Genomic DNA, 57,671 nt, shown 5'->3' with positions numbered 1-57,671 from the left:
GTATTCCCGCAGCCCAGCAAACTCAAAGGGGTCGTCATACAGCTTTTGGCGGCTCAGGATCGTACCCATCACATGAGAAAAAGGTACGTTGATCTTCTCCCCCGGCACGGGCTTGGGAAGGACATAAAATTCCGTATGCTGGGGCTGGGACGTCAGATATTTTTGGGTGAGGAACAGGTCTCGGGCGGTAAGCCCCGCTTCGTTGATCTGGAAATACCCGCGCCCAAGACAGGAAAATTCCAGCGTCCGGGTGATCTTCTGCCGCACGGAAAGCGCGAAAATGTCCCGGCGGTAGGTCTGGTCGCTGACGGCGGAATTCTGCCCGTCGGTAAAATCCAGCCGCCGGTCCATGTGGAAGTCCACCTCCACCGCGGGCAAGGGAAGGAATTTGTCGTTGACCACCACTTCCTTCAGGGCGGAAACCTCGCCCTCGGTGGCGTAATCGTCCCGAAATGCCAGAGTGCAGGAAAATCCCTTATCCCAAAAATGGTCATAAATCAGCCGCAAAGCGACGAACAGCAATGCCAAAAGCAGCACAAGTAGTAAAATTACCATTATTTCCCCCACTCCTCTGTGGGAACGGGAACGGACTCCATCAGCTCCTGCACTGCCTGCTGCTGGGCTTTCACGGAATTGATCCCGCCGCTGACGGACAAGCGGTGCGCCAGCACAGGCACGGCGACCGCCTTCACATCTTCCGGCGTGACAAATTCACGCCCCTGGACGAAAGCGTATGCCTGGGACGCCCGGAGCAGCGCCAGCGTGCCACGGGGGCTGACCCCCAGCTCCACACCCCGGAAGCTGCGGGAGGACTGCGCCAGCGCTGCCATATAATCCAGCAGGGCTGGGTTTACATAATTTTTTCTCACCTGCTGCCGCAGGGCAACGATCTCCTCCTTGGTACAGACGGGCTGCAGGGCCTCCAGCGGTTCTTCCTCCCGGAAGCGCTCCAGAATGGCGACCTCCTGGGCGCGGGTGGGGGCTTCCATGGAAATCCGCATGAGGAAGCGGTCCAGCTGGGCTTCCGGCAACGGATAGGTACCCAGCGTTTCCACCGGGTTCTGGGTCGCGATCACGAAGAAGGGCGAACCCAGCTTTCTGGTAACGCCGTCAATGGTGACCTGCCCCTCCGCCATACATTCCAACAGGCTGGACTGGGTGCGGGGCGTGGCGCGGTTGATTTCGTCCGCCAGCAGGATATTGCAGAACACGGGACCGGGATTGAAGACAAATTCCGCTTTTTGAGGGTCGAAAAAATTTAAGCCCGTCACATCGGAGGGCAGCAGGTCCGGGGTGAACTGCACCCGCCCGAAGTCTGCGCTGACAGACTTTGCCAGCGACCGCGCCAGCACGGTCTTGCCCGTGCCGGGAACGTCCTCCACCAGCACGTGCCCGCCTGCCAGCAGCGAGGTCAGCAGCAGGTCCACCGTGCGGCTCTGCCCAATTAAAACCCGATCAATATTTTCTTTGATAGACGAAAGTATCGTGCCCATAGATTTGCCAGCCTTTCTATTTCCTCTGAATTTTGCCAATCATGATTTCAGCAAGCTTTTCCAGTTCATTATAACAAATTTCCGGGAAAAGCACAATGCCCGGGAAGCGCCCCTGACGAAAAACAGGATCGAGTCGCGGGGTTACGGTTTGCAGAAAAAGAAATCTCAAATGAGAGATGTGGTCGGCGCAGGGAGATCATAATAGTAGAAAGAAGTTTCTCGAGTAAAAAAACGGGCGGATACCGTGAGGTATCCGCCCGCCTGTTAGCTTATGCGTTATACAATTGTATCTGAAAAATTACTTGTTCAGCTTGTAAACGTCATACTCTGCGCTGTAAGCGCTGTAGCCCTGAGCTGCAACGTTAGCGTCATGCTTGGTCTGCAGAACTTCCTTAACCTGATCAACCATGCCGTTGGTCTGGGCAAAGCTCAGCAGATCAGCAACCAGCTTGTCAAAGTCGGCATCGCTGGAAGCCATGATGATGTTGGGCAGCATAGCCTTGGACTGATCCTGCAGGCTCTGATAAGCAACGCCCAGGTCGGACTGCTGGTCGATGTCAGCATCCAGAGCGGTGTTCTCGTCGGTCATGAACTTCTGACCAACCTGAGGATTCTCTTCGTCATAGGTGCACAGATGGTTCTGAATGTCGATAACCCAGTCCTTCTTCTCGTCGGGAGTAGCGTCGTTCAGAGCATACTTGATGCCGTCAACGTAGTCGGACTGTGCAGGCTGAGACCAGAACCAGGCGCCGGTGGCGTCCTTTTCAGCGGTGCTGAAGTCAGACTCTGCCTTGCCGTCCTTCAGAACGGGAATGGGCAGACCAGCTTCGTTAGTCTCGTAATGATCGCACATGGTGCCGCCGGCAGGACCATACTGCAGAATGCCGGAGAACTCAGGAGTGATCATGTAGGTCCACAGGTCAAAGATACGCTGGGGATCGGTAGCCTTGGTGGTGATGCAGTTCACGTTCCAGCCAACACCGCCGGTCTCATCGCCGTAGCAGAACTCAACGCCGTCCATCGGGGGGAACTGGGGATAGTCGGGCAGCAAGCCAGCCTTATGACCCAGAACTTCGTAAGAAGAAGCATTGTTGGTAGCCTCGTGCATGAGCTGACGGAACTTGTTGATGGAGTCCTGAGAGAAGTCATACCACATCAGAGCGGGACGACCATTGGTGATTTTCTCCAGGAACTGGTCGCCGTTATCGGTGAAGACTTCGGCGGTGAACAGACCCTCGTTGTACCACTTGTTAGCTTCCTTCAGAGCGGAAACGAACTTCTCGCTCTCCAGGCAGTACTGGATCTTGCCATCTTCCTGAGTGAAGTAGTTCAGAACGATGTTGGGAGCGCCAGTTGCACGATAGAAAGGCTGATAGACATAGAAGCCGTTATCGGTGTTGGTGCACCAGAAGGGATACATGGGCTGACCGGTGTAGGAGCTGAGGTTCAGATCCTTGACCTTCAGGGCATACTGATGCAGGTCTTCAAAGGTCTCCAGCTTGGGAGAGCCGGCAGCCTTGTATGCGTCGGTCTGGATGATCCACTGATAGTTACCGCCGGTAGCGCCCTTACGGGACCAGTTGGGAACACCGTACAGACCGCCGTCAACCTTCAGCATCTCGCGCACGCCGTCGGAAACGTCCTGCTCAAAGGTGTTTCCTTCGTACATGTACTGCTGCAGGTCCTGCAGGCAACCAGCGCGGATTATCTTCATCCACAGGGGGCTGCGGTCCATGATGATGGACTCGGGCAGGTCGTCAGAAGAAACCATCAGGTTCAGCTTCGCATCGGGATCGGAGTCGGGACCATACCAGTTCATGCTGATGTTGAACTTATCGCACAGATACTGGGAAGTCTCGTCCTTGCCGAACTCTTTGTTCCAGCCGGTGTAGTTGTAGTACGTGGTGAACTCGTAGTGCTCGCTGGTGTCAGCGGGACCACCGCTGGCTGCTACAGGAGCTGTGCTGGAAGTGTTGCCACTCTCAGCAGGGGTGCTGGCAGGGGTATTGCTGGAAGCGCCACCCTGGCTGCTTGTGGTGCTGTTTCCACAGCCGGCAAATACACCAGCTACGAGACACAGAACCATGAGCAGAGCCAAAACTCTTTTTTTCATCTTTCTGATCCTCCTAAATTGGTTTTCTTCGCTGTCTCTCAGCAAAGAATAAGTAATATTATTCCAAGGGCTTGCGCCCTAAGAACCGAACGGAACAGGATAGCCTGTCAATCATAACAGAAGCTGCCGAAAAAAGCAAGTTTCAATTTTGACATTTTTAGATATCTTAAACAAACTGCCTGTGCTCCGCAGCTGTCTGCCACCGGGACGTGCTCACCCTTTGATAGAACCGATCATGATACCCTTGATGAAGTACCGCTGCAGGAAGGGATAGATCGCAACGATAGGCACGATAGAGGTGATCATGGTCGCCATGGTGATGGAACGGACGTTGACCGCCTTACCCATGGTAGCGTTGCCGATAGCGCTTGCGTCTGCGCCCATTGCAGCCAGTCTTTCAGCGAAGGACGCTTCGTTGACGATCTGCAGCAGAATGGAGGTCATGGGCTTCAGGGCGGGATCGGTAACATACACGTAAGTAGTATACCAGTCGTTCCAATGGAACACGCCGAAATACAAAGCGATGGTCGCGATGATGGGCGTGGATACGGGCCAGTAGATCTTGAAGAAGATCGTGAAGTAGTTGGCGCCGTCGATACGGGCGGATTCCTCCAATGCGTCGGGAACAGAAGAGGAGAAATAGCTGCGCATCAAAATCATGTTCCAGATATTGACCAGCGAGGGCAGAATGTATACCCAGAAGGTGTTGGTCAGGTGCAGGGTCTTAATCAGGAAGTAGGTGGGGATCAGACCGCCGCCGAAGTACATGGGAATCAGGCAAAGGAAGGTGTACACCTTTCTGCCAGCCAGATTCTTTCTGGAAAGGGCGAAAGACATGGCACCGGTCACCAGCAAGCCGCCCAAGGTACCAACGATGGTACGGGCAAAGGTGATGAAATATGCCATCCAGATGGTGGACTTGCCGAAAATGTTCTTGTAGTTATCCAATGTAAACTGCCTGGGGAAGATGGTGATGCCGCCGCGGGCGGTATCGGAAGCGTAGTTCAGAGAAATCGCCAGACAGTTCAGGAAAGGATACAGCGTAGCGCAGAAGACTACGACCATAATGACGACCATCAAAACAATGATGACGTAATCGCTGAATACTTTCTTAACTTTCATCTTATGATGCTTGTTTGCTTTTACGTTTTCTGCCATTGGGTAGAACCCCCTTTCTCTCTTATTCTGTTAGAACAACGCATTCTCGCCCGCTTTGTCGGCGATCCAGTTAGCGCTCAGCAGAAGGATAAAGTTTATCACAGCCTTAAAGAGGCCTGCCGCTGTTGCAAAGGATACACGACCCATGGAAATACCATAGCGGAACACGAACGTGTCGATCACGTCGGCATAATCCTTCAGCAGAGCGTTGCCCATGTTCTTGGTGAGCATCATGATCTGGTCGAAGTTGGCGTTCAGCACGCCGCCGACATTCATAATAAGGAGAAGGATAATGGTAGGTTTGATTGCCTTGATGGTGATGTGCCACATCTTCTGGGCACGGGTGGCGCCGTCGATGTCGGCAGCCTCGTACATTTCGGCATCTACGCCTGCCATGGCAGATATGTAGATGATGGAGTTCCAGCCCAACTCTTTCCAGATATCGGTAAAGAGGGCGACCCACCAGAAGTATTTACCCTCCTGGAAGAAGCCGATGGGCTGTTTGATAATGCCAAGACCCATCAGGATCTCATTGACAGCGCCGCCGTCGGCACTGAGGAAGTCGAACATCATCAATGCGCACACAGTCCAGGAAATGAAGTGAGGCAGATAGCTGATCGTCTGAACAGTTTTCTTGATCCCCTGCTGGTGCATTTCGTTCAGGAACACGGCGAACACGATGGGGCAGACAAAGCCGATGGTCAGCTTCAGCAAGCTGATTGCCAGAGTGTTGCGCAGCGTCTTAAAGAACGCGGGGTCCTTAAACAGGGACTCGAACTGCTTGAAGCCCACCCATTCGCTCATGCCGGGGAAATCGCCGACGTGGAACTCCTGGAAAGACATGATCAAGCCGTACATGGGAAGATAACTGAAAATCAGCAGCAGGATAATGCCGGGAAGAACCAGCACCTGCAGGTCCCATTGGTCTAACGCCCGTTTGAAGAAGCCGTGCTTTTTCACCGGGCTCTGCATGGTCGCAGCATTTTCTTTCTTCAATCTCGTCACTCCCAACTAGCCGCTCGCTTCTCTCGCAAAGGTCGCAGCCATTTTTCGTAGTACAAGGGAAAGCTCCCCTCCAGCTAAGAAAAACTTCTTGGCAATCCCTCCTCTGTCAATGAGCCGAGCCGCGACCCTCCCCCGCCCCTGCATCACTAAACGGTGTCGCCCATAGGGCGTTGCACTGCAGTCGAGCCGGTAAAAGTAACGGCAATTTTCACAAAGTTGTTTCTTTTCTGTAGTTCATTATATAGCAGGTAGGCAAAAAAGTCCACCCTTTTCTTGAAAAAAGTGGTTACTTTTTTGTTACTTTTCTCTAAACCCGCTTAAACTCTAGGAATTTTCGTCACAAAAATTTCAAAAAATCAGGTCAAAATCCCCAAAAAGCGGAGAAATTGACCTGAGTTTTTTACATTTGTGCAATTTGACAACACAAAATCCGCCGGTTTGCCTTCGTCGTTTTGCCGAACCCTGATCCGGCAGAACTTCTACCCCATCGGCGGGGCTCCAAGCGGCAGCCGGGAAGCAAAAATTTCTTCAAAACGGAGCGGAAAATCATTCCTTTCCTTCGGCTTTCCCGGAAGCTTTCAGCTTTACGGTCTCTTTCATGGCGACGGAGCAGGCAAGGTCGCCCAGCACGTTGCAGCAGGTGGCGCCCATGTCGCAAAGGGTATTGATGCTGATGTACACGCCCATGATACCGGCAGGGAGCCCGGCAATTGCCGCCAGCGCCGCAAAGGAAGCAATGGCGCCGCCGGGAACGCCGGGGGTGCCGATGCTGAGAAGCGTGTTGCTGAGCAGCACCACCGCCAGCATGCCAAGGCTCAGCTCCACGCCGCAGGCGTTGGCAAAAAATACGATCATGAAGGACATGACGATGGACACGGCGTCCATATTGATGGTCGCGCCCAGGGGCAGCGCCAGGGAGGATATCTCGTTGGGAACCCCCAGCTCGTCCGTACAGCGCTTGCTGATGGGCAGGGTGGCGGAGCTGGAGCAGGTGCCGAAGGCGTTCAGCGCTGCGGGCATGACGGCGCCGAAGAATTTCCGCAGGCCGCACTTGCCGATGAGCTTTACCATGCCCCCGTAAAGGATCACCACGTACAGGAACATGGTGACGTACAGGGCGATCAGCACCTTGCCCAGGGCGGCGATGGTCGCCGTGCCGTTAGCATATACCACAGAGGCGATGGAGCAGAACACGCCGATGGGGGTAAAGTACATGACGACGGATACCACTTTGATGGAAATTTCATTGATAGATCCCGCCAGCTTTACGAACGGTTCCGCCTTTTTGCCGACGGCAAGGCAGGTAATGCCGATAATGATGGCAAAGACCAGCACCTGCAGCATATCACCCTGGGCAAAGGACGCAATGGGGTTTGCGGGGATCAGGTTTTTCACCGTATCCATCAGGCTGGTAAACTGGGTGGCTTCCACATTGGCTTCCGCCATGGTGATGGAAACGCCCCTGCCCAGCCCCAGCGCCTTGGGCAGGAACAGCCCCAGCAGGCTGGCAAACAGCGTGGTGCAGACAAAATACAGCACGGACTGTCCGCCGATCTTTCCCGCGGCGGAAATGCTGCCGATCCCCTGAATGCCCACGATCAGCGAGCAGAACACCAGCGGGTAGATCATCATGCGCAGGGCGTTCATGTACACCCCGCTGATAAGCTCCACCGCGGGCAAAGCCCATTCGTACCTGCCCGGCATGAAGAACCCGAACACGATGCCCAGCACCAGACCGATAAAGATCGCCACTGTAATGTGGAAGCTCCTGTTTTTTCCCTTTTCTTTCATCATTGACCCTCCTGAAATAAAAATAACCGCCTTCCGTCCTGCGCAAACAGGACAGAAGACGGATTCTACCGTGGTACCACTTCTTTTCGTTCCGGCAGCCGCCGGAACCTCATCGCAGCGTCCTTATATGAAAGTATAGAACGCCTGCCGCTGTAACGGGCGGCTGCCCGTCGTAACCTGAATCCTGCAAAAATTGCCGGACCTTGATACGCAGCTCCGGAGCCATGTTCCCCTGCCTGCTGCCCCTCCCCTTTCCAGCTGCCGGGGTTCTCTGCGTTCGGCTGTCGCCGTGTGGAGCGTTCTTACAGGGTACTCTTTCCTTCTCTGCCTTTTTCTATGAAATTTTAATTGTCATTATAATCGCCGCGGGGGCGAATGTCAAGACGATTCTCTCCGTATCTGACAGAGCCCGCTTTATCCCACAACGGTCTTGACCGCCGCTTTCAGCACGTCCAGCCCCCTGCGGAGAGTTTCCTCGTCGATGAGCAGCTCGGGCATGACCTTGATGACGGCATTCCCCCTGCCCACGCGCTCCACGATCAGGTTGTGGCGGAAGCATTCGTCCAACACCGCCTTGGAGGTCTTGCCGTCAGGGTCGCAGTGGTACAGGTCTACGCCCCAGACAAAGCCGATCCCCCGCACCTTGATCTTTTCCGGCGCGATGGCTTTGATCTCTTCCATGTACCGGGCAATGATCTTTTCCTTGTCCCGCACCTTTTCCTCCACGTGCTCGTTTAGCATGACCTCCAGCCCAGCCCTGGCGGCGATCATGGAAAGCTGATAGCCGCGGAAGGTGCCGTTATGCTCGCCGGGCGACCAGATATCCAGCTCAGGCTTGAACAGCACCAGCGCAAAGGGCATTCCGTAGCCGCCAATGGACTTGGACTGGGTGACGATGTCCGGCACGATGTCCGCCCGTTCAAAGGAGAAGAACCAGCCTGTCCGGGCGCAGCCCACCTGAATGTCGTCCACGATCATCAAAATGTCGTGGCGGTCGCAGATATCCCGAATGCCACGGAGCCACTCCACAGAGAAGGGATTGATGCCGCCGTCCGCCTGGACGGTCTCCAAAATAATGGCGGCGGGCTTCTCCACGCCGGAATGGTCGTCGGTCAGCAGCGTTTCAATATATTTCAGCGTGTCCAACTCGGGGAACATATAGGGCGCGGGAATGTGGGTCACGTTGGTCAGGGGCACGCCCGCGCCGGCACGGGAAGCCGCGTCGGTGGTCAGCGCCACGGAGCCTAACGTCATACCGTGGAAGCCGCCCATCATGGCAAAGATACCGGGGCGCTTCTTCACTTTTCTCGCCAGCTTCAGCGCCGCCTCCACCGCATTGGTGCCGGTGGGACCGGGAAACTGTATTTTATAGTTCAGCCCTCTGGGCTTCAAAATCTTCTCTTCATAGAAGGTGAGGAACTCCCGCTTGGGGGCGGTGTACATATCCAGCGCGTGCATCACGCCGTCGCTCTGGAGGTACTCGACCACCTTTTCTTTGATATAGTCGTTGTTGTGACCGTAATTCAGCCCGCCTGCGCCGCAGAAAAAGTCGATATACTCCCGTCCGTCCTCATCGTAGAGGAAGGGTCCCTTGGCGGTGGTGAACACCGTGGGGAAGTTCCGGCAGTACGAGCGCACCTCGGATTCGTACTCTTCAAAAGGTCTTGTGTTCTGGGTCATTTTGTTTACCATCCTTTCTACCACGGAGCGACCCGTGATTCAGCGATCTACGCGCCGCAGATCTCACGGCGCGGGGCCGGGCGCAACCCGGCGGCAATCGGTCAATGGTTTTCTATATAGATTTTGACCTGATTTGTAGTTTACCATAATCTTTCAAAAAAAGAAAGCCCTGACAGAAAATTTTTTGCGCAAAAAACAGCCGCCCAACAAGGCGGCTGTTTTGCTTCTCACATTTTCCGTTTCCTTTGTGCCGGAGGGCTGGCGCAAAGCCTGTTCCGCAGCTTCGTTCTGAAACCGCTTTTCGGGACTGCTCCCCAACTCAGGTCTGGAAAAAGAACACATCGGCAGGGGTGCCGTCAGGGTAGGCGACCTCACCGCCCATGCTTTCCAAGCGGTAATTTCCCCCGGTGTACTCTGAAACCACCTTGTCCCAGAAATGGACGGAGGGGAGGTTTTTGGGGTGGCGTTTCAATTGCCAGGTGCCCTTGAATCTGTCAAAAAGCTGGAACACCGCCCATTTCCCCAAACCGCAGCGGCGGTATTTGTGCATGACAAAGAATTCGGACATACAGTAATCGGTCTTCCCCGCTTCCGGGTAATCGCAAACCATGGCGAGCCCTGCCAGCTTGCCGTCCGCCTTGAGAAAAAATGCCCAGCGGTTCTTCTCCGTCCAGTAATTGTCCAGATAACTATAGCCGTAAAGCCCCAGGGGGTTCACATCGCTCAACTCCCACTGGGAAAACTCATACAAATATTTTTCCAGCAGATTGCGGAGGATTTCCTTTTCTTCCTCTTTTACCTGCACCAATTCAAAGTCCATCATTTTCCTCCCTGCAAATTTAGACAGTGCCGCACTTTTTCAAAAGCCTATAAACCGCCTGCTGCCGGCTCTGACTTTGAGCGCAGTCGTGCGCAGAACGGCGGTTCCCCGCAGCACCCGTCATGGTCACAGGGCTGAACTGCGGCTGATTTCCGACCACAGTTTCATGCCGCTATTTCCTTTATTCGCTGCCTTTAGCCTTCGCGTTGTCTGAGAACAGGACCCTCTGGGTCTCATCGTTTGCAATGCCCGTTTCATTCAGACCGTTCACCCTTTGAAATTCCCGGACGCACCCTGCGGTGTGCTCGCCATAATGCCCGTCGTACTCCACGTCCAGGTAGCCCAGCTCCTCCAGGCGGGTCTGCATCGCCAGCACGTCCTCGTTCTGGTCGCCCTGCTGAAGCGTTTCATACCGGGGAACGTCCGCCTCCGGCGCGGAGCTTGTCATGGCAGAGCTGACGGCGGAATCAATTTTATCCGTAGGGTCTGTCGCTGCGGCGGAGCTGCTTTCCAGCAGTTCCGGGAAGCAGGCGGCGCTGATCTCATAAGCTGAGGTCACCACCGTTCTCCCCTGCCACTCCATCAGGCTGGGCTCCATCTCAAAGATATTGTTGTTCATTACCGCCTGAAAGCCCTGGAAGCGCTCGTCCTGCCGGATCTGGTCGGCAAGCCCGGGGGCGCAGAAGATCGCGTTGGGATTGGAAATGCGCAGGCTTTCAAAGTCATATGTACCGCCAGTCAGGCTCTTGAACACATTCGTTACGCCGGCGTAGCTCATGATGACGCTGCCAAACATATCCCCTGTCACAGCGCTGCCGTTCAAATCGTAAAGATAGCACGCCGTAGTTATTTTTTCCTTGGGAACGATGCGGTTGATGTCGTCCAGCGTGGTGAAGATTCCCTGGGCGGTCTGGATCCCGGCGTCGTACCCCGCTCCGCCCCCGGCAAACGCCTGGGACACCTGGGAATACAGCCGCTCAAAATCTTCCCGGTCCGTGGCGGGAGAAAGCGCCAGAGCGGAGATATTCGCACCGCTCAGCGCAGCCGCCATATCATCGCTGAAAGAATTTGCCAGCACCAGGTCCGGCGCAAGGTCGATCACCGCCTGAGAATCGTTTCCGTTCACCTTAGCCAGTGAGCTCAAACCCTCCTGGGTGCAGTCCTCACTGCCTGCCGCCAGCTGCGTTTCATAGCCCAGCGCCAGCACCACATCGGCGAGACCGGGCGAAAGGACCACGACCTTCTGGGGCTTGCCGGAAATGGTCACGCCTTCGACCTCGACAGGGAACTCCCCGCCGGTCGTCACGCCCTGCACCATGTCCTTGACCTGAGAACAACCTGCAAAAGCGCTTGCGCTCAGCAGGACGCAGAGGATCGCTGCAATCAATTTACACTTCATCGGAAATTCTCCTTTGCCGTGAAACCAGGACGCTTCGCTCAAAAAGTGAACCGCGCCCTTTGTCGAAAAGTCGCTGATACAGTCATATTGTACTCTTAACCGCCCTTGGATGTCAACCTTTTGGAGAATAATACTTGACTTTTCCAGCTCTCCGGGCTAAAATAGCATCGTTGTAAAATGCGGGGAAATCTCCTGCAAACGCTGCTGTTTCGGCTTTTGCAAAATGCTGCGTCGGGGTAATAAGAAAAATATGGAAGCGTATCGAAGTGGTCATAACGGGCCTGACTCGAAATGCTTGGGTCAGCTGTCCGTTTCGTCCGCCGGAAACCCTTGCGCCGCAAGGACTTCCAAAATCAAAAATCGAATATTTTTTGGTGTTCTCTCCTGCTTTTCTCTCCAAAAGTTTTTTGACTGAAAAATGAGCGAGGAAAAAAGCGGGTGGAAATACACATGGAGAGTTGTCCGAGTGGTCGAAGGTGCGGCACTCGAAATGCCGTAGGCCCACAAGGCCTCTAGGGTTCGAATCCCTAACTCTCCGCCAATGAAAAAGCCTGTAATCAAGCCGATTTCAGGCTTTTTTCTTTTGCTGTTTTCCAAAGACAAGTGGTCACGGCGTGACATGGTTTTGTTCTCTCCAGCATCAGGTCACATTGCTCCACTTACTCCCGAAATTGCCGCTTTCGGGCAGCGTAAGCCCCGTTTCCATGGCCTGCGCCGAAGTGATTTTAGAGCGGTAATCCAGATGAGCGTAGATATTCGCCGTGGTGGTAAAATCGCTGTGCCCCAGCCATTCCTGAATGTGCTTTAAGGGTACGCCGTTGGCAAGCAATAAGCTGGCACAGCTGTGACGAAGATCGTGAAAGCGCATCCGGCGCAGTCCGTGCTGCTCCAAGAACTTTGGAAAAGCGCTAGTCAGGTAATTCCCCTTCATGCGCTCTCCCATCTCATCCACAAACACAAAGCCGTCGTATTCGTAGTTGTAGCAGTTGCCGCAGACCCGTTTATTCAGCTCCTGTGCCTCCTTCACCTGCAGGAAATAGTCCCGGAAGCTGCCGATCAGAGGCAGGGTCCGCAGGCTGGATTTTGTCTTGGCGGACTGCTGCTCAATGTCGCGCTGTTTGCCATCGGTGGAAATAGTCGTCACCGTCCGTTTGACAGAGATAGTGTTCCGCTCAAAGTCGATGGCATCCCATTTCATCCCCAGCACCTCCCCACGGCGAAATCCGTAGAAGGCGGCGACCAGTACTGGCAGTTCCAGCCTTGTCCCACGCAGCGCTTCAAACATCTTCTGCATTTCCTCCGCCGAAAGAAACACCGGCTGAAAGCTGTTCTTCTTCGGCCTGTCCACCTTGTCCGCCACATTCTGCAATAACATATCGGTCTTGACCGCATATTTGAGGGCGGAATGAATGATGGCGTGATAGTGGATCACGGTGTTAGGCTTCACCTTTTTGAGCATTTCGGAATAAAACATCTGCAAATGTCTGGCTTCCAGTTCCCGCAGGGTCAGCTTCTTTTTGCGGAAATAGGGCGCTATGGAACTTTTGATTAACCCCGAATAAGAGGAATAGGTCGCAATCGCAATGTGTCCTCTGGCAATCTCCAGCCACTCCAGAAGATAGTCCGCGAACAGCATATCGCTGCTCAGGTCACCTACCTCCTCGGGGATTTCAAATTCCGCCCGCAGCTTCACAAGCTCGGCTTCTGCTTTGCGCTTGTTTCCCTTTTCGGGCAGTCCCAGCGCCACCCATTTTGTTTTTCGTTCACCCTCGGCGTTTTTGTAATTGAGTACGGCATAGTAGTTGCCGTGCTTTACGGATAAATGTCCTGCTACCATTTATTGAACCTCCTATGTCGTATTTGCAGAACAGAACTCCGAACCGGCGTTTTTAGGATAGCACCGGCTTCGGTTTCTCTCCACTGTGCGATTTGTTTCATCGCATTCGTATCAATACGAATCAGCGTGCATCGCGGTTTCGTTCTCTCTGGCGCTTGAGCAGCTCCAAGCCCTTGATGATGTCCTTTTTCATCTGCTCATTGGTATAGTGGGCGGGGAAATAGCGCTTGAAATCCTCCCGTTTGAACCGGATCTGCTCCTGCTGATTGGGCTTTTCCTCGGCTAAAATTTTGCCGATGGCAGCATCGGACAGTACATAATCCTGCGCCATTTTCTTCAGCCGGATTGCCTGTGCGTGGGAGGGTGTGCAGTCGTTCAAAGACATCTCGTCCAGTAGAATCTTCTGCTGGGCAGGGTCTAAGTAGGACAGCTCCACCGCGGGATTGAACGAGATTTTGCCCTCGTCCACCAGTTCCAAAAGCTCCGAAATCAGGTGTGTTAAGCGGATATAGCGAAGCACTTGATTCTTACTATCACCTCCGTCATGTCCAATCTTTTCGACCGTTAACAACTTCTCCCCAACTTGGGGAGAAGTTGTACCCTGATGATTTAGTGCATCTCGTTTCATTTTGTAAGCAAAGGCTTTCTCGCTGGGCTGAATCGTTTCTCTCTGCAAATTGGCGTCCACCATGGCGATCACCGCCCCATCATCGGACAGTTTTCGGACGATTACCGGCATGGTTTCCAGCCCCAGCACCTGACAGGCTGCCAGCCGTCTGTGTCCGGAAATCAGTTCATAGCCACCCTCGGGTATGGGGCGAGCAAGCGCCGGAGTGATGGCTCCCACCTTGCGGATGCTCTCAATCATGCGCTCCATTTCCTCATTGCTTTGAATCTTGAACGGGTGATTTCTGAAGGGATGCAGTTCCCCCAAAGGGATCATTTGAACTCGCTCCAGCTTGGCATCGTCCCGCTCCTCCTGAGAGGAAAAGAGATCATCCAAAGTAGGCAGTTCAAAATCGGATTTTCGTTTTGTCATCGTGTATATTCTCTCTTTCTGCGTTGATTAGGGGCGGTGTTTTGCTACCGCATACGCTCCTCAATTTGAATGGTTTCTCTCATGTTCGGCTGATCGCTGAGGATACCCTCAGCGGTTTTCTTATCTTTGCGAAGCGCCGCCAGCGTCTTGGTGCAGCCGTCTCGCTTGGCGGTCAGCGCGGCTTTTTCCTCCGGCTCGCGGCAAGCTCTCAGCTTTCCGCGCAGGCTCTCGCGGAAGTCAGTCAGCAGCGTTATTTCGGCGTCTGTGGTTTGAATAAATTGCTTTACAGTCGCAAAGTCATGCAAATGTGCATGGTCAATCAGGGTGATTTGCGCTGTGATTCGGTCAATTCTCCGCCATGCCTCTCTCGCCTCCGGTGACAGCGGCTTATGCCGGTTTTTCTTCGGCAGGTAGCCCAGCCGGTAGCAGTAGCGCAGATAAACGGCACGCAGCCCGGTAATCTTTTTTACCGTTCCCAAACTGCCTTTCACCCTTGCTTGCCGGGGCTGGATGGTGATTCCCATGGGCTTTTTGCCGGTGAACTCATTGTACAAACGATAGGCTTCTGCTCGGTTATTCTGCTGGGTTTCCCGTATTTGCCGGAAGATTCCCTCTCGGTCGTAATCCTCACCCAGCCGCCAAAGGCGCACCGGCTTTTTACTGTTCACCGAGCGAATGGTCGCGTATTTGTGGCAGGGATTCAGGTCAACCGCATAGCCCAGCTTCTTCATGGCAAAGCAAAACATGGCGTCGTTGGTGCTCATGGTAAGAGCTTTGTCGATAGCTTCCCGCATGAGATTGTAGCGGGTGGGCTCGCTGTTTTTCTCCGCGAAATAGAGCTTGCGGGGCGTCTTGCCGGAAGGATTTTTGATGACGGGCAACCCGTGCTCGGCGCAGATTTCATCAGAGATTTGCCGCAGCCGGTAGTAGGCGCGCTTACTGCAATCAAACTTTTTTCCTTCCCATAGCCCTACTGCATTGACCACCAGATGGTTGTGATAGGTGCCGGTGTTGAAGTGAGTCGCCACCAGTACCTGATACTTGTCGCCCCACATTTTCTGCGCCAGTTCCATGCCTAACCGGTGGCATAATTCCGGCGTGACCTCGCCCGGCTTGAAGCTCTGATAGGCATGGTACGCCACATTACCGGTGGCCTTATCAAAGCGTTCTTGTACCGCGATCATTTCCTGCACGGCGGTATCCGCAGCGCAATTTACCCCGGTAACAAACATGGTTTTCTCTGATTCCATGACGGTTTTATCCTTGTTCCCGGCATAGTGAAGCGCCGCTTTCAGGTCGGAAAAGGTGGTCTTTTCGGGATTCTTTGCGTAGCCCAGAACCCGCCCGATGCTGTCCTTGATCGCCCAGATTTTCGTCACCGCCATGGCTTATTCGCTCCCGCTCATGGCGTGGTAGGCGAGCAGAAAGCCCTGTATGATGTCATCAAAGGCACGATCAATTTCGCTTTCAGGCAGCGCTTTTCGCCGCTCCTTGAGAATCTTTAGCTGCCGGTAAACCTCGTAGAATTCCGGCGGCGAAACCGCCTGAACCTGCTTTCCAAGCCCTAATTTTCTCAGGTAAGCGGAGAGGGAAATCCCACAAAGTCGGGCGGATTTCTCCATCTTCCTTTTCTCATTTTCGGTCACGCGAATGTTGATTGCAGTGGTTCTTTCTCGCATAAAATCAGTCCTTTCTGTTGGGGTTACAGGGGCAATCGTCCCTTTCAGCTTTAGCTGCCGGATCGGTGGCAACACAGACCCTATGCTCGCTGTTCCTGTACCATGGCATTACGCATACTCCTGTCTAGCGCTTCGGCGCTGTTCAGATGGATACCACCCTTATTGTTCTTTACATACCGAAGAAGAAAGGTAGAGCCTACGGGCTGCTCATAAAAGCCCAGATACTTCTGCCACCAATAGACCACGGTGATGATTTTGTTTCCGTCCTCCAACTGGAAGAACAGGCGAAGCATTTTCCCGCGAGCCTGTGCTTTCGAAACGAGCGTTCCAACTACGGTGCAGGGTGTATCCATGAAGCGGTAATCCGCTGTGAAGATCTCCCGCTCCTTCATCTCCGCCACGCTGTAAACCTTGTTTTCAATTTTCATACTGGTATTCTCTCTTTCGGGTAGTTAATGACTTAGTTATATACTTACTTATAGGACGCTCACCCGGCACGCCGTTCGCCTTCCTCCATCACGAAGTTAATGACATTCACCTTCGAGATCTTAAAGGCTCCGGCAATCTTGACCGCAGGGATATAGCCGTCGCCAATCAGCTTGTAGGCGATTGCCCGGCTGACATCCAGCATCTCTTGTAGCTGCCGAACGGTCACAATGTCCGGATACTCGGGGAACATCATTTGATAAAGCTCTTTGAGCTCCGCTTTTTTCATAGCGCGTTTCCTCCTTTCAGCTATGTAACCGGAGCCATCACCGGAGGGAGGAAAGCCCCTCACTCCATAACAGCAAAAAAACGGCGAAAAATTAAACCGCAATTTCAAAAATTTTTTTCTAATTTCTAACAGGACATTTCCCGGCGAAAACGAAAACCTTATTTGAAAGAATTTCTCTACTCTACAACAGCACCGAAAACCCGAAAATTTCTCACCCGATTTCAAAAAAATTTTGGAAGTGTCCATCTATTCCCCAACAGCACAAAATAGGCTCTGAATCTTAATCCCCATTGCAAAAAAATTTTGCAGGTGCAACTTTGAAAATCACAGAATTGCCGCTAACACCTCTATCCGCTATGCTGGAAGCATCAAAGCGAATGGAGGCTTTGCCATGAAATCCAAATTGTGTTCTTTTCTATCAGGGGTGCTTATCACCCTTACTCTGATTGCTCTGCCAGTCTCGGCGCTGGCGTCTGACGGCAGCTTCAAGCTCACCGCCTATCCCATTCAGGTACTTGTGGACGGCAAGATCTTCCGCCCCGTGGACGCCAAGGGCAACGCAGTTCAGGTGTTTACGGTGAACGGCACCACCTACGCCCCGCTACGGGCACTGGCTGAGGCGTATGGACTAACGGTGGGTTATGACAGCGCCAAGAAGTTTGCCACCGTCACAAAACCCTCGCAACCGCAGGAGACAGCTTCCGATTTTGCCACATCGTGGGAGATCAAAGAGAAGCCGGTAACCAACTACGGCAGCAAGAAGGTGTTTACCGCCGTCTATTCCGGCGCAATGAGCATGGACGAGTTCAAAGCTTGGTGGAAGTCGTTCAGCGCCGACGAAATTGAGCGAGCTGCCGAGCAGTTAGCAGCGGAGGCGCAGTCACTCAATCCGGGCTATCAGGTGACGATGTATTTCTCCTACGGTTCCTTTAACCTCGGCACCTCTTTTGCTTACGGCGACTACGAGTTCAGCAACTTCAATCCGGCAGGTGTGTAGATCAAGTAAAATGCCATATGCGAAAAGGGATAGGGACAGCAAATGTTGTCCCTATCCCTTTTTATTGGAGTAAAATCAGAATTACTCCGCATAACTCTACAAAATCCGTTGTAGATTCTGCCGAAGCGTGTTATAATATACTTAGTAAATTGTATGCGGAGAAAGGATGGCTCTTTCTGATGGATCAAAATATTGAGCGCTGGGTCTCCATGAAGGAGATTACAGAGTATCTGGGCGTCAGCCGGGACACCATTCTCGACTGGATCGACCGGCGCAGTATGCCTGCTGCCAAAATCGGGCGGTTGTGGAAGTTTAAGATCAGCGAAATCGATGCGTGGATGAAATCTGGCGTGGCGGCAGAGCAGTGATTCCGGAGGTTTGCTTCTATGGGATTTATCGATTCATATAAGCACCTTGAAAAACTGTGCGGCGATGTATTGGGTGATGAAAGACGAGTTTCAGCGTATATCGATGAAATGCTGAATTTACCTCGCGGCACTTACCTTGTAGCAGGCTGGAATGAAGATTTGAAAACACTCAAACATTACCGATGGGTGAGAAATCGAATTGTTCATGACCCGGGTTGTACCGAAGAAAACATGTGTGAGCCGGGCGATGCACTATGGTTGGATAGTTTTTATTCGAGGATTATGAATCAAACGGATCCTTTGGCGTTATATTACAAAGTCACCAGACCGCGCCCAGCTCAAAAGCCGAAGTCTGCACCCACAATCTATACATATTCTCAGCAAAGACCAAGATCGAAGAAAAATAATAATAAACCTATCGGATTTGTGGCTTTCCTCATCGGAGCCTTGCTCTTAATTGCTGCAATAATTTTTATTTCAAAAGTTCTATAGCTTGATTTCGGAGGTGCATTATGGCACTTGAAAATAAATTGGGGCTTCAAAGCTCGGCTGACTTAGCCCGCGAGGAAGAACGCATCAGCAAGAAAAAGGCTCTTGAGTTATTCGAGACCGGTATGCTCGACCGTCTCGAAGCCGGAAAATTTTCCTCGCTCAAGACGATCCACAAGTATCTGTTTGACGAAATCTACAACTTTTCCGGTGAGCTATGCACCGTCAATATTGCAAAGGGCAACTTCCGCTTTGCACCGGTGATGTATCTTCAGGCGGCGCTTGAAAACATCGACAAAATGCCGCAATCTACATTTGATGAGATTGTCGAGAAGTATGTGGAGATGAATATTGCCCACCCCTTCCGAGAAGGAAATGGGCGCAGTACTCGTATTTGGCTGGATTTAATCTTCAAAGCCGAGCTGCACAAGGTTATCGACTGGAGTAAAGTGGGCAAAGAGGACTATCTGCTGGCAATGGAACGCAGTCCGATCAAGGATATCGAGATTAAACATCTTCTGAAAAACGCCTTGACCGATGACATCAATAGCCGTGAAGTTTATATGAAGGGCATTGACCACAGCTACTATTACGAGGGATATACGACCTTTAAAACAGAAGAATTGTGAGGTAATACTGATGGCGGATATAAAATTATTTAACATAAACGGAACCATTTCGGAACTGCAAAGCGGAAATGTGGCGCTTGAAAAAGAGTTGCAGACTGTTATAGAGAATAATATGGAAACATTTTTCGGTGTCACCTTTCTTGCATCCGAATATAAAACAACCGATGGAGGCCGAATGGACAGCATCGGAATCGATGAGAATCATTGTCCTGTCATTTTTGAATATAAGCGCTCTATGAAAGACAATGTCATCAATCAAGGGCTGTTTTATTTGAACTGGTTGCTTGACCATAAAGACAGTTTCAAGGTATTAGTCATTGAGAAAATGGGGTTGAAGGCTGCCGAAAAGATCGACTGGACAATGCCCCGTGTCATCTGTATTGCCGGTGACTTCACCAAATATGATGAATCCGCTATTAAACAAATGAATAGAAACATCAGTTTGATTCGATATAAGAAATTTGGCGATGCTCTTTTGATGTTTGAACAAATAAATGAAAATGTTGCAGCGGCTATTTCAGATGCAGAACCATCTTCTAAGGCAAAATCTACTGACAAAACATTTGAAGAGCAAATTGCAAATGCGGATGACTCCATAAAAATTCTTTATCAGGACTTGGCCAATTATATATTAAGCCTAGGCGACGATATTAGCGAAACACATTTAAAGCTGTACGCTGCATTCAAGAAAATCAAAAACATAGTAACCGTTGTAGCATTAAAAAAGAAACTGATCTTGAACCTCCCGATTGATGTAACAACCGTGATTTTCGAAGAAGGATTTTCAAGAGATGTAACAAATATCGGGCATTGGGGCTGCGGCGCTGTAGAGCTACATATTCAAAATCCCGCGGATTTTGAAAAAGCAAAACCGTTTATAGATAGAGCATACAACGAGAATTGAGGTGCTATTATGAGTATAAAAGAAGCAAGATCCCGTATAAAAATCAATAAGATGCTTGAAGAGGCTGGATGGCGCTTCTTTGACAACGATAATGGCCCCGCCAATATTCAGGTTGAAGCCAATGTCAAAATTACCAAAAAGCAATTTGACGATTTTGGCGATAACTTTGAAAAAGTTAAAAATGGATTTATTGATTTTTTGCTTTTGGACGAACAGGGGAAGCCATTTATCGTCCTGGAGGCAAAAGCAGAATATAAAGATCCCTTAGTGGGTAAGGAACAGGCTCGCGCATACGCAAAAAGTAATTTTGTAAAATATGTGATTTTATCCAACGGTAATATTCATTATTTTTGGAATATTTATAAGGGGAATCCTCAGATTATTCTATCTTTTCCTTCTTTTGAAAGTGTTCGAGATAGCAAGGCTCTTAACGCTGATCCTTCCAGACTATGTAATGAGGAAATTACTCCTGACTATATTGCTGTTGTTCGTGAACCGCGCTATACAGAAGCCCCTGAATTTCAAAATCCTGATACACGGTTGCAATATATGAAGGATCGTGGTCTGCGTTTGCTACGCAAATATCAAGTAAACGCAATCAAGGCACTTCAGCAATCGGTTGCTGCTGGTAACCAGCGCTTCCTATTTGAAATGGCAACTGGAACAGGAAAAACACTTACATCTGCGGCGGTAATTCGCCTTTTCCTGAGGAGTGGGAACGCCAACCGTGTTCTGTTTCTCGTTGACCGTATCGAACTAGAAAATCAAGCCAAGAAGAACTTCGTCAATTACTTGAAGCCGGATTATGAAACTGTAATTTTCAAGGAGCATACGGAAGACTGGCGAAAAGCGGATATTGTTGTCTCAACGGTTCAGACATTGACATATAACAACAAATATAAGACGATTTTTAAGCCGACAGATTTTTCTCTTATTATTGCTGATGAAAGCCACCGCTCTATCAGTGGAAACAGCCGTGCAGTTTTTGAATACTTTATCGGCTACAAATTGGGTCTGACTGCCACACCGAAAGACTACCTGAAAAATGTAAACATGGATGACCTTGCTTATAACGATCCCCGTGCATGGGAGCGTCGGCAGTTACTGGATACATATCGCACTTTCGGATGTGAGAGCGGAGAGCCTACATTCAGGTATTCCCTGATTGATGGCGTCAATGATCCAGACGGTCCGTTCCTCGTAAACCCTACTGTAGTTGATGCCCGCACCGATATCACAACCCAGCTTCTGGCCGATAAAGGATATTCAGTTGTCCGTAAAAGTGACGAACAGGATGAAGATGAAGAAGAAGCCTTCTGTGCACGAGACTTTGAAAAGAAATTTTTCTCCGATGAAACAAATAAAATTTTTGTCAAAACCTTTATGGACAACGCCATGCGAGATCCATTGACAGGCGAAATTGGCAAGGGGATTATCTTTTGTGTTAGCCGAAAGCATGCGGCAAAAATCACTCAACTGCTGAACATCTATGCCGACAAGATGTTTCCGAACATGTACTACTCCGATTTTGCTATGCAGATTACATCGGATGTACCAAATGCCCAAGAGTATACAACCAATTTCCAAAATAACAATTTGAGTGGAACCACAAAGTTCCTTGATGGATATTGCTCTGCCAAAACACGCATTTGTGTGACGGTAGGCATGATGACCACTGGCTATGACTGTGAGGATTTGTTAAATATTGGCCTCTTTCGCCCCATTTTTTCTCCGACTGATCTTATCCAGATTAAAGGTCGGGGAACAAGGACATATACTTTCAATTTCAAAGAACGCAGAAACGGCGCAGAATATGAGCACTCTGCAGTCAAAGAGACTTTTAAGCTGTTTGATTTCTTCGGAAACTGTGAGTTCTTTGAGGAGAAATACAACTATGATGAAATTATTAAGTTGCCTCGTATCGGTGGTGAAAGCACAGGGCTTGGCGGTGGTGGAAGTATAGCCACTACCTTCGAGAACTTTGATCCTGACCCACTCAAAACGATGACTGAAACCAAGATCGGTCTGCAAGGCATGAAGATTGATCGTATGTTCTTTGAAAAATTTGAGGACGAGGTCAAAAAAGACGCCATGGCCAAAGCACAATATGAGCAAGGAAATTTTGCTGCTGCTCAACGCTATATTGAGGAAACCTATCTCCATCGACCTACGGAGTTCTACACATGGGATAAATTGCGCCGTGCGACTGGTGCTGACCGACGTGTAACCGTACGCGAAATGCTCGATAAGATTTTTGGGGCGATCCCTTCTTTCAAGAGTAAAAAGGAATTGGTCAATGATGAGTTTGATGGCTATCTATTGACATATGGGGTCCCCGCTGGCGATTACTATGAAGTGCGCCGCTTTTTTGAGACCTATTTAACCGACAAAAATGTGCGCCGTGCAATTGAAGATAAAAAGTATCAGCTTCTCGGTACGAAAATCCCAAGTTATACATTCTCAGATTTGAAACGACTTGGCTTGGAAAATATGAATAGAATTGTTGGTTATGTCAATGACAATATCAACCTATCCAGATTTATGTGAGGATTTATTATGCTGAATTTTGATGTAAAGCGAAAAATAAATACACTGCGGGATATTTTAGTTGGTAAAGTTCCCGATCCTAAAGCGCAGGTAGAACAGATTACTATTGCACTTATCTATAAATTCATGGATGATATGGATCTACAGGCAGCTGAGTTTGGTGGTGTGCGAGAGTTTTTTAAGGCAGATTATGAGAAATATGCTTTCTCACAAATTATGTTGTCGGAACACAGCGCCCAGAACCGTTTAGATCTCTATGCAGAGGGCATCGACAAGATGACCAATAACCCCGACCTTCCGAAGCTATTTCGGGATATCCTTCGTAATGCCTATATTCCGTATCGTGATCCTGAAACGCTCAACCGTTTCCTAAAGGAAATTGCTGAATTTAGCTATGAAGACAGCGAAGATTTGGGGAATGCTTTCGAATATCTGCTCTCCATCATGGGGAGTCAGGGGGATGCAGGCCAATTTCGAACACCACGCCACATCATTGATATGATGGTAGAGATAACCGCACCTACAAAGAATGAGACGATCCTTGATCCTGCCTGTGGCACGGCCGGTTTCCTGATTAGCGCATATAATTACATCAAAAAAACCAATCTGGACGAGCACAGCAAGTCCACACTGGTAGCCGATGATATGACCCGTATGACCAAAAACTTTGCGGGTTATGACATTTCCCCTGATATGGTGCGGCTCTCCCGTGTGAATATGTATTTGCACGGTTTTACTGCACCGAACATCAGCGAATATGATACGCTGACCAGTTTGGAAAAGTGGGATGACTATTACGATGTCATTTTGGCAAACCCTCCGTTTATGACGCCAAAGGGCGGTATCACACCGCATAATCGCTATCGTGTTTCTGGAAAGCGTGCGGAAATCTTGTTCGTTGACTACATTGCAGAACATTTGAATCCCACGGGCAGAGCAGCGATCATTGTTCCGGAGGGCATTGTGTTCCAATCTCAGACTGCCTATAAAAATCTGCGCAAAATGTTGGTGGACGGCAACTATCTCTATGGCGTGATTTCGCTCCCCGCCGGGGTTTTTAATCCATATAGTGGTGTAAAAACCAGTATTCTGCTAATTGACCGGACACTGGCAAAGGAGAAAGGCAGCATTCTGTTCGTTAAGCTCAATAACGACGGATTTGACCTCGGAGCCCAGCGTCGTGAAATAAAGGATAGCGAGATTCCATATATTGTTGATTTATTTAAGTGTTATCAATCGGGAAAGATAGATGAAGAAAACGAAAACATTGTTGTTGCAGATAAAGATAAAATTAGAAAACAGGATTATGTACTACTAGCAGATAGATACAGACAAGCTGTTGATTTCAACAGTTCGTGGCCAATGGTATGCATAGGAGATGTTTGTGAAGTTGAGAGAGGTGCATCGCCAAGGCCGATTAACGATTATATTACAGATGATCCAAATGGGGTTAATTGGATTAAAATTGGAGATGGAAAGCCCAGCTCATTATTTATACAGTCTACAAAAGAAAAAATAACGTTGGAGGGAGCACACAAGTCTCGTTTTGTAAAAAAGGGAGATTTAATACTCTCTAATTCAATGAGCTTTGGCAGACCATATATATTAGATATTGACGGATGTGTTCATGATGGCTGGTTAATAATTAGAAATAGCAAGGAATTATTTGACCCAATATATCTCTGCTATATGTTGGGTTCAGATGCCATTATGCAAGAATATCAAAGGCTGGCAACTGGCGGGGTGGTAAATAATCTTAACAGTGATTTGGTAAGAAGCTGCAAAATTCCATTGCCGCCATTAGAAACGCAAAAAACTATCATCGCAGAAATTGAACAGCATCAAGTCGCGATTATTGCTCATAGAGAAGCCATTGCAAATGAGGAGCAAAAGATTAAAGATAAGATTGCCGAGGTCTGGGGTGAATAACCATGAATTACATTGATAAAGGCAAAGAAGCAGTTGAAGAAATGCTGAAAAAAGTTGGCGATGTGCCCATCTCATCACTGCATTCCGAATCGTTTATTGATGAGCTTAAAGATGTGTTTCCGGTATTTGATGACGAGATAGACACTACTTTTTTGATCGAATTACTATACTATTTTCCGATAGATAAAACTTATATTTCTACTGGTTCCTATGACCAGTATCTATACGATCTTGAAAAAACGGTGATAGACAATTACGAAAGCGGGAACTATCAAGTTTCATATTTTTATGCGCACCTGATTTTTATGAGCTATGTATACTACTGCGTTGAAAAGGCCTACCAGTTCGAGCCAGAAAGAATGAAAGATATATTTTATCCAATCAATTCTTACAGAGGAAGAGATGATAAGCCGGATATTGAAAACTTTGGAAGTGTATATGAATTCAGCAAGATACCGGAGAAAGATATTTTCAAAGTGTTTCATGTCATGGGAATGGAAGATAGGATTATCAGAGAGTTTTCAAAATACGTAAGCAGTCGTGATGACTATGCACATGCAACTGGACACGGCAATCTTTCAGAAGAGGAGTATCGGCGGAATATTGAAAATGTTATAGGAAATATGTCGACGCTTCACAAACTTTTTTTGCCGCATATAGAAAAGCTCTACATCAATTTTATGTTAGAACGCTTAGATTGTGAGTACGACATTGTCATGGATAATTTCAATGATTTCATATTTGACAATGCACTATCAATCAATGATATTGATTACCTGTGTCATCTGGGGATTGGGAAGTTGCAAGATAGTAATGCAACTTTAAAGAATGAGTATCAGGCAACAAGAAATATCCACTGTACATTTATTGAGTTTTGCAAGAAGAATGATGGAATCGAACCTCCGGAGGGCTACACTTCTTTGCGAAACGATAAATACTTATTCTATCGTTATAAGGGTCACGCAGATGATTATATTGAAAACGAACTCGGTATCAGCGCATATCGGTGTGTAAAAGACGGTGGAGAATTTCCTGTATACGAATGCCCTGAATGTGGCGAAACACAATTAGCATATGATGCAGAAAATGAAAAATTTCACTGCTTTTCTTGCGATGAGGACTTTACACCAGATGATATATCTTTTTGTGAAAGATGCGGAAGTATCATGCGGCGTAATGATGATATGGGTATTTGTCAAAACTGTATTGATTATTATGAACATGCATAACTGGAATACCTAAAAGGAGTCACGATATGTCAAGTTATCAAGAATACAGCGATATATTTGACAAAGAAATAGTTCAAAAAAGCAAAGGGATTATTTTCTCTTTTTCGCCGCTAAATGATCAATATACATATAGACCATATAGCCATGGTCTTTCTAATGATGCGGTTGAAAAGCTGGGCGAGTTAATGCGTCATAACCTTTTCTTCTATAGCTTTGGAGAAGATGAAGTGGTGGACTACTATAAACAAGGAAAGCTACTTTCCATAGAGCAAGCCGCAAAATACGCCTACAAAAGCAGACTGCCTCATCGAGCTGGTATTCAGGACGGTCTTCCAAGCGAAGTGTTGCTTGATTTATTGGTTCAACTTTATGACCCTACCGCATATAAGCTTGCAGTTAGGACAATTTTTCGCCAGGACGATAACAATGAGATTAAAGGATACGACTTGACCTATTTCTCAAAAGATGAGTCCGGAATTTCCTTATGGCTTGGACAAGCCAAGCTTGGAGAAAAAGCCTATTGTAAGAATGGAATAAATACCGATTTGCTAAAAAAATATGTTAGCAAATATTTAGCAAAGCAGTTGTATTTTGTATCCAGTAAGAGAGTACTGATTACCGAGGATGCGCAAGCTATTCTTGAAGCAATTGATACATTAAACATTCGCACAATAGATGAGGATGATGATATTCGGGCAAAAGAGTTGTTGATCCTTCTGAACAAACTTGACATAAAAATTAAAATACCGTGCCTACTTGCCTATGAAGAAGGTAGCGTCTATAAAGACAGCTCGAAGCTTTATGAGCGGATCATCACAGAAGTGGAAGGAATTAGAGACTTTTTCAATAATCATCCCTACACCTTTACAGGTTTCTCTCCTGAAATTGTATTCTATGTATTCCCAATTCAAAGCGTTAAACGGTTAAGAGACGAGGAGAATGGATTCTATGCCGGATTATGTTAGGCTTTTGCTGACCGCAATTAACCAATTTGATCCTGATAATGCGAAAACGGCTGATCACCTAAGAGACCTAGTTTGTTGGGTGTCAGATCATGACGAACTTAAAAGCGATCCGACAATCGCAAACTTGCTTTATATCGCATCGCAGAAAATGCGAGTGTTTGGTTATAACAAACTTAATGGATTTGAGAGTGATCCTAACTCTACTATTGGCTTGATGGATGACATAGGAAATCAGGCAATACAGAATCTATACCGTTCTCAAATCAATAGAGACATCACCTTAGACAAATCGCAAAAAGAAGTGATTGACCTTTTTCAAAGCCTGTCGCCCCGGCGCTTATTAGTTAGTGCGCCTACTTCATATGGGAAAACATTTTTGATGCGCGAGATTGTTTTTCTTAACCGTGATCGATATAAAAATATACTTTTAGTTTTTCCCACGGTGGCTCTCTTGCTGGAAAATGCAGGCGTAATGACGTGGTTCGTAAAGAAGTATGAGCTTAATTACCGTATCATAAAAACTGTTGATAATACCTGCGAAGAAGATGGTAACAAGATATTTGTTTTTACTCCAGAACGAGCATTGCAGCTTCTCGCATCCTTTCCGGATCTCAAAATTGATTTTTTCTTTTTTGATGAAGTATATAAAATTGATGAAGACTATTGTAATGATGAGATGGATGAAAACAGTGATGAATCCGTAAAAGAGGCAAAACATCAAAAAAATGTAGTAAAACAAGAGTCTTTTCTCGAAGAAGATAGAGGCAAGACATTTCGGATTGCCCTCTATTTGCTATCTAAACGTGTAGACGAGTATTACTTGGCAGGTCCCAATTTGAGTCAAGATCAGTTCGGACTTGGCATGAGAAGATATTTGGAACTCAATCATATTACAGTAAAGGAAATTCTGTTTGAGCCAACACTTCGTATAACAGTTAATGCATTTACTACTAGAATTGAGGAAAAACTTCCTCACGCCCTTCCTCAACCTGAGAATAAAGCTTTGGTTCATATAAGTAACGCAATCAACGATAAAGTTAAAGATGTGGTTTCATACATATCTTCTCGTGAATACGGACAAACATTGCTTTATTGCACTACTCCTGCAAAAGCCATTGAATATTCAAATAAGCTATCGAATAATATAGGTAATACGCACATTTTTGAAACTTATCCTGATGAATTCAAACAGTTTATTGAACATATCCGAAAAGAATATGATGTGAATAATTGCGTGGATGAATGGAGCCTAATTAAAGTTCTAAAAAACGGATTTGGAATGCATCATGGAAAACTACCGAAGTATATCCAACGTGAGGTTTTGGAACAGTTTAATGCCCGAACCTTTAACATCCTGTTTTGTACATCTACGATTGTGGAAGGGGTTAACACAGATGCCAAAAACATGGTTATCCTTAACCCCTCCAAAGGAGGGAAAAAACTCTCTCCATTTGATATAAAAAACATCAAGGGAAGAGCGGGGCGATATCATCATTGTTTTGTTGGCCGGGTGTTCTATATGAGCAAAGAACTCCAACAAATTGAAGAATCCGACACCCTTTCACTCAATTTTGTGACCTACTCGGACGTAGAACTTGGACCAATCGATTTAGATAATGCAACTTATGATGACTTAACGCAGGGAAATGTTACACGGAAGAAAGAACGTGATGATAAAACTCGTCATTTTTTACTTCCAGAAGAGGTTTTTCTAAAGAATCGGACGATTTCCAAGGAAAATCAAGAAAAACTACTGCAAAAACTCATCGAAGACAAAGAGTACATGCGTTACCGGAAACTTCTTCTTCACACAGTGGATGTAGAAAACTTTCTTAAATATCGATGGATTACTAAAATATTGGAGACTTATTTCGAGGCAGGATTGATTGATAAGAGATCGTGCAGCAAGTATTCCGCAGTAGCAAACAGCTACTATAACAATGGTTTTAAAGGTATTCTTGGCTATGAAATCGAGCAATACCAAAAAGGAAAAACAAGAACCATTGACACAGCATATTCAGAAGCGTTTAAATGTTTGCGAGGCATACTTGAACATAAAATTCCAAAGATACTATCATTATTCGAAGGCATAATAGCTTTTGTTGCCCTGCAGAAGGGGGATAATCCAAGCAATTTTTCGCTATCAAATGTGCGAAGATATTATGAAACCGGGGTAAAAAGTTTGCTTGGAGAGTCACTCATCGAATATGGCTTTCCAACAGATGCAATACGAAGAATAGAAGAAAAATATAGCGAACTTTGTCATTTAGACGTTGATGACGCAAAAAAGCATTGCAGAAAGCACTACCACGAAATAGTTTCTTTACTTGATTCATATGAGAATCAACTTTTTATTAAAGCAATGAACAGCTTTTAATGATAAAAACAGATTTTATAGTTTAACTTTGAGGGCATAGCCATTATGACTATGCCCTCAAAAGCACCTCTTAAATAAAAATTAGTTCTGTATAAATAATCTCATTAATCTGTATTCGAATATTGCTTAGTTTCTGTACCCATTCCGTAGGCTTCTCTGCCTTGAGCTGCTCCGTCAGACCTGCCCACTGGGCATACTGTTTTACCAATCGGGGAAACAGCTCCTGCGCGCGCTCTTCCGTATCGGCAAGATAGTCTCGGAGCTTGCCAGAGGTGAGTAGGTTATAGTACAGCACCCTGTGATGTTGCTTTAAGTACCGCAGCCGCCGCTGCCCACACACACCGATGGGACGAGAATCTTCTTCGGACAAGCGCAGATCCGGCAGGCAATAATCACCCTGTATGGTGTAGGTCCCACCCATTTGTTCGTATAATGATTTCATCAATTTCTCCTCCTGTTCTGTCATGATTTTATAGTGCCCTTTTATTCCTTGTCTAAGAATGCCTGAATATCAAACTTAAAGCCTCCGAACTCTCTCGGATGCTTTATTGGCATCATATCGGCCTTTTCCTGAATTTGCTGTGCAATTTCCGTGATGTCGATCTCGGAATACCTCTTTACAGCTTTTAGAAAATGCAAGATTGCCCCATCGTCTATTGTCTCGTCATAGCCTTTATATCTTTCCCAAAACTGCTTACTCTCCGAAATTTGCTCAATCGGCTCATGGTAAGAGATAAGCAGCAAGTCATCTTTCAAGAAGTGATTAATCCACAGATTTGGCATATACTTCAAATCTGCGACACCTTTTGCGGAAAGATAACCCCAGCACCTATAATACCTGCCATAGATAAACCATTCCGGCTGATCCTCCGCCTTTATTTTGGTCGGATAAATCATGTCGGCATACAAATATCCATCTGGGTTTTCGATATACTGAAGCCGGTTATCTTTACGGACAAGCTTCTGTTCAGAGTATAGGATCTGGCGAATTCTTTTCTGCTTCATCAGCGAAACCTCCTTTGATACTGTCATTGTACCAAAGGAGGTTTTTACTTACGAATGTGCGATTTTTATTTTTCCAGAAAGCTCTCAAATGGGGCGTCGTCGCTGCAGAAGGTATCAAAAATCATCTTAGCACCAAGACGGAAGCCGACGATGAAAGAGTCGAGTGTCGCCTCTCCCGTCAGTTCAGAGTTGCCATTGCAGAAATCAAGGAACAGAGCTTTATCCTCTCCCTGCAAGCGCTCGGTCAGCTTTTCCTCTATGTCAGTTACGTTTTTTAATACCTTTATCGCACGGTGACCTTTACGATATTCTCTTGCTTGAGGGTCGATGTTGCCGTAAAACAGCTCTTCAATGAAGTTTGCCATCACTTTGCACCTCCGATTTTCCCATACCTGCGGACTTGCTCCCGCATGGAGAACTCATTCAGCATGTAAATATGCCGCCTCGATTTCCGGACGATGGTGCGGAAGTAGGCCGAGCAGAGAAAGTCGATGAGGAAAACCTTCGGGATGTAAAAGATATTCCCTTTACGGAAGGATTTCAGCAGACCCCGGCTGCACCAGTTGTTGACTGTCGATCTGGCATAGCCTGTCAGGGCGACGACCTCCCGCACGGTCACAACATCTTTGTGGTTTACCAGCAGCCCGGCGTAATACTCCCGCATTTGCCGGAGCACATCCTCGGACAGTTCCTTTGAGAGCTTTGCCACATAGTGACCGCCGTACCACCCTCTGGGGGCGGAATAAACCTCGGGATAAACGGCATGCTTTTCTAGATATGCCCGCACATCCTCTTTCCTGATTTGATAGCAGCGGGTTTTCTTGCCCGTCCACTCGCAAGGCACCTTGCCGCTTTTGAGCAGATGCAGCGCCGTAGATTTGCTGATGTGACAAAGCCGGTAAAACTGATCCTTGTTCATCACATCGGGCATGCTGTCCCAATCGATGGGCAGATTTTTCATTTGATACACCTCAAAAAACAGATTTCGCCGGTTCGAAGTCCGTCCTGTGGTGTATGGATTTGATGTATTGCCTTCTCTCCGGATTTCTCTCCTGGCTCCCCTGATTTCTCTCCAAAATCGGCAAAAATGCCGATTTGAACCCACTTTTGAAAAATGCAGAAGTGTCAAGTCTTTCGGGGATAAAAAGTCAGTGTTCATGCGGCTTTCCGCGCGGACGAGATAGTCTAAAACGGGCACCGGATAGCACAAGCCATGGAAACAGACCAAAAGACTCGAAATCAGGTAGTCCGCAAGGGCTCGTGGGTTCGAATCCCACCGCTTCCGCCACGTCGCCGCAAACGCTTTTGAGTTTGCGGCGGTTTTTTCACAAAAATCACCGCGTCACTTTACGCGTTGCGGCCTCTCGCCTGTCGGCTCGGGTGCAAAGCGCCGGTGGCGCTTGTCTTGCACCGACCGAAGCGATAGCTGAGAACGGGTCAGAACGCTGTCCACTGGACAGTTTCCCCCTCTCCGTGAAAGGGTGCTGCGCCCCTGTGGGGCGCGTCCCGCACTGGCCGAAGCGGAGCGAAGACCACGCGCCCATCGGCTAAATCCTTGCAAGCGCGGATTTTTAACGCCGATTTGGTCGCTACCAACCTTTCACAGGCAAGGACATCTTTTTTGTATCACGCAGATTGCAAAGTCTAAAATCCGCATGGGCACCGGATAATTTTTTTCAAAAGAGAGCGAAACCATCTTTTTTGTAGCAGAACCACACACATCTGCAGGGAAGGCTCAGTGCTTTTGCACTGAGCCTTCCGCAAGTCGCGCACCGCAGGTTTTTTCTATGCTTTGCCATGCGGCACGCGCCGAAATTATTTATTTTAGTCTGAAAACGCAACAGCAGCTACCTCCCATTAGGGGCGGTAACTGCTGTTCGATTCTGCTGCGCGAGGATCGGCTTTTGCAACAATATGGTGAACGGGGTCCCGGCGTGGTTTTGATGGCTCATTATCCTTTTCCTGTTCTTTCTCCTGCGTTTTTGCTTCGGGTTGAGGGATAGCCATACTCTGTGTGCTCTGGGTAAGAGCTGAAAGACCAAGAATCCAAATTAAGCCTATACCACCCTGCTGGTTCGTCAGGTAGTAGCCTGTAATGCGGCTTCTGCCCTTCGGGAAGTACCAGAACGCAACAGGCGTACCTGCATTGCCGTAGAAGAAATGCATCTCATTGCCGTTCCAGCCCTGCCACATCAAGTTCTGCTTTCGCTTCATTTTTGTACAGCTTAAACGTAAAAATGGATTTTTTAACCTCTTTGCACAGAAAAGGAATCCATCTGCTTCACCCAATCGCCCGCGGCGAACGGATTCCTTTCAGCTTCGGCTGTCTGTAAAGGCGCGCACTACTTGCGCAGACTGCAAATTGTCCTTTGCACTAAAAAGAATGTGGGTTGGAATATCCCATTTTCGTATGGAGTATAAACGAAAAGGTTATAAGTCTCTTTACATTCGGGCAGGCTGTCGGTTATAATAAGTTCAAACCAATACAGGGGAGTGATCGTCATGACCGAAAAATTATTGGAAACTTCCAGGCGCTTCTGGAAAGCGATGGAGCAGTCCGACGTTGCCGTAATGGAGGAGATCGCCCACAAGGATTGCTGCTTTGTGCACATCGGCGTGACTTGCGGGCTGGAGGAGGAAATGAAGTGCTTCACCGACAAGATTTTCCAGCCCACTGAAATCACGCTGCACAGCCAGACCCCGAAGCTCTGGGGAAACGCCGGCATCGTGGTCACCGACTGCGACTACGGTCTGCTGCTGGGCGGCAAGCCTACCACCCATCATTTTGCCGTCACCGAGGTCTATACCGAAGACGGCGGCGACTGGAAGCTGGTGCAGTTCTCCTTCACCGCGCTGGTGTATTGATTATGTATAATCCTCAATTAGAAACCTTTCTCCAGGCGGCGGACGCCGGAAGCTTCAACAAAGCCGCCGAACAGCTTTTCATCACGCCCACGGCGGTGATCAAGCAGATAAACCTTCTGGAAAGCACGCTTGACGTGCAGCTTTTCCACCGCACCCACCGGGGGCTGACCTTGACGAAAGCCGGCGTGTCCCTCTATAAGGACGCGAAATATGTGATCCAGTATTGCAAGGATTCCGTCAGCCGGGCAAAAAATGCCATGCAGGGGGACACGGACATTATCCGCATCGGCACCTCGCCCATGACGCCTGCCCAGGCGCTGATGGAGCTTTGGCCCCCCATTCATGAAATTTGCCCCGAAATAAAATTTCAGATGGTGCCCTATGAGAACAATCTGGAAAACGCCCGGCGGATCTTGGCGAATCTGGGGCAGGACATCGACGTGGTGGTGGGCGTGTTTGACGAGGTCATGCTGAACCTGCGGCGGTGCGCGGGCTTTGAGATTTCCCGGGAGCCGTTGTGCTGCGCGGTGTCCATCTACCACCCGCTGGCGGCAAAGACCCGGCTCACCATTCAGGACCTGTACGGCGAGAACCTGCTGCTGATGCACCGGGACTGGAGCCGCTATGTGGACGAGCTGCGGGACGAGCTGTGGAAAAACCACCCCCAGGTCAATCTGGTAGACTTTGACATTTACAGCGTGGAGATTTTCAACCGCTGCGAAAATTCCAACGACGTGCTGCTGTGCATTGAGCCCTGGGCCACGGTGCACCCGCTTTTGAAGGTCATTCCCGTGGAGTGGAACCATTCCATTCCCTATGGGCTGCTCCATTCGCCGGAGCCGTCCCCGCTGGTGCGGAAATTTCTGGAAGCGATCCGAAAGACAAGAAAGATATAACCCAAAGGTAATAAGGCGATAACCAATCGAGACTTCTCAGGGGGTCTCGATTTTTGTTATGCTGAGGGGCATAAAGGAAAGCCCGGTTTTTCAGGCTTGATTTTAGAAAGGAACGAATACCATGAAAAAAGTATTTGCACTGATTTTGACCGTTTCCATGCTCTTCGCCCTTGCCGCCTGCGGCAGCCAGACCGCGCAGAGCAGCGCGCCTGCGTCCGGCAAGCCTGTCAGCTCTGCCCCGGAAATCACGCCCACCCCGGCGCCCACGCCCGTGCCTGAAATAAGCTCCGCTCCCGCTTCTGAAGCGGAGCCCACCCCTGCCCCCGCGGTGGACAAAATTCTGGTCGTCACCTTTTCCGCTTCCGGGCGCAGCGCCAGAGTGGGACAGATCATCGCGGACACTCTGGGGGCGGACACCTTTGAACTGACCCCGGTGGAGTCCTATTCCGATGAGGATCTGGATTGGAGAACCGAAGGCAGCCGTGTCAATCTGGAGCACGACGATGAAAGCCTGCGGGATATCGCCCTGACCGCCGACACGGTGGAAAACTGGGACGAATACGGCACAGTTTTTATCGGTTATCCCATCTGGTGGGGCATTGCCGCGTGGCCGGTCAACAATTTTGTTAAAAACAACGACTTTACAGGCAAGACCGTGATCCCGTTCTGCACCTCCTCCAGCTCCGGTTTGGGAGAAAGCGGCGAGCTGCTTGCGGAAATGGCAGGCACGGGAAATTGGCAGGAGGGGCAGCGTTTCCAGAGCGGCGTGGACGAAAGCGAAGTCATCGGCTGGGTCAACAGCCTTGGGCTGTAAATGGGAGGAAATAGTATGAGCAAGCCTTATGTGGTATGTCATATGCTGACTTCGCTGAACGGCAAGATCGACGGCGCATATATGGGCGACCCTGCCTGTGCCGCCGCCGGAAAAGCCTACGGCGGGCTGCGGAAGGTCTTTGACTGTCAGGCGACTTTGTACGGCACGACCACCATGGAGGGAAGCTACTCCAATGGGCGTGCCGGGGCGCCTCCCGCCTGCGGAACAGACTGGGGCAGAGAGGATTATATCGCCCCCAGCGAGGTGCACAATTTCATCGTTTCCCTTGATCCCCAGGGCGTTTTGGGCTTTTCCTCCTGCTATATCGAGAAAAAGAACCGCCCGAAAGCCCACGTGATCGAGGTGCTGACGGAGCAGGTCTCCAACGATTACCTGGGGTACCTGAGGAATCTGGGAATTTCCTATGTCTTTGCGGGAGAGACTGTCATCGACTGCAAGCTGCTGCTGCAAAAGCTTTCCGACCTTTTCCACATTCAGCGGCTGATGGTGGCAGGCGGCGGGATCACCAACTGGTCCTTCGTGCAGGAAAACCTGCTGGACGAGCTGAGCGTGCTGGTGGCTCCCGTTGCGGACGGCAGCACCGGCACGGCGACCATTTTTGAAAAGGCTGATTTTTTCCCGCCCCGCAGCCCCGCGGCATTTTCCCTCAAAAAGGTGGAGGTCCTGGAAAAGGACACCCTCTGGCTGCGGTACACCGCAATAAAATAGCGTACAAGTATCCCCAATCGTCCCTATATTCTTCTGCGTATCCCGGAAAGCCGCACCTGGATTTCCGGGATATTGCCTATAGTAAACACCTTTTGGTATATGCTGATGAACCAATGGGAACTTCTCTTTCCCTGAAAAAAGGGTAGAATGGAACCAGAACGAAAGGAGACGATAATATGAAAAAGCGAATATTAGGTCAAAATCTGGAAGTATCCGCCGTGGGTCTGGGCTGCATGGGGTTCTCCCATGCCAGCGGAGCGCCTACGGAAAGGTCCGAGGCGGTGAAAATCCTGCGGCAGGCTTACGACATGGGCTACACCTTTTTTGATACTGCCGAATGCTACACGGGGACCTACCCGGACGGCAGCATCTCTTACAATGAGGAGCTGGTGGGCGAAGCGCTGCGGGATATCCGGGACAAGGTGGTCATCGCCACCAAATGCGGCGTGCGCCATGCCCCGGATCACGGGCTGATTTTAGACAGCCGCCCCGAAACCATTCGGGCTTCCGTGGAGGGGAGCCTGAAAAAGCTGGGCGTGGAGGCCATCGACCTCTACTATCAGCACCGCATCGACCCGAAGGTGGAGCCGGAAGCGGTGGCAGACACCATGGGGCAGCTCATTCAGGAGGGAAAGATACGGCATTGGGGGATTTCCGAAACCACCGAGGAATATCTGCGCCGCGCCCATGCGGTGTGCCCTGTCACCGCCGTGCAGAACCGCTATTCCCTGATGGCGCGCTGGCACGAGAGCCTCTTCCCCACGCTGGAGGAGCTGAATGTGGGCTTTGTGGCGTTCTCACCCATGGCAAACGGATTTTTGAGCGGCGCGTATACGGCGGAATCCAAATTTGAGCCGGGAACGGATTACCGCGGCAATATGCCCCAATACACTGCCGAGGGCTTTGAAAAGAGCCGGGCGCTGATGGAGCTGCTGGACCGTCTCGCAAAGGAACACAGCGCTACGCAGGCACAGGTCTCCATGGCGTGGATGATTTGCAAAAAGCCCTATATCGTGCCGATCCCCGGCAGCAGGAAGCCGGAACGCCTGCGGGAAAACCTAAAGGCGGGAGAGATCGTTCTCAGCGAACAGGAGATCAGCGCCATTGACGGGGCTGTCGGCGCCATGGAGCTGCCCGTATTCGGCGGCTCGCCCACGAAGTGATAAGTCCGCACCTTTTGGTGTGTACTGATGAACCAACAGGAACTTCCTTTTTGCCGGAAAACAGGGTAGACTGGAAACAGAAGCCGGATATAAACAGGAGAGGAGAAAACAGCATGAATTATATTTCCTTGAACAACGGCGCAAAAATCCCGCAGATCGCTTTGGGCGTGTTCCAAATTCCCGAAAATGAGGACGCCAAAAAAGCCTGCCTTTCCGCCTTTGAGCTGGGCTACCGCCACATCGACAGCGCCCACCACTATTTTAACGAAGCAGGGGTGGGGGCGGCTGTCCGGGAATGCGGCATTCCCCGGGAGGAGCTGTGGATCACGTCGAAAATCTGGCCGGACGAGTATGCCGATGAAACCGCCATCGACAAAATGCTCAGCCGTTTCGGGCTGGATTATCTCGATCTGGTGATCCTCCACCAGCAGGTGGGAGATTATCTTGCCGGGTACAGAAATCTGGAAAAGGCGTACAGGGTGGGAAAGGTTCGCGCCATCGGCGTTTCCAACATGGAGTCCGACCGCCTGGAGAAGTTGCTGGAAGCTGCTGAGATCAAACCCCAGATCATTCAGGTGGAGTGCCACCCCTATTTCCAGCAGGCGGCGCTGAAGGAGCGCGTCAAGGCTTACGGCACCCGCATAGAGTGCTGGTTCCCGCTGGGACACGGCGACGCAAACCTGCTGAGCGAGCCTATCTTCACCGAGCTTGGCAGGAAATACGGCAAGACCAATGTGCAGATCATTCTCCGCTGGCACATTCAGGAGGGGAACATTCCCCTGCCCCGGTCCGTGAACCCGGAGCACCAGAAACAGAATCTGGATATTTTCGATTTCTCCCTGACCGATGGGGAAATGGAGCAGATCCGCAAGCTGGATCAGGGCAAGCGGTACTGGACGCTGACGCTCCCGCAGCAGGAGGAAAAGTTTTTAGGCATCAAGCTGGGCGAATAGTCCCCGACAAAATAAAAACAAAAGGAGTAACCATCATGGAATTTGTAACTTTGAACAACGGAATTAAAATGCCCATCCTGGGCTACGGCGTGTACCAGGTGACCAATGACGAGTGCGAGCGCTGCGTGCTGGACGCCATCGACGTGGGGTACCGCCATATCGACACCGCCCAGGCGTACGGCAATGAGGAAGCGGTGGGGAACGCCGTCAAAAAGTGCGGCGTGCCCAGAGAGGAGCTTTTCCTCACCACAAAGGTGTGGGTGTCCAACGGCGGGTACGAAAAGGCAAAGGAATCCCTGAAGGAGTCCCTGCGGAAGCTCCAGACCGAATATATCGACCTGGTGCTGATCCACCAGCCCTTTAACGACTATTACGGCACCTACCGCGCCATGGAGGAAGCTTATAAAGAGGGCTGGATCCGCGCCATCGGCGTTTCCAATTTCTATCCCGACCGTCTGGTGGACCTCTGCCGATTCGTAGAGGTCGTCCCCGCCATCAATCAGGTGGAGACCCACGTGTTCCAGCAGCAGAAAAAAGCCCATGAATATATGGAGAAATACGGCGTCCAGCATGAGAGCTGGGGTCCCTTTGCCGAGGGCAGGAAGGATTTCTTCACCAACCCCGTCCTGACGGAGATTGGCGCAAAGTACGGCAAGTCCTCCGCGCAGGCGGCCCTGCGGTTCCTCATTCAGAGCAACGTGGTGGTGATCCCCAAGTCCACCCACAAGGAGCGCATGGCGCAGAACATCGACGTGTTCGATTTCACGCTGAGCGACGCCGACATGGAGGCTATCCGCAAGCTGGACGAGGGAGAGAGCCTGTTCTTCTCCCACTACGACCCCGCCACGGTGGAAATGATCACCGGGCTCCATCGGTAAAAACATTTTGATTTTCCCACAAATCGTGATAGAATGAATCACAGAACAGGAAAGAGAGGTTTTTCCCATGAGCAGAAAGAATTTAGGCGCACAGCCGGCGCTTTACCCCCAGCCCGTCCTGATTTTGGGCACCTACGATAAGGACGGCAGGCCCAACGCCATGAATGCCGCCTGGGGCGGTATCTGCGGCAGCAATGAGGTGATGATCGACATGAGCAGCCACCAGACCACCGACAATATCGCCGTGACAAAGGCGTTCACCGTTGCCTTTGCCGATGTGGAGCATATGGCAGCCTGCGATTATGTGGGGCTTGTCTCCGCCAAGAACGAGCCGAACAAAATGGAAAAGGCGGGCTTCACCACAACGAAAAGCACATTTGTCAACGCGCCCATCATCAACGAGCTTCCCGTTTGCCTGGAGTGCGAGCTGAAAGAGGTCATCGACGGCAAGTATATCGGCATCATTAAGAATGTCAGCGCCGAGGAAAGCGTACTGGACGAAGCGGGCAAGGTCGATCTGAACAAATTCCACCCCATCATCTTTGACGGAATGCAGGCGGCGTACCATGAGTTCGGCAAAAAGGTGGGCAACGCCTTCAAGGACGGCGCAGCCCTGAAATAACAGGCAAAGAGGACGCGCAGGTTTCTGTACCAGCAGAAAGCCTGCGCGTCTTTTTGCTCCTCTTTGCGCGCACACATTGAAATCCACGGAGAAATATGATAGGATGACGGTACATCAAGCGTTCAATAAGCGTTTTTTCCGCGGGAAGATGCGTCCGCCCTCCCTGTGGGAAGACCCGCTTTTACCCACGGAAAATCAAGGAGGGATCTCACATGACCAACGCGGAAAAGCTTTTCAGGGACCGGGTAAACGGATTTCTGCGGGCACAGGGAACGGAAATTGTAAACGGAGCCGGAGAACCCATTCTGCTTTCCGGCTGGGGACTGGGCAACTGGCTGCTCTGCGAAGGGTATATGTGGAAAGCCGGTCCCCGGGGCGACCGCCCGCGCAGGCTGGAACAGGTGGTGCGGGAGCTGGCAGGTAGCGAGTACGCGGAAAGCTTCTGGAAGCGGTTCCGAAAGAATTACATTCGCCGGGAGGATATCCTCCGCATGGCGCAGCTGGGATACAATTCCCTGCGGCTGCCCATTGGCTGGCGGGTGCTGATGGAAGACGAGCCGGGCGTTCGCTGGCGGGAGGAGGGCTTCCGGCTCATTGACGAGCTTCTCGGCTGGTGCGAGGAAGCCCGGGTCTATGTGTTTCTGGACCTGCATGGCGCGCCCGGCGGGCAGACCGGGGCAAATATTGACGACTGTATCGACGATTTCCCCCGGCTGTTCACAGACAAAGACAGCTGGGACAAAGCCATCGCCCTGTGGGGAGAGCTTGCCAAACGGTACGGCGACCGCTGGATCGTAGGCGGCTACGACCTGCTGAACGAGCCGATCCGCCCGGACGACGGACGCAAGCCCTGCCAGCATCTGGTCCCCCGGCTGCGGGACTTTTACAGGGCTGCCATCGCGGAAGTCCGCAAGTGCGACAACCGCCATATGCTGTCCATCGAGGGGCACCACTGGGCGACCAACACGGCGGTGTTCTGTGAAGACTATGACGACAATATGGTGATCCATTTCCACCGCTATGCGGTACCGCCGGACATGGGGGCATATCGGGAATTTCTGGAGCTTTCCCGGCGGTGGAACAAGCCCTTATGGCTGGGCGAAAGCGGGGAAAATCTCCCGGAGTGGTTCGCGGCGCTGTATCCCCTGGGCGTGCAGCTCGGCATAGGCTATAACATCTGGCCCTGGAAGAAAATGGAATGTACCAACTCCCCTTATTCCGTCAACGCCCCGGCGGGCTGGGAAAAATTCACAGCCTACACCGGCGGCGGAGAGCGCCCCTCCTATGAGGAAGCCCAAGCCATGCTGGACGAATACCTGAACAATATGCTGCTGGAAAACTGCCGGGAGAACCCGGCGGTGAGCGCGTCCGTCCGGCGGGAGCCGGGGTGCTCGGTGCGGGCGACAGACTTTGACGAGGGCGCCTGTCACGGGCTATGGCAGCAGGAAGCGCTCTGCCACTACCGGCAGGGCTCCGGCATGGAGATCTTAGAGCCGGAAGCGCCGCCGGAAAAGCGGTTCGGCTTTGACTGCTGCTGGGATTCGCTGAAGCTCGTCATGCGCCCCGGCGAGTATGTGGAATACACCCTGTACGGCGCAAGGGAGGGCAGCACCGTCAGCCTGGAGCTGGCGGGAGCGTCTGCCGGGACGATAGCGCTGTACCAGGACGGCAGGCTGCTGGGAGAGACCGGCGAAACGGGCAAGCCCTTTGCCCTTTCCCCCGCTCCGCAGACCGTGCTGCGGCTCTGCTGCACAGCAGGAAAGCCTGTGTTGGAACGCATTCTCTATCAATAAACGCGGCAAACACCCCCGCCCTGCCAACCGGCAGGACGGGGGTGTTTTGTTGTGCTATGCAGTAGGTCGATCAGTCTACCCGGATCAGGCGGACTGCCATATACTCCTTGCCGGGCAGGGCAATGCGGAACTTGCCGCTGTGAATCCCGGCGTCGGCAACGGTCATTTCCCATGTGTCGATGACTTCCGCTTTCCACCTGCCCCCGGGCTTGATAAAATCCCGGAAGCTGGGGCGCCCAAAGCCATAATAATGAATCTCATAGCCGCCGGCGCTGAAGCCCGCCGCGTCGGGAACGCCCACCGTTTCGTCAAAGCTGCCCTCTCCCCGCTTCAGCCCAAGACCCGGCGTTTCCGTCAAAATCTGATGGAGGAATTTAATTCGTGCCGGGCTGTCGCCGTGCAGCTCGCCGCCATGGCTCCACCAGAGGATATCGTGGTCTGGGTCAAGGAAGGTCTCGCCGTGCCCGGCATAGCCGCCCCGCAGGCTGGCTTCCCAGAACCGGCGGGTCAGCTCCTGCCCGGAGATATTTCCCCAGCCCATGTCGATATTGCCCTCGTAGGAAATTTCGTCCCACACAATGGGCTTGCCCCAGCGGGTGCGGTACTCGTCGGTATACTCCACATGGCGGTACAGGTCCTGCCGCTGCAGGGAGCAGTGTGTGATCCAGGGGCGGCTGTGGTCATAGAACGCCATGCAGTTGTGAATGCTCCGCAGGTGGCGATAAGGGTCGTTTTCGCAGAGGAGCTTTGCGTAGCGCTCCCAGTCCGCCAGCTTCTTCTGGAACAGCAGGTCATACTCATTTGCCAGGCTCCACCAGACGTTCCGATAAGCGGCGAAGCGGTTGATGACATAGTGCCAGTACAGGTCGTCCTGCTCCGGGGTCATGGCGGAAAAGCCCCAGCGGTCGTAGGGGTGCATTACAATAATATCCGCTTCCAGCCCCCGCTCCATCAGCTCTGTGATGCACCGCTCCACCCGCCGGAAATGCTTGGGGTTGAAGCGCGTAAAATCCCAATGGTTGCCGGAAAAATCCACCTGATAGGTGAAATTCTCCTCGCAGAGATTGGAATTGTCCACAGGCGTTCCCTCATAGGGGAAGGTCTCCGGGTCCCGGAAATTGTGGATATAGTGCTTGGGAAATACGCAGAAGCGCATTTTATTGAAATACCCCTTCTCAAGCTCCCGCAAGGTCTGCCGGTGAGTTTCTTCCGGCTGGTGCGCCCACGCATAGCAGGTGGTGCCCACGGAATAGTAGGGCGTGGCGTCCTCATAAGCAAAGTGGTACTGGTTGACCACCCGCACGGGACCGTGGTTGCCCGGACCGGGCGGGGTCACGGTAAACGCGCCGCCGCCTGACGCTTCCGGGAAGCTGCCGGAAAGCCCATAGGTGTACTCTCCCTCAAAGGAGGGCATGAACCGCACCCGGTAGACCCCCTCGCCGTCGTAGAAGCCCGCAACCTCTACCCGCTCGTTTTTTCCCGTGAACACCGCCTGAATGGTCTGCTCCGTAAAAGGGTTCCCATCGGCGGGACCGTTCACTGCCACTTCAAAAATTCCCCAGCGTTCCGTAGTTTCCATCTTGCTTTTCACTCCTTGATCCATTTTTGTATAAGGCTATTCAGCTTTACAATAACACTCGATCGCCTGCCCGACAAAATCCGCCGTGCCTGCGCCGCCTGCCTTGTCAATGTTTTTGCGGAAGCGCTCGTCTCCGGCATACAGCTTGCCCAGCCCGGCAAAAATTTCCGGCGTGCAGGTGTAATAGTGTTCGGTGATAAACTGCCGCAGCTTCTCTGTCAATGCCTGCACCTCGCCGTCGTCCGGGGAAAGGGATTTCCGCTTGCCCAGCTCCGCAAAAAGGCTCATAAGCTCTTGGGCGGTTTGTTCCATACCGCCTTCCTTTTGCGCCCGCTTCTCATATTCCCGATAGGCGGCTGTGCTTCCCCATCTTTCTTTTGACTCGGCGCTGCAACGCTCCAGCTCGCTTTTGTCAAATACAGTAAAATCCATTGTATTTCCTCCTGATTGTAAAATGTCACGGGCAAAGGAAATCAGACCGTCCAGCCTGTCCCGGCGCAGCTCCAGCAGGGCGATCTGCTGGCGCAGAGCCTCTTTGGGGTCAAAGCTGGGGGCTTCCAGGATCTGTTTGATGTCCTTTAAGGGAAACTCCAGTTCCCGGAACAGCAAAATATGCTGAAGCCGTTCCAGCGCCGTATCGTCATACAGCCGGTAACCCGCTTCCGTCACCGCCGTGGGCTTTAGCAGCCCGATGGCGTCGTAATGGTGCAGCGTGCGCACGCTGACCCCTGCTATTTCACTGATCTCGTGTACTGTTCTCATGATTCGGTTCCCTCTCCTTTTGTCCCGTACAGCTTCAGTATAAAGCATGACGCAGGGTAAGAGTCAAGAGAAAATAAGAATTTTTTTGATTTTTTAGGAACTATTCGCAATCCTAAAAAAATTTCCCCGCCTTTCCGTTGCCTTTGGAAAAGCGGGGAATATTTGTTTCAAAGTGCTGAGAACCTCAAAAGCGTGCCTTTTGCGCTCTGATTTTCCGAGATTTGTTTTCCAGAATCGTCTATCAGCCCTTTACCGCGCCGGACGCCACGCCCTTGATGATGTGCTTCTGGCAGAAGATATAGACGATGATGATGGGAATGATGCTGAACATGATGACCGCCATGGTAGCGCCCAAATCTACCGTGCCATAGCTGCCTTTCAGATATTGCACGTGAATGGGGATCGTCATATATTTGGTACGGTCCAACACCAGATAAGGCAGGAGGTAATCGTTCCACACCCACATGGTTTGCAGGATACCCACGGAGATCAGTGTGGGCTTCAGCATGGGAAGCACCACGCCGAAATAGGTGCGCAGCGGACCGCAGCCGTCAATGGCGGCAGCCTCTTCGATCTCCAGTGGCAGCCCCTTGACGAACCCGGTAAACATGAAGATGGCAAGCCCCGCGCCAAAGCCCAGGTACACGATGGGAATGGTGTAGGGGGTGTTCAGCTTGAGCTGGTCCGCCGTAAAGGTCAGGGTAAACATGACCATCTGGAACGGTACGATCATGGAGAACAGGCACAAATAGTAGAAGAACTTACAGAACGCGCTGTTCACCCGGGAAATGTACCATGCCGTCATGGACGTGCAAAGCAGGATAAGCCCCACGGAAAGCACCGTGATCACAAAGCTGTAGCCCAGGGATTTGAAGAAGGGGTAATTGCCGAAGGTCACGCCCTTGGCGTAGTTGTCAAACCCCACGAAGCTTTCGCTGCTGGGCAGCGCAAAAGGCTCCAGATTGACAAAGGCGTTGGACTTAAAGGAGTTTATGACCACCTCGACGATTGGCATGACCCACACGATGCTGAGCAGCCCAAAGACGATGGTCAAAATCCAGCTCGCTTTGGAAAAGCTTTTCTCTTTCATCACTGCTGCACCTCCTTGCTGCGGGTCGCGGTAAGCTGTGCGATCGCCAGCACCGCCACAAGCAGGAAGAAGATGACCGCCTTTGCCTGCGCAACGCCGTGCCAGTTCACATTGATATTATAGGTGTTGTAAATGTTCAGCGCCAGCATTTCCGTCGCCTTGATCTTGCCGCCCTCCACCATGATGGTGGGGTCCCCGGCGGTCAGGGCAAGGTTCTGGTCGAACAGCTTGAAGCCGTTGGTCAGCGTCAGGAAGGTGCAGATGGTGATAGAGGGCATCATGTTGGGAATGGTGACCCGGAACAGGGTCTGGAACCCGTTGGCGCCGTCTATCTTCGCCGCTTCCATCATATCCTCCGGCACCGCCTGGAACCCCGCGATATAGATGATCATCAGGTAGCCGATCTGCTGCCACGCCACCAGAATGATCAGGCCCCAGAAGCCGTAGGTGGAATTTGCGGTGAGATAGGTATTGTACTGCTTCAGGATACCGTCAAAGATCATGCTCCAGATATACCCCAGTACCACGCCGCCGATCAGGTTCGGCATAAAGAACACGGTACGGTACAGATTGGCGCCCCGCATTTTCTGGGTCAGGGCAAAGGCGATGAAGAAAGCGATCAGGTTCGTCAGAATGATGGACACCACCGCAAAGGCGGCGGTATTCCAGAACGCGTGGACAAAGCTGGCGTCGCTCAGCGCTTTCCAATAGTTGCTGATCCCCTGCCATGTGGCGTCCCGCGGGGTGTTGAATTTGCAGAAGGACAGATAAATGCCCTGAATAAAGGGCCATACAAAGCCAATGCAGAACGCCGCAAAGGTGGGCAGAATGAACAGCCAGCACCAGCGCTGGATCGGGCGGCGGATCAGCCGGCTGGTCACGGCGGAATTGCCCGGCGCTTTTGACTTCATTTTTTTGCTCAAAAGAAGTCCCTCCTCTAAAAAGTTTCACGAATAAGGCAAAGAAGAAGCCTTTTATCAAAAGAAAGGGGTTGGGCATTGCCCAGCCCCTTCCAGAAACTGTCAAATCATTGGGTTTTCAGAGCACAGCAGCTAAAATCAGCCGCCGTTCTGAACCTTGTACTCGTTTGCCCAGCCGTCAACAAAAGCAGTCTTCACGGCGTCCCAGTTGGCGTCGGTCTGGTCGGCGGAGTACGCGGCCAGCGCGGAAACCACGGAAGCTCTCCAGCTGTCCACGTTGGGGGTGTAGTTGAACACCCAGGTCACAACGTAATCGCCGTTGGCGATATGGTCGTCGGCATTCTGAAAGAACACGTTCTCCGGCTCCTTGGCGCTCTTGAAGGGGCAGGGACCAAACTGCTCTGCCATCATGGTGGTGCCGGCTTCGGAGGTGACGACCCACTTCATGAAGTCCAGAGTTGCCTTCTGGTCTTCCTCGGGAGCCTTGGAGTTCACAGCCCAGCGCTGCTCGGTGCCGCAGCACAGGCCCGCCTTTTCCTCGCCGTCAACGCCGCAGTAGATCGGGATCATTTCCAGATCGGCAGGGTCCATGCCGTACTTCTCGCCGATGATGTTGGCGTACTCCCAGGTGCCCTGCTGCCAGAACACAGCCTTGCCGGTGCCGAACTCAGCCTGGCTCATGTCGCCGGTGGCGGAGGTCAGGGAGGTGGGCTCCGCGGAGGAGTTGTTGATATACAGGTCCCAGATGTTCTTGTAATTGTCCAGATAAGCGCCGGTGATGGTGGCGGGCTGAGAGGTCACGTTGTCATCACGGAACTCGTAGAACAGGGGCATATTTGCCAGATGACCGGAGAACCTCCAGGAAGAGGAGGAATCCAGACCGGCGGAGGCAAACGCGTCAAAGCCCAGCTCGGCAGCCCTGCCGTGGATATCCTCGGCAACAGCCTTCAGGGAAGCAAAATCCTTGATCTCGTCAATGGAATGCCCTGCCTGCTCCAGCAGAGCCTTGTTGACGATGATGCCGAACGCCTCATAGCAGAAGCCGATGGACTTCACAACGCCGTCGGAAACCAGATTAAATTCCTCGGTGCTCATCTCGTTCAGAATGTCGGTGCCGGTAAGGTCCAGGCAGTAGTCGCCCCAGTTGATCAGGTCCTGCTCATTGCCGCAATGAAACATGGTAGGAGGAGCGGACTTTGCCATTTCGGCGGTCAGGGTGTCGCCATAGGTGCCGGAAGCGGCGGTAACGACCTTGACTTCCACGCCCGTTTCACTGGTGTACTGCTTTGCCAGCGCCTGCCAGGCCTCGTCGGCTTCAGGCTTGGCGTTCAGGTAGTACACCTTGCCGGTAGCGCCGGTGTTGGCGGTGCTGTTGTTTCCCTCTGTGCCTGTGTTGGAAGCGGGTGTGCTGGACGTGGTGCCGGAACTGGTGGAACCGTTGCCACAGCCCGCGAACACACCGATAACCATCAGGCAAGCCAACAGAATTGCGATGATCCTTTTCATGTTTTTGTACCTCCATAGAGAAATTTGCCGCAAAGCGGCTGATGAATAGCGGGGAGAAGCTTCACGTCCTGCTGCGCAAAAAGCGGCGTCGGCAAAAAGCCGCCGCTTCAAAGCCGGAACCAGCGATCCATGAAGATTCTCCACAGGAGAATCTTCCGTACAAAGAAAGCCGGACCCGGTTTTCGCCGAAAGTTCAGTTTCCATTTTGTGCCGAACGTGGGCTCTTTTCCCTTTTCGGCTCTATTCTAGTACACAATGCCGAATTTTTCAAGGTTTTTTTGGTTGAATTCTCCATTTTGGTTAATTGCACAAATTTCTACTAATATTTTAGAAATCCAGACAAAATTCGGAGGAAATTCATAAACCGCTCATCCGGCAGGACGCGCCCTATTCAGTTTTCCCGGCTTTCTTTCCGATATCCGCTGGGCGAGCGTCCTGTCCGCGCGTGAAAGACCTTGGTAAAATAGGCGGGGGTGGAAAACCCGCACCGTTCGGAGGTCTCCGCTACAGTATACCCCTTTTTTAACAGATCCATGCTCTGCGCCACGCGGTATTCCAATAAATATTCAAAAATAGATATCCCCATCTGCTTCTTGAAAAAGCGGCAGCACTCGCTTTTGCATAAATTGACCTGCCGCGCCGCATCTTCCAGCGTGACCTTCTCCGCATAGTGCCCGTGAAGGAAAGAGAGCAGCGCGCGCAACCGCTCTATTTTTTCCGCGTCCTCCACCGGAGCGCGCTGCACCTCGTCCCCATAGTTCCGGTACAGCCCCGCCCAAATGCCCAGCAGCAGCCTTTGCACCTCCAGCTCGTACAGCTCCGGCTTTTCCCGAAACAGCCCGTAAATGCGCCGCAGGCTATCCAGCGCTTCCCGCTGCCACGGGATTTCCCCGGTGAGCTGCAAAGAGGAAAGAGCGGAGCTTTCGATAATGCTTTCCACGTATTTGGTGCGGATCACGCTGCCCTCGTATCCGTACAGGAACCGCGGGTGAAAGGTAAGGGAAAGATAGTCGCAGTCCGCCCCCGCGTGCATGGAGCCGGTATGCAGGGCGTTGGCGTTGCAAAAAAGCCCCTCGCCCTCTTTCAATAGGTAGCTGCTGTCGTTGACACGATATTCCACCTCCCCTGCCAGCACCAGCGTCAGCTCGATCTCATTGTGCCAGTGCCAGGGGAACGACCCGGTTTCGTAAGCGGATATCCTTTTATGCCCCAAATTCACCGGGAACCCATATGTCCCATGCAGCTTGGTTTCCTGCCCCTGTTCGTTGACCTGCAGTTCCATAACCCACCTCAAATAAAAGGAAGAGCTCCGCCGTACTTTGAGCGGAGCCTTCGGTTTTTATTTCAATTCAAAAATTGCTTCAGTCTCCACAGGCATATTGCCCGGAAGAACGTTCTGCCCGATCGCCGACCGGGACGGCGCGCCTGCCTCCTCGCCGAACAGGTCGATCAACAGCTGTGTGCCGCCGTTCGCCACCTGCGGCTGGTGGTAGAAGTCCGGGGCTGACGCCACAAAGCAGGTGACCTTGACCGCACTTTTTACCGTGTCCAGGTCCCCGATCTCCCGCTTGAGCACCGCCAGCACATTGAGCATACTGTTCCGGGCATAGACATAGCCCTGCTCCTCCGTGACGCTCTCCCCCAGCTTGCCGGTGATCTGGCTGCCGTCCACAGAGGGACCGCAGCCGGAAATGTACACCAGCTTTTCCCCGAACCGCTTGGCGGGAGAATACAGCCCGCCCTTTGCGGGGGGTTCAGGCAGGGTCAGCCCCAGCGCCCGCAGCTTTTCTTCTACTTTACTCATGACACATCGCTCCTTGCAATTTTATTTTTATCGTTTTGTCCGACAACAGCGGCGCACTATGGCGCTATGTCCGGCGCTGTCACGGACCGATTCACCAAAAACTTGGGATTTATACCAGCATACCCCTTGCGGCTACCGGCATTCGCCGCAGCGCCCCATTTTCCCACACAAACACGCTGTTTTGCAGATTGACGGCAGTGCATACGTGAACGGGTATCAGTTCCAGAATCTGTCCCACCTGCAAGCCCGTGTTCCCGTTGACCGCCGTGAGAATGCCGTGCTCCTCATTCATGCGGCGCAATTGGAGATTTTCGTCAGGCAAGCCCGCCTTTCCCACGGGAATGGCGTAGCCGGGATAATCGTTCAGGGAAATATCGGTGGGAAAGGTTTTTGTGCCGCCGTCCACAATGGCATAACCGGGCGCGGGCGTGCTGACCACAGTCGCGTACAGCCGGACGGCGATATCCTCAAGCCGGGCGCAATGCTCCCGGGTGAGCATCCAGTCCCCAAAGATATACGTTCCCGGACGCACCTCCGTGACCAGACCCGTCCGCGCCACCTGTAAGCCTGTCGGGGTCGAGCCGGCGCTGATCTCGCGGACAGGCACCCCGTTTTGCCGAAGCTCCTGTGCCATATCGTACATCAGCCGGGCTTCCTCCTGCGCGGCGGATTCGTTGTCCCCGGTGGGCTGACCGTTCAAAATCAGACCCTTAAAGGTGTATATCCCGGTCAGGCGCAGGTGCGGCAGGGTGGAAATCTGCTTTCCAAGCTGCAAATACTGCTCCCGGAGGACCCCCGTGCGCCTGGCGCCGGTGTCAATTTCCAATCGTACCTCCACAGTCAAACCGACCTTGCCCGCGGCGGCGTTCAGAGCGGCAGCCCCTTCCAGGCTGTCTACAGCCAGAATCAGGCGGCGGAGCTTTTTTTGCAGCGCCAGGGCGCGCTCGATACGGAAGCTGCCCACCATGGGATAGGCGATAAAGATATCGTCCGCACCCCCAGCCGCCATGACCTCCGCTTCGCTTATCTTGGCGCAGGTAATGCCGTCGGCGCCGGCGGCAAGCTGCAAATTGGCAAAATACGGCATTTTGTGGGTCTTGATATGGGGACGCAGCTTACAGCCGCAGGCGTCTACCGCGGACTGCACCCGGCGGATATTTTCCCCGGCGGTCGCCGCGTCTACCAGAATGCAGGGCGTTTCGGGCGGCTGCAGCTTTCCCTGACGAATCAACTCAAAAGCGGTCGGCATTTCAGCGTTCTCCTTTGCTGGGTCCTACGGCTCGCAATGCCTTCCGGCACGTTGCAAAGCCTGAAATCCGTGTGGTAAAGTATAACACTTTATGGAAGTATCCGCAAGAGAGCGTTTGGAAAATGATCCGGGATAAACGGGCTTTGCAAAACGTGATCTTCCCCGCCGCAATTGAATAGAGACGCGAAAAAGCCGCGCGGCGGCACGGCTTTTTTACTCTTATCTGTAAAATGCGATCGCTCAGTCACTTGCGGCTTTCGGTTCATATTTGACAAACGCCAGCCGCCTGCTGTCCGGCGCCCAGGAATTGACATTGATGGTCCCCTGCCCGCCGAACAGCTCCGCCAGCTTCCGGCTGTGCGTGCCGTCGCTGTCCATCACGCTCAGGCTCACAGGCAGGTTTGCCACATGCTGGTGGGGGTCCAGGTCACCCTTTTGAAAGGTCAGGTACGCCACGCGTTTCCCGTCCGGCGACACATGGGGGAACCACTCGTTATGGGGCGTGTCCGTCATCTGGGTCAGGTTCTTCCCGTCCCGCTCCATGCGGTAGATCTGCATCAGCCCATTGCGGGTGCTGTTGAACCAGATGTGCTTCCCGTCCGGGGCGTACTCGGGGCCGTCGTTATAGCCAACGCCGTCGGTGAGCCGCCGTTCCCCGCCGCCCCCGGCGGGTATCGTGTACACATCTACCGACTGCTCCGCGCCGCGGAAGGCACAGTAGGTCAGCTCTCCGTCCTGCGACCAGCCGTGCAGGAAGCTGGGCGAATCGGGGGTCACCAGCACCGGCTCCCGTTCACCGCTCAAATCCACCCGGTAAATGCGGGAAGAAAAGCCTTTCTCCACGCTCATATGGCTCACCGCCAGCTCTTTCCCGTCCGGGGAAAGAACATGGTCGTTGTTACAGTTGGTGCAAAAGCCCGTATCGACCCTTGTGACCGTGTCCAGCTCCAAATCATAGCAGTAGATCAGCCCATCGGCGTTGTAATAGAGGGACTTCCCGTCGGCGGACCAGTTGGGCGCTTCGATGATCCCCTCAAAGCGGCGCAGTTCCGTGATTTTTCCGCTGTCCACGTCCATGGTGCACAAAATGCTGTCCGTCCAGTCCCGGCGGTTCTCAAAGCCCAGCAACAGCCTGGCGGCGTCTTCGATATCCGCCATCGTGCAGGTATCCATATCCATGATGTGGGGGATATTCTCCGCGCGCCCGATCTGCCAGCAGGCGTACAGGTTTAGTTCCCCTTTTCCGATGGGGCGCTCCTGCCCCCCGGCGCGGTCCTTGTAATGGAGTGACCATATCCGCGCCCGGTTGTTCTTCACCCATTGGACCGGATCCGCGCCCCCGGCAGCCAGCCAGCCCAGGTCCGGCTGGGCGCCCACCAGAGGTCCCGCCATGTCCAGCAGGAACTCATAGGCGGTCTTTCCATCTATGGTGACGGCGGTGGGTTCCGCGCCGCCGTTGTGCACCAGCAGGGCAATGCCGTGGCGGGAAAGGGTTTCCGCGCAGACACGGTAGCTTTCGGCAGCGGAGCGGCAGCTTTCCTCGGTCAGCTCCTGGGGCATACCCACCACATACTGGCGAATGCCGAACTGCTCCGCCAAAGAAATCATCTGTTCCAGCGCGGGAGCGGGGTCGCCCAGAATGTGGGCGGATACCGTTTCAAAGCCCAGCTCGTGAAGGTCGGTCAAAAACGCCGGCGCGTCCCCGGCAGGGCAGATGCTCCATAAATCCAGCGGGGAGGGCTCCCCAAAATTGAGAAAGGGCTCTACCAGGCGGTAGCCCATGGGGTACAGCTTCGCGAAGAAATCCCTGGGCACGGGCAGGGGCATATTTTGCAGACCAAAGCATTGGATCCCCAGTTTCATAACGCATTCCTCCGTAACAGATTCAGTATGTGACCTTGACCCAGCTCTTCGCCCGGTCAGACTGTATGGCGCTTTCGATCACCGCCAGGGTGTTGTGCCCGTCTATGCCGGTCACGATAGGCGCGCGCCCCTCCAAAAGGGAGGTGACGAACTCGTCGATCACGCCGCTTTTCAGTTGGTTCTGGTTGGTGCTGGCCGCGCCCACCTGATACTTTACTGTGGTGTTATCCCGCATTTCCAGCACGATGTCGTCGGCATAGTCGCCGTAAATTTTCATCACGCCGCTGTCCCCATAGATGACCGTGCTGTTGTCCTCCTGCCCGTAGTTCGTCCAGCTGAAGTGCATGATGCCGGGCATTCCGTTATCCATTCTGAACTGGCAGACCACGTTGTCCTCCAAGGAAATGGGCGTGCCGTCCGGGTACTTTTTATCCAGCGTCATCATGCTGGCAAACACGGAATCGATCTCCCGCCCTGTCAAAAAGCGGATCAGGTCGATCTTGTGCGCGCCCAGATCGCCCATTACGCCGAACTGCGCCCGGGATTTGTCAAAAAACCAGGTGGAATTGCTTTTTTCAATGCTCCAGTTTTCGGGACCGGAATGCTTGAAGTTGCATTGGAAAAACAGCGGCTTGCCGATCGCGCCGTTTTCCAAAAGCTCCCTAGCCTTCCTGTGGGCCGCCATCATGCGCTGGTTGTGCCCCAGCATAAGGGTTTTGCCGCTGCGCTTTTCGGCGGCGAGCATGGCGCGGGTCTCCTCCAAAGACTGCGCCATGGGCTTCTCACAAAGCACGTGCTTTCCCGCTTCCAGCGCGGCAAGGGTGTATTGGGCGTGAGTGAAGTTGGGCGTGCATACGCTGATGGCTTCGATGGACGGGTCTGCGAACATTTCCTCCGGCGACGCATACACCCGCCCGCCGAACCGCTCCGCCGTTTCCTCGGTGCGCTCCCGGTTCACATCGAAGAAACCGGCGATCTCCACATCTTCCCGGGCGGCGTACTCTGGTCCGTGGCGGTACCGGGTGATAGAGCCGCAGCCCAGCACGCCCACTACGATCTTTCTTGTCTGCTTCATAAAACGCTCCTCCTTTATGATAACGTTCTCACCAACTGTAAAAAGTACAAAAGCTATCGACGTAAATATTTTCCCATTGCGTAGTGCGGAAGCTTACTTTTGCGCGGTGGTTCCTCTTGCCACATAGGTGGTGCCCAGATATTCCGTCCTGGCGGGGCAGTCCGGGGCGTTTCTCCGCCGTTCCAGCAGGTTGAGCAGGATCTCCCCTACCTGGGAGAGGTCAAGGTCCACGGAATCAATGGGCGGGGAAAGGTACGCCGCAACGGTATTGTCATACCCCACAATGGAAATGTCCTCCGGCACCCGCAGCCCGTTGGCATACAGCGCCTGCATTGCCCCCGCCGCCAAAATATCCGAGGCACAGACCAGGGCGGTGGGCACACAGGATCGCGCAAGGAGCTTCAGCGCCGCCAGCTTCCCGTGCACGGTGCTGTAAGAATCCGTCAGCTCCACCTCATGCTGCTCCCGGGGTATCCCAGCCTCCTCCAAAGCCTGATGAAAGCCCTCCAGGCGCTGCTCTTCCACGCTGTCCTGGGGGGAAGGGCAGATCATGCCAATATGCCGGTGACCCAGAGCCAGCAGCTGCTGGGCGGCATGAAAGACCGCTTCCCGGTCCCTCACCTCAATATTATCCACGTAAGGGAGATCATAGGTCCGCTCTACGGCAACTACGGGTATGCCGATCTGGTGGAGCCGCCCAAACAGCTCCGGCGCAATGCCAAGGTGGGAGATCACCGCCAGGCCGTCCACCCGCATCTCGATAAGCTGCTGGATCGCCTGACTGCCGTCACCGCAGGTTTGCAGCGTGACGACGTGGAAGCCCTTTTCCTCCGCAGCGCTCATGATATGGCGGTTGATCCGCTGGTAGACATTGTTTTCGTTGCCGAAAACCAGGCTGCCGATCAGCCCGCTGCGACCTGATTTCAGTGCCCTTGCCATGCGGTTCGGCACATAGCCGAGCTTTTGGGCAGCGGCTTCCACACGTTCCCGTACCTCGGGGGACACGTAGCCCTTTTGATTGAGCGCCCGCCCCACCGTGGGGACGGAAACGCCTGCCAGCCGTGCAATATCCGACATCGTTACCGCCATTCCATGATGATTGCCCTGCAATCATTCGCCTCTTTTCCTGTGTGATAACGTTATCATATCATGGAAAGTCTATGCTGTCAAGAACATTTTTCAAGGCCACTTGACTGGGGCCACTCCCCCACGGCAGCAAGGTGAAAACATACCGAATGAAAAAAGGGTTTGGGGGCTGCCTCTCTTTTCAGAGAGGCAGCCCCCAAGAGGAAGTAAGGAGTTAAAAATGAGGATGTAATGAAAAAGATTTCGGTCTGTAGCCTTGCTCTTGACTACGATATCAGGATACCCCCGCTATGTGAAGATTTCCTGAACATTCCGTGTAGGTTTTCTAAAGATTTTGTAAACGAATTTTTTTCGATTCGGAAATCTTTTCCTGTTTCTCCCTTTTCGCTGCAATTTCACTTGACGTTCCGCCGTTTCGGGCGGTATACTGAAGCAAAGCACAAATAAGGAAAGGAAAGTGGTCATACCTATGAAATTCTCTGAAATGCCCTATACCCGCCCGGATATGCCGGCGCTGTTTGGCACGCTGGAAGCCCTCACGAAAAAGCTTCAAAGCTCCGCCGACGCGGCAGAGCAGCTGGCTGTGTACAGGGAAACGGAAACCCTGCTGAACCATTTCTATACGCAGGCAAGCATCTGCGCGATCCGTAACAGCGTGGATACCCGGGACGCCTTCTACGAAGACGAAATGGCATATATCGACGAGCAAAGCCCCCTGCTGGAGGAAAAGCTGCAGGCGTTCAACGAAGCGCTGGTCAAGTCTCCCTGCCGCCCGGAGCTGGAACAAACATTGGGCGCGCTGCTGTTCAAAAATCTGGAAATGCAGCTGAGGTCCTTCTCCCCGGAGATCATTCCGCTGATGCAGGAGGAAAACAGGCTCACCACCGAGTATCAAAAGCTGTACGCCAGCGCGCAGGTCCCCTTCCAGGGGAAGACCCTGACCATCGCCCAGCTGGGTCCTTATAAGGAGCACGCCGACCGGGATACCCGCCGGGCGGCGCTCACCGCGGAGGGTTCTTTCTTTGATGAGCACCAAAAGGAATTTGACGAGCTGTACGACAAGCTGGTGAAGAACCGCACTGAGCAGGCAAAGAAGCTGGGCTTTGAAAGCTATGTGGAGCTGGCTGCCCTGCGGCTGCAGCGCAACTGCTACACGCCGGAGGACGTTGCCGCTTTCCGGGACAGAGTGGTGCGCGATCTGGTGCCCCTGACGGTAAAGGTCAAGGAGCGTCAGGCAAAGCGGCTCGGTATCGAGGATTTTAAATTCTACGACAACGCCCTGAAATTCAAGGGCGGTTCCGCCCGTCCCCAGGGCACGCCGGAGGAGATCATGGCTGCCGGACAGAAGATGTACGAGGAGCTTTCCCCCGACACCGCGGATTTCATTCACATGATGTTTGAAAACGACCTGTTCGACGTGCTGGCAAAGGAGGGCAAGGCTCCCGGCGGATACTGCACCAGCCTGCCGGATTACGGCTATCCCTACATTTTCTCCAATTTCAACGGCACCTCCGGGGACGTGGACGTGCTGACCCACGAAGCCGGTCACGCCTTTGCGGACTATATCTCCCATAAAACCATCGACATTGACGCGCTCCGCTGCCCCACCATGGAGGGCGCGGAGACCCACTCCATGAGCATGGAGTTTCTGACCGCCCCCTGGCACCACCTGTTCTTCGGGGACATGACGGACAAATATGAGCTGTCCCACGCGGAGGACGCCCTCACCTTTATCCCCTACGGCTGCCTGGTGGACCATTTCCAGTATGAAATGTACACCCACCCCGAGATGACCCCTGAGGAGCGCAATCAGACATGGCTGCGGCTGGAAAAGCGCTACCGCCCCCTATCTGGACTTTGACAACCTGCCCTTCTATGCCCGGGGCGCGGGCTGGCAGCGGCAGCTGCACATTTACAGCAGCCCCTTCTATTATATCGATTACTGCCTGGCACAGGTCATGTCCCTCCAGTTCTTCGCCCTGTCTCTGGAAGACCGGGACGCTGCGTGGAAAAAGTACATGGACTTTGTGAATCTGGGCGGCACCAAGACCTTTATCGATCTGGCTCACGCTGTCAACCTCCGTTCTCCCATGGACGAGGACTGCGTCAAGACCGTGTGTGAAAAGACCTTCCAGTGGACGGAGGATCATCAGGTGCAATGACCGTATAGCGGGCGCATTCTGCGCTTATCGCAAATTGCGATGGAGGAAGCCATGAAACCAATTCCCGACATTTTGCTGAAAAAGGCGGAGGAGCTGGAGGAAAAGGTGGGAAAAGCCTATCCCGACCTGAAGCCTCTCGCTGCCCGGTGCTTTCTAAACACCATAGAGACCACGGTAACGCAGCTTCCCGACGGAAGCTTCTTCGTGATCACCGGGGATATCCCCGCCATGTGGCTCAGGGACAGCGCCGCCCAGCTGAAGCCATACCTGCCCTATGCCGACAGGGACGAGAAGCTGCGGGAGATATTGCGGAGCGTCATCGAAAAGCAGGCATTTTATGTCAACCACGACCCCTACACCAACGCCTTCAACAGTCAGGAGCAGGAGCGCGGCTACAGCGATGATGACCGCAGCAGCTTTTCCAGCAGGTGGATCTGGGAGCGGAAATATGAGGTGGATTCCCTCTGCGCCCCGCTGTACCTCGCCCACGAATATTACGCGGTCACCAAGGACAGCTCCATTTTCACGCTGGGCTTTGTGCAGATGGTGCGCGCCATTGTGCGGACCTTCCGCACGGAGCAGCGCCATATGACGGACTCCCCTTACTGGTTCGTCCGGGAAAACGCCTGGGCGCCCAGCGACACCCTGCCCATGCAGGGCAAAGGCAGACCTGTGAATTTTACGGGCATGACATGGTCCGGCTTCCGCCCCTCGGACGATTCCTGCAAATTCGGCTACCTGCTGCCCTCCAACATGATGGCGGTAGTGGCGCTCCGCAAGGCGGTGGAGCTGCTTACAATGGGCTGCAATGAAGCTGAGCTTGCTGGGGACTGCCTGGCGCTGGCGGCGGAGATCGAGGACGGGATCGAAACCTACGGCATTGTAGATCACCCAAGGTTCGGGAAAATTTACGCCTACGAAACAGACGGCTTTGGGAACTACAATCTGATGGACGACGCCAATTCCCCCAGCCTGCTGTCCATTCCCTATCTGGGCTACCGCCCGGCGACGGACCCTGTGTACCAAAACACCAGAAGGTTCCTGCTGTCCGAAGAAAATCCCTATTTCGTCCGGGGCAGCGCCGCCAGCGGCATTGGCAGCCCCCACACCCCGCCGGGGTATATCTGGCACATTGGGCTGACCATGCAGATACTGACCAGCATTGACGACCGGGAAAAACAGGAATGCCTTGCCATGCTTGCCCGCACCCACGCGGGAACGAATTTCATGCATGAGGGCTTTGACGCCAACGACCCCGCAAAATTCACCCGCCCGTGGTTCGCCTGGGCAAATTCCCTGTTCGCCCAAATGCTGGCGCAGGAGGTCGGGCTGGACTGAACTAGAAAAAGATAAAAGAAGTGCCGGACGCTTTCACGCCCGGCACTTCTTTTGCCCATAACCCCGGTCTTGTTATTTCGCACAGGATAGTAAGAAACTTCTCTTTGATTTCTGCTGTGTGCGATCTTCTTTTTTCTTGCAAAGGGGAGCTGTGCTCCCCTTTGCAACCCCTTATGATGTTCACTGATTTTTGACTATCTTCTGGAAAGAATCCTTTGCGTAATATGGACGTATCAGAGAAATAACCGCTTTCAAAGAAACTCTTTCCATACTTTTTCGAATCAAAACCACCAGTAGAACTGGTGGTTTGCACATCCCCTAGAAGGGGCAATTACGGACTTCGCCCCTGAAGGGGC

The 57,671-nt window shown here is 52.0% G+C and carries 55 protein-coding genes and 1 tRNA gene (1 of these 56 running past the window's edge); 23 read left to right on the top strand and 33 right to left on the bottom strand.

What is annotated here, in order from left to right:
• The 10 genes from AB8996_RS02650 to AB8996_RS02605 form a co-directional block, all read right to left on the bottom strand.
• Window positions 1–555: the beginning of a DUF58 domain-containing protein gene (locus tag AB8996_RS02650; RefSeq protein ID WP_369297426.1), read on the bottom strand. 555 nt of this gene lie to the left of the window's left edge; 555 of the gene's 1,110 nt are visible here — the first part of the coding sequence; it begins with the start codon at window positions 553–555; its stop codon lies beyond the left edge, outside the window.
• A complete protein-coding gene (locus AB8996_RS02645; RefSeq protein ID WP_369297425.1) occupies window positions 555–1,493 on the bottom strand; it encodes an AAA family ATPase in 939 nt (312 codons plus the stop codon). The genes AB8996_RS02650 and AB8996_RS02645 overlap by 1 nt, the downstream gene beginning before the upstream one ends.
• A gap of 298 nt (window positions 1,494–1,791) precedes the next feature.
• Complete coding sequence (locus AB8996_RS02640; RefSeq protein WP_369297424.1) at window positions 1,792–3,606, bottom strand: hypothetical protein; 1,815 nt, start codon at window positions 3,604–3,606, stop codon at window positions 1,792–1,794.
• 213 nt (window positions 3,607–3,819) lie between these two features.
• Window positions 3,820–4,728, bottom strand: a complete 909-nt coding sequence (locus AB8996_RS02635; RefSeq protein ID WP_369297423.1) for a carbohydrate ABC transporter permease — start codon at window positions 4,726–4,728, stop codon at window positions 3,820–3,822.
• 66 nt (window positions 4,729–4,794) lie between these two features.
• On the bottom strand, window positions 4,795–5,760 hold the full coding sequence (locus AB8996_RS02630; protein ID WP_369297422.1) for an ABC transporter permease: 966 nt from the start codon (window positions 5,758–5,760) through the stop codon (window positions 4,795–4,797).
• Window positions 5,761–6,315: 555 nt separating this feature from the next.
• Entirely contained in the window at window positions 6,316–7,560 is a 1,245-nt protein-coding gene (locus tag AB8996_RS02625; RefSeq protein WP_369297421.1) for a dicarboxylate/amino acid:cation symporter, read from the bottom strand.
• 414 nt (window positions 7,561–7,974) lie between these two features.
• Window positions 7,975–9,240, bottom strand: a complete 1,266-nt coding sequence (gene ectB / locus AB8996_RS02620; protein ID WP_369297420.1) for a diaminobutyrate--2-oxoglutarate transaminase — start codon at window positions 9,238–9,240, stop codon at window positions 7,975–7,977.
• Between the two features lie 319 nt (window positions 9,241–9,559).
• The gene (locus AB8996_RS02615) at window positions 9,560–10,060 is read right to left on the bottom strand and encodes a GNAT family N-acetyltransferase (RefSeq protein WP_369297419.1); all 501 of its coding nucleotides are present in this window, start codon (window positions 10,058–10,060) and stop codon (window positions 9,560–9,562) included.
• A gap of 181 nt (window positions 10,061–10,241) precedes the next feature.
• Complete coding sequence (locus AB8996_RS02610) at window positions 10,242–11,459, bottom strand: peptidoglycan-binding protein (protein WP_369297418.1); 1,218 nt, start codon at window positions 11,457–11,459, stop codon at window positions 10,242–10,244.
• 112 nt (window positions 11,460–11,571) lie between these two features.
• Complete coding sequence (locus tag AB8996_RS02605; protein ID WP_369297417.1) at window positions 11,572–11,859, bottom strand: hypothetical protein; 288 nt, start codon at window positions 11,857–11,859, stop codon at window positions 11,572–11,574.
• Window positions 11,860–11,911: 52 nt separating this feature from the next.
• Here AB8996_RS02605 and AB8996_RS02600 point away from each other — a divergent pair.
• Window positions 11,912–12,000 (top strand) — tRNA-Ser (locus AB8996_RS02600).
• 99 nt (window positions 12,001–12,099) lie between these two features.
• Here the strand turns inward: AB8996_RS02600 and AB8996_RS02595 are convergent.
• The 6 genes from AB8996_RS02595 to AB8996_RS02570 form a co-directional block, all read right to left on the bottom strand.
• On the bottom strand, window positions 12,100–13,296 hold the full coding sequence (locus AB8996_RS02595) for a tyrosine-type recombinase/integrase (protein WP_369297416.1): 1,197 nt from the start codon (window positions 13,294–13,296) through the stop codon (window positions 12,100–12,102).
• Window positions 13,297–13,417: 121 nt separating this feature from the next.
• A complete protein-coding gene (locus AB8996_RS02590) occupies window positions 13,418–14,335 on the bottom strand; it encodes a ParB/RepB/Spo0J family partition protein (RefSeq protein WP_369297415.1) in 918 nt (305 codons plus the stop codon).
• Between the two features lie 44 nt (window positions 14,336–14,379).
• Entirely contained in the window at window positions 14,380–15,720 is a 1,341-nt protein-coding gene (locus tag AB8996_RS02585; RefSeq protein WP_369297414.1) for a relaxase/mobilization nuclease domain-containing protein, read from the bottom strand.
• A gap of 3 nt (window positions 15,721–15,723) precedes the next feature.
• The gene (locus AB8996_RS02580; protein ID WP_369297413.1) at window positions 15,724–16,089 is read right to left on the bottom strand and encodes a hypothetical protein; all 366 of its coding nucleotides are present in this window, start codon (window positions 16,087–16,089) and stop codon (window positions 15,724–15,726) included.
• Between the two features lie 5 nt (window positions 16,090–16,094).
• Window positions 16,095–16,442 (bottom strand): OB-fold nucleic acid binding domain-containing protein, encoded by a 348-nt coding sequence (locus tag AB8996_RS02575; protein ID WP_369297412.1) that lies wholly within the window; start codon window positions 16,440–16,442, stop codon window positions 16,095–16,097.
• A 59-nt stretch (window positions 16,443–16,501) separates the two neighbouring features.
• Window positions 16,502–16,729 (bottom strand): helix-turn-helix domain-containing protein, encoded by a 228-nt coding sequence (locus AB8996_RS02570; RefSeq protein WP_369297411.1) that lies wholly within the window; start codon window positions 16,727–16,729, stop codon window positions 16,502–16,504.
• A 391-nt stretch (window positions 16,730–17,120) separates the two neighbouring features.
• Between AB8996_RS02570 and AB8996_RS02565 the strand changes: the two genes are divergently transcribed.
• From AB8996_RS02565 to AB8996_RS02520, 10 genes are all read left to right on the top strand, one after another.
• Window positions 17,121–17,726, top strand: coding sequence for a stalk domain-containing protein (locus AB8996_RS02565; RefSeq protein WP_369297410.1), 606 nt, complete (start codon window positions 17,121–17,123; stop codon window positions 17,724–17,726).
• Between the two features lie 179 nt (window positions 17,727–17,905).
• Window positions 17,906–18,094: a helix-turn-helix domain-containing protein gene (locus AB8996_RS02560; RefSeq protein ID WP_369297409.1), complete on the top strand. Its 189-nt coding sequence runs from the start codon at window positions 17,906–17,908 to the stop codon at window positions 18,092–18,094.
• An 18-nt stretch (window positions 18,095–18,112) separates the two neighbouring features.
• Window positions 18,113–18,586 (top strand): DUF6548 family protein, encoded by a 474-nt coding sequence (locus AB8996_RS02555; RefSeq protein WP_369297408.1) that lies wholly within the window; start codon window positions 18,113–18,115, stop codon window positions 18,584–18,586.
• Window positions 18,587–18,606: 20 nt separating this feature from the next.
• A complete protein-coding gene (gene fic, locus AB8996_RS02550) occupies window positions 18,607–19,212 on the top strand; it encodes a protein adenylyltransferase Fic (protein ID WP_369297407.1) in 606 nt (201 codons plus the stop codon).
• Between the two features lie 10 nt (window positions 19,213–19,222).
• Window positions 19,223–20,116 (top strand): DUF5655 domain-containing protein, encoded by an 894-nt coding sequence (locus tag AB8996_RS02545; RefSeq protein WP_369297406.1) that lies wholly within the window; start codon window positions 19,223–19,225, stop codon window positions 20,114–20,116.
• A 9-nt stretch (window positions 20,117–20,125) separates the two neighbouring features.
• Window positions 20,126–22,663, top strand: a complete 2,538-nt coding sequence (locus tag AB8996_RS02540) for a DEAD/DEAH box helicase family protein (protein ID WP_369297405.1) — start codon at window positions 20,126–20,128, stop codon at window positions 22,661–22,663.
• A gap of 9 nt (window positions 22,664–22,672) precedes the next feature.
• Complete coding sequence (locus AB8996_RS02535; RefSeq protein ID WP_369297404.1) at window positions 22,673–24,592, top strand: N-6 DNA methylase; 1,920 nt, start codon at window positions 22,673–22,675, stop codon at window positions 24,590–24,592.
• Window positions 24,593–24,594: 2 nt separating this feature from the next.
• Entirely contained in the window at window positions 24,595–25,821 is a 1,227-nt protein-coding gene (locus AB8996_RS02530; RefSeq protein ID WP_369297403.1) for a hypothetical protein, read from the top strand.
• A gap of 26 nt (window positions 25,822–25,847) precedes the next feature.
• Window positions 25,848–26,786, top strand: coding sequence for a hypothetical protein (locus tag AB8996_RS02525; RefSeq protein WP_369297402.1), 939 nt, complete (start codon window positions 25,848–25,850; stop codon window positions 26,784–26,786).
• On the top strand, window positions 26,770–29,163 hold the full coding sequence (locus tag AB8996_RS02520; protein WP_369297401.1) for a helicase-related protein: 2,394 nt from the start codon (window positions 26,770–26,772) through the stop codon (window positions 29,161–29,163). The genes AB8996_RS02525 and AB8996_RS02520 overlap by 17 nt, the downstream gene beginning before the upstream one ends.
• A gap of 70 nt (window positions 29,164–29,233) precedes the next feature.
• Here AB8996_RS02520 and AB8996_RS02515 read toward each other — a convergent pair whose 3' ends face one another.
• From AB8996_RS02515 to AB8996_RS02495, 5 genes are all read right to left on the bottom strand, one after another.
• Window positions 29,234–29,608 (bottom strand): TnpV protein, encoded by a 375-nt coding sequence (locus tag AB8996_RS02515; protein WP_369297485.1) that lies wholly within the window; start codon window positions 29,606–29,608, stop codon window positions 29,234–29,236.
• A gap of 38 nt (window positions 29,609–29,646) precedes the next feature.
• Entirely contained in the window at window positions 29,647–30,168 is a 522-nt protein-coding gene (locus tag AB8996_RS02510) for a hypothetical protein (RefSeq protein WP_369297400.1), read from the bottom strand.
• A 65-nt stretch (window positions 30,169–30,233) separates the two neighbouring features.
• The gene (locus AB8996_RS02505) at window positions 30,234–30,533 is read right to left on the bottom strand and encodes a DUF6809 family protein (RefSeq protein ID WP_369297399.1); all 300 of its coding nucleotides are present in this window, start codon (window positions 30,531–30,533) and stop codon (window positions 30,234–30,236) included.
• Window positions 30,533–31,129 carry a hypothetical protein gene (locus tag AB8996_RS02500; RefSeq protein ID WP_369297398.1) on the bottom strand — a complete coding sequence of 199 codons (597 nt, stop codon included), beginning with the start codon at window positions 31,127–31,129 and terminating at the stop codon, window positions 30,533–30,535. The genes AB8996_RS02505 and AB8996_RS02500 overlap by 1 nt, the downstream gene beginning before the upstream one ends.
• An 896-nt stretch (window positions 31,130–32,025) precedes the next feature.
• Window positions 32,026–32,457, bottom strand: a complete 432-nt coding sequence (locus AB8996_RS02495) for a hypothetical protein (protein ID WP_369297397.1) — start codon at window positions 32,455–32,457, stop codon at window positions 32,026–32,028.
• A 213-nt stretch (window positions 32,458–32,670) separates the two neighbouring features.
• Between AB8996_RS02495 and AB8996_RS02490 the strand changes: the two genes are divergently transcribed.
• From AB8996_RS02490 to AB8996_RS02450, 9 genes are all read left to right on the top strand, one after another.
• Window positions 32,671–33,033, top strand: coding sequence for a nuclear transport factor 2 family protein (locus AB8996_RS02490; protein WP_369297396.1), 363 nt, complete (start codon window positions 32,671–32,673; stop codon window positions 33,031–33,033).
• Window positions 33,034–33,035: 2 nt separating this feature from the next.
• Window positions 33,036–33,929: a LysR family transcriptional regulator gene (locus tag AB8996_RS02485; protein ID WP_369297395.1), complete on the top strand. Its 894-nt coding sequence runs from the start codon at window positions 33,036–33,038 to the stop codon at window positions 33,927–33,929.
• 121 nt (window positions 33,930–34,050) lie between these two features.
• Window positions 34,051–34,743, top strand: a complete 693-nt coding sequence (locus AB8996_RS02480; RefSeq protein ID WP_369297394.1) for a flavodoxin — start codon at window positions 34,051–34,053, stop codon at window positions 34,741–34,743.
• Window positions 34,744–34,758: 15 nt separating this feature from the next.
• Window positions 34,759–35,472, top strand: coding sequence for a dihydrofolate reductase family protein (locus tag AB8996_RS02475; protein WP_369297393.1), 714 nt, complete (start codon window positions 34,759–34,761; stop codon window positions 35,470–35,472).
• A gap of 176 nt (window positions 35,473–35,648) precedes the next feature.
• Window positions 35,649–36,635: an aldo/keto reductase gene (locus AB8996_RS02470; RefSeq protein WP_369297392.1), complete on the top strand. Its 987-nt coding sequence runs from the start codon at window positions 35,649–35,651 to the stop codon at window positions 36,633–36,635.
• 113 nt (window positions 36,636–36,748) lie between these two features.
• Window positions 36,749–37,588, top strand: coding sequence for an aldo/keto reductase (locus AB8996_RS02465; RefSeq protein WP_369297391.1), 840 nt, complete (start codon window positions 36,749–36,751; stop codon window positions 37,586–37,588).
• Between the two features lie 35 nt (window positions 37,589–37,623).
• A complete protein-coding gene (locus tag AB8996_RS02460) occupies window positions 37,624–38,466 on the top strand; it encodes an aldo/keto reductase (RefSeq protein WP_369297390.1) in 843 nt (280 codons plus the stop codon).
• 67 nt (window positions 38,467–38,533) lie between these two features.
• Window positions 38,534–39,088 (top strand): flavin reductase family protein, encoded by a 555-nt coding sequence (locus tag AB8996_RS02455; protein ID WP_369297389.1) that lies wholly within the window; start codon window positions 38,534–38,536, stop codon window positions 39,086–39,088.
• A 212-nt stretch (window positions 39,089–39,300) separates the two neighbouring features.
• A complete protein-coding gene (locus AB8996_RS02450) occupies window positions 39,301–40,881 on the top strand; it encodes a glycoside hydrolase family 5 protein (RefSeq protein ID WP_369297388.1) in 1,581 nt (526 codons plus the stop codon).
• Window positions 40,882–40,951: 70 nt separating this feature from the next.
• Here the strand turns inward: AB8996_RS02450 and AB8996_RS02445 are convergent, their stop codons facing one another.
• From AB8996_RS02445 to AB8996_RS02395, 11 genes are all read right to left on the bottom strand, one after another.
• On the bottom strand, window positions 40,952–42,460 hold the full coding sequence (locus AB8996_RS02445) for a DUF5605 domain-containing protein (protein WP_369297387.1): 1,509 nt from the start codon (window positions 42,458–42,460) through the stop codon (window positions 40,952–40,954).
• Window positions 42,461–42,496: 36 nt separating this feature from the next.
• The gene (locus AB8996_RS02440) at window positions 42,497–43,222 is read right to left on the bottom strand and encodes a MerR family transcriptional regulator (RefSeq protein ID WP_369297386.1); all 726 of its coding nucleotides are present in this window, start codon (window positions 43,220–43,222) and stop codon (window positions 42,497–42,499) included.
• A 241-nt stretch (window positions 43,223–43,463) separates the two neighbouring features.
• Window positions 43,464–44,312 (bottom strand): carbohydrate ABC transporter permease, encoded by an 849-nt coding sequence (locus tag AB8996_RS02435; protein WP_369297385.1) that lies wholly within the window; start codon window positions 44,310–44,312, stop codon window positions 43,464–43,466.
• A complete protein-coding gene (locus AB8996_RS02430) occupies window positions 44,312–45,178 on the bottom strand; it encodes a carbohydrate ABC transporter permease (RefSeq protein ID WP_369297484.1) in 867 nt (288 codons plus the stop codon). Before AB8996_RS02430 ends, AB8996_RS02435 begins: the two co-directional genes overlap by 1 nt.
• A 192-nt stretch (window positions 45,179–45,370) precedes the next feature.
• Window positions 45,371–46,738 (bottom strand): ABC transporter substrate-binding protein, encoded by a 1,368-nt coding sequence (locus AB8996_RS02425; RefSeq protein WP_369297384.1) that lies wholly within the window; start codon window positions 46,736–46,738, stop codon window positions 45,371–45,373.
• A 391-nt stretch (window positions 46,739–47,129) separates the two neighbouring features.
• Window positions 47,130–48,020: a helix-turn-helix domain-containing protein gene (locus tag AB8996_RS02420; RefSeq protein WP_369297383.1), complete on the bottom strand. Its 891-nt coding sequence runs from the start codon at window positions 48,018–48,020 to the stop codon at window positions 47,130–47,132.
• Window positions 48,021–48,077: 57 nt separating this feature from the next.
• A complete protein-coding gene (locus tag AB8996_RS02415; protein WP_369297382.1) occupies window positions 48,078–48,542 on the bottom strand; it encodes a RidA family protein in 465 nt (154 codons plus the stop codon).
• Between the two features lie 109 nt (window positions 48,543–48,651).
• Entirely contained in the window at window positions 48,652–49,791 is a 1,140-nt protein-coding gene (locus tag AB8996_RS02410; protein ID WP_369297381.1) for an alanine racemase, read from the bottom strand.
• Window positions 49,792–50,031: 240 nt separating this feature from the next.
• Window positions 50,032–51,654, bottom strand: coding sequence for a hypothetical protein (locus tag AB8996_RS02405; protein WP_369297380.1), 1,623 nt, complete (start codon window positions 51,652–51,654; stop codon window positions 50,032–50,034).
• 22 nt (window positions 51,655–51,676) lie between these two features.
• Complete coding sequence (locus AB8996_RS02400) at window positions 51,677–52,729, bottom strand: Gfo/Idh/MocA family protein (RefSeq protein WP_369297379.1); 1,053 nt, start codon at window positions 52,727–52,729, stop codon at window positions 51,677–51,679.
• A gap of 93 nt (window positions 52,730–52,822) precedes the next feature.
• Window positions 52,823–53,818, bottom strand: a complete 996-nt coding sequence (locus AB8996_RS02395) for a LacI family DNA-binding transcriptional regulator (protein WP_369297378.1) — start codon at window positions 53,816–53,818, stop codon at window positions 52,823–52,825.
• Between the two features lie 466 nt (window positions 53,819–54,284).
• Between AB8996_RS02395 and AB8996_RS02390 the strand changes: the two genes are divergently transcribed.
• From AB8996_RS02390 to AB8996_RS02380, 3 genes are all read left to right on the top strand, one after another.
• Window positions 54,285–55,676, top strand: coding sequence for a M3 family oligoendopeptidase (locus AB8996_RS02390; RefSeq protein ID WP_369297377.1), 1,392 nt, complete (start codon window positions 54,285–54,287; stop codon window positions 55,674–55,676).
• A 157-nt stretch (window positions 55,677–55,833) separates the two neighbouring features.
• Window positions 55,834–55,977 carry a hypothetical protein gene (locus AB8996_RS02385; RefSeq protein ID WP_369297376.1) on the top strand — a complete coding sequence of 48 codons (144 nt, stop codon included), beginning with the start codon at window positions 55,834–55,836 and terminating at the stop codon, window positions 55,975–55,977.
• A 51-nt stretch (window positions 55,978–56,028) separates the two neighbouring features.
• Window positions 56,029–57,315: a glycoside hydrolase family 125 protein gene (locus tag AB8996_RS02380; RefSeq protein WP_369297375.1), complete on the top strand. Its 1,287-nt coding sequence runs from the start codon at window positions 56,029–56,031 to the stop codon at window positions 57,313–57,315.
• 1 nt (window position 57,316) lies between these two features.
• Here the strand turns inward: AB8996_RS02380 and AB8996_RS02375 are convergent, their stop codons facing one another.
• Window positions 57,317–57,628, bottom strand: a complete 312-nt coding sequence (locus AB8996_RS02375; RefSeq protein ID WP_369297374.1) for a hypothetical protein — start codon at window positions 57,626–57,628, stop codon at window positions 57,317–57,319.
• Window positions 57,629–57,671 lie beyond the last annotated feature (43 nt).

The sequence above is a fragment of the uncultured Neglectibacter sp. genome (assembly GCA_937958185.1).
GTDB lineage: Bacteria > Bacillota > Clostridia > Oscillospirales > Acutalibacteraceae > Acutalibacter.
This window is presented reverse-complemented; position numbering and strand designations above follow the sequence as displayed.

Coding starts and splice junctions, on each gene's coding strand:
- AB8996_RS02390 (WP_369297377.1), top strand. CDS start 54,285: ATGAAATTCTCTGAAATGCCCTATACCCGCCCGGATATGCCGGCGCTG.
- AB8996_RS02505 (WP_369297399.1), bottom strand. CDS start 30,533: ATGGCAAACTTCATTGAAGAGCTGTTTTACGGCAACATCGACCCTCAA.
- AB8996_RS02555 (WP_369297408.1), top strand. CDS start 18,113: ATGGGATTTATCGATTCATATAAGCACCTTGAAAAACTGTGCGGCGAT.
- AB8996_RS02595 (WP_369297416.1), bottom strand. CDS start 13,296: ATGGTAGCAGGACATTTATCCGTAAAGCACGGCAACTACTATGCCGTA.
- AB8996_RS02610 (WP_369297418.1), bottom strand. CDS start 11,459: ATGAAGTGTAAATTGATTGCAGCGATCCTCTGCGTCCTGCTGAGCGCA.
- AB8996_RS02455 (WP_369297389.1), top strand. CDS start 38,534: ATGAGCAGAAAGAATTTAGGCGCACAGCCGGCGCTTTACCCCCAGCCC.
- AB8996_RS02435 (WP_369297385.1), bottom strand. CDS start 44,312: ATGAAAGAGAAAAGCTTTTCCAAAGCGAGCTGGATTTTGACCATCGTC.
- AB8996_RS02475 (WP_369297393.1), top strand. CDS start 34,759: ATGAGCAAGCCTTATGTGGTATGTCATATGCTGACTTCGCTGAACGGC.
- AB8996_RS02485 (WP_369297395.1), top strand. CDS start 33,036: ATGTATAATCCTCAATTAGAAACCTTTCTCCAGGCGGCGGACGCCGGA.
- AB8996_RS02640 (WP_369297424.1), bottom strand. CDS start 3,606: ATGAAAAAAAGAGTTTTGGCTCTGCTCATGGTTCTGTGTCTCGTAGCT.
- AB8996_RS02395 (WP_369297378.1), bottom strand. CDS start 53,818: ATGGCGGTAACGATGTCGGATATTGCACGGCTGGCAGGCGTTTCCGTC.
- fic (WP_369297407.1), top strand. CDS start 18,607: ATGGCACTTGAAAATAAATTGGGGCTTCAAAGCTCGGCTGACTTAGCC.
- AB8996_RS02625 (WP_369297421.1), bottom strand. CDS start 7,560: ATGAAAGAAAAGGGAAAAAACAGGAGCTTCCACATTACAGTGGCGATC.
- AB8996_RS02410 (WP_369297381.1), bottom strand. CDS start 49,791: ATGCCGACCGCTTTTGAGTTGATTCGTCAGGGAAAGCTGCAGCCGCCC.
- AB8996_RS02560 (WP_369297409.1), top strand. CDS start 17,906: ATGGATCAAAATATTGAGCGCTGGGTCTCCATGAAGGAGATTACAGAG.
- AB8996_RS02450 (WP_369297388.1), top strand. CDS start 39,301: ATGACCAACGCGGAAAAGCTTTTCAGGGACCGGGTAAACGGATTTCTG.
- AB8996_RS02465 (WP_369297391.1), top strand. CDS start 36,749: ATGAATTATATTTCCTTGAACAACGGCGCAAAAATCCCGCAGATCGCT.
- AB8996_RS02470 (WP_369297392.1), top strand. CDS start 35,649: ATGAAAAAGCGAATATTAGGTCAAAATCTGGAAGTATCCGCCGTGGGT.
- AB8996_RS02380 (WP_369297375.1), top strand. CDS start 56,029: ATGAAACCAATTCCCGACATTTTGCTGAAAAAGGCGGAGGAGCTGGAG.
- AB8996_RS02585 (WP_369297414.1), bottom strand. CDS start 15,720: ATGGCGGTGACGAAAATCTGGGCGATCAAGGACAGCATCGGGCGGGTT.
- AB8996_RS02510 (WP_369297400.1), bottom strand. CDS start 30,168: ATGAAGCAGAAAAGAATTCGCCAGATCCTATACTCTGAACAGAAGCTT.
- AB8996_RS02385 (WP_369297376.1), top strand. CDS start 55,834: ATGGACTTTGTGAATCTGGGCGGCACCAAGACCTTTATCGATCTGGCT.
- AB8996_RS02520 (WP_369297401.1), top strand. CDS start 26,770: ATGCCGGATTATGTTAGGCTTTTGCTGACCGCAATTAACCAATTTGAT.
- AB8996_RS02445 (WP_369297387.1), bottom strand. CDS start 42,460: ATGGAAACTACGGAACGCTGGGGAATTTTTGAAGTGGCAGTGAACGGT.
- AB8996_RS02525 (WP_369297402.1), top strand. CDS start 25,848: ATGTCAAGTTATCAAGAATACAGCGATATATTTGACAAAGAAATAGTT.
- AB8996_RS02490 (WP_369297396.1), top strand. CDS start 32,671: ATGACCGAAAAATTATTGGAAACTTCCAGGCGCTTCTGGAAAGCGATG.
- AB8996_RS02565 (WP_369297410.1), top strand. CDS start 17,121: ATGAAATCCAAATTGTGTTCTTTTCTATCAGGGGTGCTTATCACCCTT.
- AB8996_RS02480 (WP_369297394.1), top strand. CDS start 34,051: ATGAAAAAAGTATTTGCACTGATTTTGACCGTTTCCATGCTCTTCGCC.
- AB8996_RS02570 (WP_369297411.1), bottom strand. CDS start 16,729: ATGAAAAAAGCGGAGCTCAAAGAGCTTTATCAAATGATGTTCCCCGAG.
- AB8996_RS02590 (WP_369297415.1), bottom strand. CDS start 14,335: ATGACAAAACGAAAATCCGATTTTGAACTGCCTACTTTGGATGATCTC.
- AB8996_RS02615 (WP_369297419.1), bottom strand. CDS start 10,060: ATGGACTTTGAATTGGTGCAGGTAAAAGAGGAAGAAAAGGAAATCCTC.
- AB8996_RS02530 (WP_369297403.1), top strand. CDS start 24,595: ATGAATTACATTGATAAAGGCAAAGAAGCAGTTGAAGAAATGCTGAAA.
- AB8996_RS02645 (WP_369297425.1), bottom strand. CDS start 1,493: ATGGGCACGATACTTTCGTCTATCAAAGAAAATATTGATCGGGTTTTA.
- AB8996_RS02425 (WP_369297384.1), bottom strand. CDS start 46,738: ATGAAAAGGATCATCGCAATTCTGTTGGCTTGCCTGATGGTTATCGGT.
- AB8996_RS02575 (WP_369297412.1), bottom strand. CDS start 16,442: ATGAAAATTGAAAACAAGGTTTACAGCGTGGCGGAGATGAAGGAGCGG.
- AB8996_RS02635 (WP_369297423.1), bottom strand. CDS start 4,728: ATGAAAGTTAAGAAAGTATTCAGCGATTACGTCATCATTGTTTTGATG.
- AB8996_RS02440 (WP_369297386.1), bottom strand. CDS start 43,222: ATGAGAACAGTACACGAGATCAGTGAAATAGCAGGGGTCAGCGTGCGC.
- AB8996_RS02415 (WP_369297382.1), bottom strand. CDS start 48,542: ATGAGTAAAGTAGAAGAAAAGCTGCGGGCGCTGGGGCTGACCCTGCCT.
- AB8996_RS02535 (WP_369297404.1), top strand. CDS start 22,673: ATGCTGAATTTTGATGTAAAGCGAAAAATAAATACACTGCGGGATATT.
- AB8996_RS02545 (WP_369297406.1), top strand. CDS start 19,223: ATGGCGGATATAAAATTATTTAACATAAACGGAACCATTTCGGAACTG.
- ectB (WP_369297420.1), bottom strand. CDS start 9,240: ATGACCCAGAACACAAGACCTTTTGAAGAGTACGAATCCGAGGTGCGC.
- AB8996_RS02420 (WP_369297383.1), bottom strand. CDS start 48,020: ATGGAACTGCAGGTCAACGAACAGGGGCAGGAAACCAAGCTGCATGGG.
- AB8996_RS02540 (WP_369297405.1), top strand. CDS start 20,126: ATGAGTATAAAAGAAGCAAGATCCCGTATAAAAATCAATAAGATGCTT.
- AB8996_RS02405 (WP_369297380.1), bottom strand. CDS start 51,654: ATGAAACTGGGGATCCAATGCTTTGGTCTGCAAAATATGCCCCTGCCC.
- AB8996_RS02400 (WP_369297379.1), bottom strand. CDS start 52,729: ATGAAGCAGACAAGAAAGATCGTAGTGGGCGTGCTGGGCTGCGGCTCT.
- AB8996_RS02500 (WP_369297398.1), bottom strand. CDS start 31,129: ATGAAAAATCTGCCCATCGATTGGGACAGCATGCCCGATGTGATGAAC.
- AB8996_RS02460 (WP_369297390.1), top strand. CDS start 37,624: ATGGAATTTGTAACTTTGAACAACGGAATTAAAATGCCCATCCTGGGC.